At 36.3% G+C, this 57671-nt stretch carries 43 protein-coding genes and 1 other annotated feature (2 of these 44 only partly in view); of the genes, 14 read left to right on the top strand and 29 right to left on the bottom strand.

Annotated features, from left to right (window positions below):
• The 3 genes from ACIQ4I_RS13495 to ACIQ4I_RS13485 all read left to right on the top strand — a co-directional run.
• Positions 1-2870, top strand: partial view of an NPCBM/NEW2 domain-containing protein gene (locus ACIQ4I_RS13495; protein WP_403096625.1) — the 3' portion only. 163 nt of this gene lie to the left of the window's left edge; only the last 2870 of its 3033 coding nucleotides appear in the window; its start codon lies off the left edge, out of view; its stop codon occupies positions 2868-2870.
• 947 nt (positions 2871-3817) lie between these two features.
• Positions 3818-4783 (top strand): inorganic phosphate transporter, encoded by a 966-nt coding sequence (locus ACIQ4I_RS13490; protein WP_403096622.1) that lies wholly within the window; start codon positions 3818-3820, stop codon positions 4781-4783.
• A complete protein-coding gene (locus tag ACIQ4I_RS13485; RefSeq protein WP_403096619.1) occupies positions 4783-5400 on the top strand; it encodes a DUF47 domain-containing protein in 618 nt (205 codons plus the stop codon). The genes ACIQ4I_RS13490 and ACIQ4I_RS13485 overlap by 1 nt, the downstream gene beginning before the upstream one ends.
• Before the next feature lie 329 nt (positions 5401-5729).
• Here the strand turns inward: ACIQ4I_RS13485 and ACIQ4I_RS13480 are convergent, their stop codons facing one another.
• Both ACIQ4I_RS13480 and ACIQ4I_RS13475 read right to left on the bottom strand, forming a co-directional pair.
• Entirely contained in the window at positions 5730-6968 is a 1239-nt protein-coding gene (locus tag ACIQ4I_RS13480) for a glycosyltransferase family 2 protein (protein WP_403096616.1), read from the bottom strand.
• A gap of 28 nt (positions 6969-6996) precedes the next feature.
• Positions 6997-8901, bottom strand: a complete 1905-nt coding sequence (locus ACIQ4I_RS13475; RefSeq protein ID WP_403096614.1) for a DUF2334 domain-containing protein — start codon at positions 8899-8901, stop codon at positions 6997-6999.
• 868 nt (positions 8902-9769) lie between these two features.
• Here ACIQ4I_RS13475 and ACIQ4I_RS13470 point away from each other — a divergent pair.
• Genes ACIQ4I_RS13470 through ACIQ4I_RS13460 form a run of 3 tightly spaced genes read left to right on the top strand, consistent with a single transcriptional unit; the run spans position 9770 to position 11507 of the window.
• Positions 9770-10447 carry an ABC transporter permease gene (locus ACIQ4I_RS13470; RefSeq protein ID WP_403096611.1) on the top strand — a complete coding sequence of 226 codons (678 nt, stop codon included), beginning with the start codon at positions 9770-9772 and terminating at the stop codon, positions 10445-10447.
• On the top strand, positions 10447-11346 hold the full coding sequence (locus ACIQ4I_RS13465) for an ABC transporter ATP-binding protein (RefSeq protein WP_403096608.1): 900 nt from the start codon (positions 10447-10449) through the stop codon (positions 11344-11346). Before ACIQ4I_RS13470 ends, ACIQ4I_RS13465 begins: the two co-directional genes overlap by 1 nt.
• On the top strand, positions 11346-11507 hold the full coding sequence (locus tag ACIQ4I_RS13460) for a hypothetical protein (RefSeq protein WP_403096605.1): 162 nt from the start codon (positions 11346-11348) through the stop codon (positions 11505-11507). The genes ACIQ4I_RS13465 and ACIQ4I_RS13460 overlap by 1 nt, the downstream gene beginning before the upstream one ends.
• 120 nt (positions 11508-11627) lie before the next feature.
• Here the strand turns inward: ACIQ4I_RS13460 and ACIQ4I_RS13455 are convergent, their stop codons facing one another.
• The 3 genes from ACIQ4I_RS13455 to ACIQ4I_RS13445 form a co-directional block, all read right to left on the bottom strand.
• A complete protein-coding gene (locus tag ACIQ4I_RS13455; protein ID WP_403096602.1) occupies positions 11628-11996 on the bottom strand; it encodes an HsmA family protein in 369 nt (122 codons plus the stop codon).
• A gap of 361 nt (positions 11997-12357) precedes the next feature.
• Positions 12358-13194 carry an EamA family transporter gene (locus tag ACIQ4I_RS13450; RefSeq protein WP_403096599.1) on the bottom strand — a complete coding sequence of 279 codons (837 nt, stop codon included), beginning with the start codon at positions 13192-13194 and terminating at the stop codon, positions 12358-12360.
• 376 nt (positions 13195-13570) lie between these two features.
• Positions 13571-15331, bottom strand: coding sequence for a GMC family oxidoreductase (locus ACIQ4I_RS13445; RefSeq protein WP_403096597.1), 1761 nt, complete (start codon positions 15329-15331; stop codon positions 13571-13573).
• A gap of 537 nt (positions 15332-15868) precedes the next feature.
• On the opposite strand from ACIQ4I_RS13445, the gene ACIQ4I_RS13440 reads away from it, so the two are divergent.
• Both ACIQ4I_RS13440 and mutT read left to right on the top strand, forming a co-directional pair.
• Positions 15869-16201, top strand: coding sequence for a hypothetical protein (locus ACIQ4I_RS13440; protein ID WP_403096594.1), 333 nt, complete (start codon positions 15869-15871; stop codon positions 16199-16201).
• A gap of 124 nt (positions 16202-16325) precedes the next feature.
• A complete protein-coding gene (mutT, locus tag ACIQ4I_RS13435; protein ID WP_403096591.1) occupies positions 16326-16718 on the top strand; it encodes an 8-oxo-dGTP diphosphatase MutT in 393 nt (130 codons plus the stop codon).
• Between the two features lie 30 nt (positions 16719-16748).
• Here mutT and ACIQ4I_RS13430 read toward each other — a convergent pair whose 3' ends face one another.
• The 9 genes from ACIQ4I_RS13430 to ACIQ4I_RS13390 form a co-directional block, all read right to left on the bottom strand.
• Positions 16749-19901 carry a DEAD/DEAH box helicase gene (locus tag ACIQ4I_RS13430; protein WP_403096589.1) on the bottom strand — a complete coding sequence of 1051 codons (3153 nt, stop codon included), beginning with the start codon at positions 19899-19901 and terminating at the stop codon, positions 16749-16751.
• A 191-nt stretch (positions 19902-20092) separates the two neighbouring features.
• Positions 20093-20905 (bottom strand): GH25 family lysozyme, encoded by an 813-nt coding sequence (locus tag ACIQ4I_RS13425; RefSeq protein ID WP_403096587.1) that lies wholly within the window; start codon positions 20903-20905, stop codon positions 20093-20095.
• Positions 20906-21233: 328 nt separating this feature from the next.
• A complete protein-coding gene (locus tag ACIQ4I_RS13420; RefSeq protein ID WP_403096585.1) occupies positions 21234-21683 on the bottom strand; it encodes a hypothetical protein in 450 nt (149 codons plus the stop codon).
• 15 nt (positions 21684-21698) lie between these two features.
• Positions 21699-22997, bottom strand: coding sequence for a replicative DNA helicase (locus ACIQ4I_RS13415; protein WP_403096583.1), 1299 nt, complete (start codon positions 22995-22997; stop codon positions 21699-21701).
• Between the two features lies 1 nt (position 22998).
• Positions 22999-23751: a conserved phage C-terminal domain-containing protein gene (locus tag ACIQ4I_RS13410; RefSeq protein ID WP_403096580.1), complete on the bottom strand. Its 753-nt coding sequence runs from the start codon at positions 23749-23751 to the stop codon at positions 22999-23001.
• An 81-nt stretch (positions 23752-23832) separates the two neighbouring features.
• Entirely contained in the window at positions 23833-24144 is a 312-nt protein-coding gene (locus ACIQ4I_RS13405) for an ORF6N domain-containing protein (RefSeq protein ID WP_403096577.1), read from the bottom strand.
• 166 nt (positions 24145-24310) lie between these two features.
• Positions 24311-25816, bottom strand: a complete 1506-nt coding sequence (locus tag ACIQ4I_RS13400; protein WP_403096575.1) for a sodium:solute symporter family protein — start codon at positions 25814-25816, stop codon at positions 24311-24313.
• A gap of 85 nt (positions 25817-25901) precedes the next feature.
• The gene (locus ACIQ4I_RS13395) at positions 25902-26654 is read right to left on the bottom strand and encodes an SDR family NAD(P)-dependent oxidoreductase (RefSeq protein WP_403096572.1); all 753 of its coding nucleotides are present in this window, start codon (positions 26652-26654) and stop codon (positions 25902-25904) included.
• Positions 26654-28393, bottom strand: a complete 1740-nt coding sequence (locus tag ACIQ4I_RS13390; protein ID WP_403096569.1) for a methyl-accepting chemotaxis protein — start codon at positions 28391-28393, stop codon at positions 26654-26656. The genes ACIQ4I_RS13395 and ACIQ4I_RS13390 overlap by 1 nt, the downstream gene beginning before the upstream one ends.
• A 912-nt stretch (positions 28394-29305) precedes the next feature.
• Between ACIQ4I_RS13390 and ACIQ4I_RS13385 the strand changes: the two genes are divergently transcribed.
• Positions 29306-32359, top strand: coding sequence for an efflux RND transporter permease subunit (locus ACIQ4I_RS13385; RefSeq protein WP_403096566.1), 3054 nt, complete (start codon positions 29306-29308; stop codon positions 32357-32359).
• A gap of 347 nt (positions 32360-32706) precedes the next feature.
• Here ACIQ4I_RS13385 and ACIQ4I_RS13380 read toward each other — a convergent pair whose 3' ends face one another.
• From ACIQ4I_RS13380 to ACIQ4I_RS13355, 6 genes are all read right to left on the bottom strand, one after another.
• Positions 32707-34278, bottom strand: coding sequence for a SagB family peptide dehydrogenase (locus ACIQ4I_RS13380; protein WP_403096563.1), 1572 nt, complete (start codon positions 34276-34278; stop codon positions 32707-32709).
• 22 nt (positions 34279-34300) lie between these two features.
• Entirely contained in the window at positions 34301-36250 is a 1950-nt protein-coding gene (locus ACIQ4I_RS13375) for a TOMM precursor leader peptide-binding protein (RefSeq protein ID WP_403096561.1), read from the bottom strand.
• Complete coding sequence (locus tag ACIQ4I_RS13370) at positions 36247-38214, bottom strand: putative thiazole-containing bacteriocin maturation protein (protein WP_403096559.1); 1968 nt, start codon at positions 38212-38214, stop codon at positions 36247-36249. Before ACIQ4I_RS13370 ends, ACIQ4I_RS13375 begins: the two co-directional genes overlap by 4 nt.
• Positions 38215-38394: 180 nt before the next feature.
• The gene (locus tag ACIQ4I_RS13365; protein ID WP_403096818.1) at positions 38395-38667 is read right to left on the bottom strand and encodes a hypothetical protein; all 273 of its coding nucleotides are present in this window, start codon (positions 38665-38667) and stop codon (positions 38395-38397) included.
• 432 nt (positions 38668-39099) lie between these two features.
• On the bottom strand, positions 39100-39462 hold the full coding sequence (locus tag ACIQ4I_RS13360; RefSeq protein ID WP_403096556.1) for a hypothetical protein: 363 nt from the start codon (positions 39460-39462) through the stop codon (positions 39100-39102).
• Between the two features lie 157 nt (positions 39463-39619).
• The gene (locus ACIQ4I_RS13355) at positions 39620-41047 is read right to left on the bottom strand and encodes a protein adenylyltransferase SelO (protein WP_403096554.1); all 1428 of its coding nucleotides are present in this window, start codon (positions 41045-41047) and stop codon (positions 39620-39622) included.
• A gap of 327 nt (positions 41048-41374) precedes the next feature.
• Between ACIQ4I_RS13355 and ACIQ4I_RS13350 the strand changes: the two genes are divergently transcribed.
• Together ACIQ4I_RS13350 and ACIQ4I_RS13345 are read left to right on the top strand one after the other, a co-directional pair.
• A complete protein-coding gene (locus ACIQ4I_RS13350) occupies positions 41375-41821 on the top strand; it encodes a WapI family immunity protein (protein ID WP_403096551.1) in 447 nt (148 codons plus the stop codon).
• Positions 41822-41961: 140 nt separating this feature from the next.
• On the top strand, positions 41962-42117 hold the full coding sequence (locus tag ACIQ4I_RS13345; protein WP_403096549.1) for a hypothetical protein: 156 nt from the start codon (positions 41962-41964) through the stop codon (positions 42115-42117).
• A 137-nt stretch (positions 42118-42254) separates the two neighbouring features.
• On the opposite strand, the gene ACIQ4I_RS13340 is transcribed toward ACIQ4I_RS13345, so the two are convergent.
• Complete coding sequence (locus tag ACIQ4I_RS13340; protein ID WP_403096546.1) at positions 42255-42392, bottom strand: YfhE family protein; 138 nt, start codon at positions 42390-42392, stop codon at positions 42255-42257.
• 231 nt (positions 42393-42623) lie between these two features.
• On the bottom strand, positions 42624-43967 hold the full coding sequence (locus tag ACIQ4I_RS13335) for a catalase (protein ID WP_403096815.1): 1344 nt from the start codon (positions 43965-43967) through the stop codon (positions 42624-42626).
• 455 nt (positions 43968-44422) lie between these two features.
• Between ACIQ4I_RS13335 and ACIQ4I_RS13330 the strand changes: the two genes are divergently transcribed.
• On the top strand, positions 44423-44824 hold the full coding sequence (locus ACIQ4I_RS13330) for a helix-turn-helix domain-containing protein (RefSeq protein WP_403096543.1): 402 nt from the start codon (positions 44423-44425) through the stop codon (positions 44822-44824).
• 273 nt (positions 44825-45097) lie between these two features.
• Here ACIQ4I_RS13330 and ACIQ4I_RS13325 read toward each other — a convergent pair whose 3' ends face one another.
• The 3 genes from ACIQ4I_RS13325 to ACIQ4I_RS13315 form a co-directional block, all read right to left on the bottom strand.
• The gene (locus ACIQ4I_RS13325; RefSeq protein WP_403096541.1) at positions 45098-45484 is read right to left on the bottom strand and encodes a hypothetical protein; all 387 of its coding nucleotides are present in this window, start codon (positions 45482-45484) and stop codon (positions 45098-45100) included.
• A 654-nt stretch (positions 45485-46138) separates the two neighbouring features.
• On the bottom strand, positions 46139-46927 hold the full coding sequence (locus ACIQ4I_RS13320) for an enoyl-CoA hydratase (protein ID WP_403096539.1): 789 nt from the start codon (positions 46925-46927) through the stop codon (positions 46139-46141).
• On the bottom strand, positions 46924-48483 hold the full coding sequence (locus ACIQ4I_RS13315) for a class I adenylate-forming enzyme family protein (protein ID WP_403096536.1): 1560 nt from the start codon (positions 48481-48483) through the stop codon (positions 46924-46926). Before ACIQ4I_RS13315 ends, ACIQ4I_RS13320 begins: the two co-directional genes overlap by 4 nt.
• A 374-nt stretch (positions 48484-48857) precedes the next feature.
• On the opposite strand from ACIQ4I_RS13315, the gene ACIQ4I_RS13310 reads away from it, so the two are divergent.
• Positions 48858-50174: a GntP family permease gene (locus ACIQ4I_RS13310; protein WP_403096534.1), complete on the top strand. Its 1317-nt coding sequence runs from the start codon at positions 48858-48860 to the stop codon at positions 50172-50174.
• Positions 50175-50590: 416 nt separating this feature from the next.
• Here the strand turns inward: ACIQ4I_RS13310 and ACIQ4I_RS13305 are convergent, their stop codons facing one another.
• From ACIQ4I_RS13305 to ACIQ4I_RS13295, 3 genes are all read right to left on the bottom strand, one after another.
• Positions 50591-51181, bottom strand: coding sequence for a hypothetical protein (locus tag ACIQ4I_RS13305; protein WP_403096531.1), 591 nt, complete (start codon positions 51179-51181; stop codon positions 50591-50593).
• A 647-nt stretch (positions 51182-51828) separates the two neighbouring features.
• Positions 51829-53265 (bottom strand): proline--tRNA ligase, encoded by a 1437-nt coding sequence (gene proS / locus ACIQ4I_RS13300; protein WP_403096530.1) that lies wholly within the window; start codon positions 53263-53265, stop codon positions 51829-51831.
• Between the two features lie 66 nt (positions 53266-53331).
• Positions 53332-53549 (bottom strand) — a binding site (T-box leader).
• A 300-nt stretch (positions 53550-53849) separates the two neighbouring features.
• Positions 53850-55274: an anion permease gene (locus ACIQ4I_RS13295; RefSeq protein WP_403096529.1), complete on the bottom strand. Its 1425-nt coding sequence runs from the start codon at positions 55272-55274 to the stop codon at positions 53850-53852.
• Positions 55275-56263: 989 nt separating this feature from the next.
• Between ACIQ4I_RS13295 and ACIQ4I_RS13290 the strand changes: the two genes are divergently transcribed.
• Positions 56264-56803 carry an ECF transporter S component gene (locus ACIQ4I_RS13290; RefSeq protein ID WP_403096527.1) on the top strand — a complete coding sequence of 180 codons (540 nt, stop codon included), beginning with the start codon at positions 56264-56266 and terminating at the stop codon, positions 56801-56803.
• Between the two features lie 180 nt (positions 56804-56983).
• On the opposite strand, the gene ACIQ4I_RS13285 is transcribed toward ACIQ4I_RS13290, so the two are convergent.
• A protein-coding gene (locus tag ACIQ4I_RS13285) for a polysaccharide pyruvyl transferase family protein (protein ID WP_403096525.1) crosses the window boundary here: on the bottom strand, positions 56984-57671 show its 3' portion. The gene runs 683 nt beyond the window's last position; 688 of the gene's 1371 nt are visible here — the last part of the coding sequence; its start codon lies beyond the right edge, outside the window — the gene reads right to left on this strand; the stop codon is at positions 56984-56986.

Raw genomic sequence — 57671 nt, 5'->3', positions numbered from 1 at the left:
ATGAAAAAGAGATTTTAAAAGCATACGATGACGTATTTAAAATGGCGAACACGAACATTAAATCAATCACTAACAACGGTGGAAAATATGCTGATTCTACTATTGATAAAGCGATTGATGGCGACATGAATACATATTGGGAAACTGGAAAACCGAATAGTGCATCATTTACAAATGAAGTCGTGATCCAGTTCGATGAAGCGTCTACGTTAAATAGAATTGTCTACGCTGCCCGTCAATCTTCTGCGAAAGGTAAAGGTTTTGCCCAGCAGTTTAAAATTTATAGCTCCACTACAGATACAGGCAATGATTTTACACTCGTTTCATCTGGTGAATATACAGGTTCTACTGGAGATATCGTGGAAATTCAGTTCAAGCCTACAGAATTTAAACGAGTAAAATTTGTTTTCACTAAAGCAAATCAAGACTGGGCAAGTGCATCAGAGTTAGCCTTTTATAAAGAAGATACGTTAAACGATAAAATGGCGAAGTTATTTACTGACGGTACAATGAACAAAGTTTCACCTGAATTCAATAGTATCGAGCAAATTAACGCACTAGAAGCAGAAGTAAAAACTCATCCACTATATCCTACTTATAAAGAGAATATAGAGTTAGCTAAAAAAGTGATTAATGGTGAAGTCGTTACAGAAGGAAGAATAATAGTAGCCGAGCAACATGGGGATATGGTAAAGCATGCGAATGAAAAATTAAAGTTCGGCTTCGGCAACAATTTGCAACCAACTGGACTTGCTGCTCAGCCGGGCGATCAAATTATCGTTTACGTTGATGCATCGACAACTGGGCCATTACCACGCTTAGCTTTTGCACAACAAGAAGGTGCTTGGAATAGTTGGAGACAAAGTGTAAGCTTAAAAGTCGGTAAAAACGTCATCACTGTTCCTGCAATCACTAAAACTTCTTATAATAAAAAGGAAGTCACACCGGGTGGAACAATTTATATTGAAAATCCATATACAGCTGAACAGCAAGGTAAAGCACCTACATTAAGATTTGAAGGTGTTGATCGCATTCCTTTTGCAACGAAGTCTATAAATGTCGATGAGTTCAAACAATTTTTAATCGACTATAAGAAAAAAATTGATGAAGATATAGCAAAACATCCTAATGTTGAAGATCGCGAAGTGCTAGATATCGTAGAAATCGTTAGTGACCATTTATTCTGGACAGGTACTGCAACAGGTGCTTACAAAACGTATATAGAAAATGGCTACAGCCCACTACAAACAATTGAATCGTATAATCGTCTAATGGACGAATTATTTAAGTATTACGGTTTAGATGGACGAAATGAAAAAAATGACCCTAAATTAATTAGAGAAAACGTACGACTTGCACAGCCTTATGCGTATATGTATGCGGCTGGCGATCATATCGGTACACTGGATGATGTCGTATCCAATATCTTAGTTCCATTTGAAGAAAAAGGTGGCTCATGGGGCGTTATCCATGAAATCGGTCATCGCATGGATATTGGAGTACGAACTATCGGTGAAGTAACAAACAATATGCTTCCGCAGCATATGTCAGCATTTTACGGCAAAATCGATGGACGTATCCCTTATGAAGCGAACGTCTATAAAAACGTACTGAAAGAAAATTCAAAAGATTATAACAATCAAGGTTTATTTGAAAAACTAGCTGTTTATTGGCAACTTGAAATGTATAGCCCAGGATATTGGGGTAAATTAAATTCTTTATACCGCGAACGAGATGTGACACTTTCAGATGGTGATCGATCTAAACAACAATATTTAGTTGAATTCTCTTCGGAAGCACTTGGTTTAGATTTAAGTGAACATTTTGCTCGTCATGGCTTTGTCGTAACTGACGAAACAAAAGCAAAAACGAGCAAATATCCAAAACCAGATAAAAAAATATGGTATTTAAATAATAGTGCAGCAGGCTATAAAGGAAATGGTATGAAAGGTAAAGAAGTAAACGTAAAATTTGCTTCAAACCACGCTGACGAAACAAATACGCTATATTTATCGGTTGATAAAGCGGATCAAGATGATTTCTTAGGTTATGAAATTTTTAGAGATAATGAATTAATCGGCTTTACTAGTACCGGACAATTTATCGATGAAAATGTAGATACAACAAAAAATTATACGTACAAAGTCGTTGGCTATGATAAAAAATTAAATACGCTAAAACCAGTAGAAGTAAAGGCATTTACCCCTACCCTATCTGCTGAAGAGAATGTCACAGTTAAACTACATCAAGCATTTGATCCAATGGATTATGTTAAAGCGATTTCTCATAGTGGCCAAGATATAACAAAAACAGTCGTCATCAAATCGAATACGGTCGATGTAGCGAAAAAAGGAAGCTATGAAGTTGTTTATGAAATAAACGATGAAGGCATCCAAGAAACAAAAACAATGAACGTAAATGTAATAAGTGACATGCAATATATTTCTGATATGACAGCTAAATCTGCAAAAGTAGGTTGGGGCTCATTACAAAAAGATAAATCAATTGCTGGTGATACAATTACATTACTAAGACAAGGTGTTGATACAACGTATGCAAAAGGACTCGGTGCACACGCGAACTCTGAAGTAGTGTATGACATTGAAGGAAAAAGCTTTAATTTCTTTGAAAGTTATATTGGGATCGATCAAGTAGCAAAAGGAAAAGAATCTTCAGCTACATTTGAAGTATGGGTAGATGGTGAACAAAAATTTGCAAGTGATGTATTCAAGGCCCACACAGATCATGGCTATGTCAACATCCCTGTTACAGGTGCAAAAGAAGTGAAGTTAATCACAACAGATGCTAACGATAGCGGTAATTCCTCAGACCATACGATATGGGCTGATGCTAAATTTGGAAAAAACTAAAGTCTCCCTACCTTAACACTATTGGAAGACTTGACGATGGTGAAGTTAAACAGGATTTTGACCTTCTCAAAGATGAAACAGCATCTGATATCGAGGATGGCGATTTAAGTAAGCAAATCCAAGTAACAGCGAATGGCTTCAACACGAAGAAAACGGGTACTTACCAAATCGAGTAAACTATAACGGATAGTGATAAAAATGTCGTAACAGACGAACCTACTAGTCTACAGAAGATAATTAGATTATTTGTTGAGGTACTTTTGTTAAAGGGCCTTGCTTGGAAAGTTTTCCTGAAGACTTTAAATAGGCTATCCAATGTATAGATTATTCAAGGAACTAATTCTCTAATTAAATATATCAGTATTATATAATGAACCGCTTCAGCAAAAGTACTGAAGCGGTTCTCTATTAATTAGAATGATATATTGAACTAGTAGGTGATGGAATTAAAAAGTACACCAAGACTCAACTAATTTTAAGCTTGAGAATGAGCATTTTGAAGTTTCGTATTACACAAATCAGAATGGTTAAGAGTCATTTTACGAGGACATAAAATGCTAAGAGAGAGAATACAATTCAAAAAAAAGCGAATAAAGCACTAGAAGAAGCGAATAAATCTATTGAAAGAGCGAACAACTCCTTTCAAAGAGCGAATAAACTCTCAAATTCTGTGAGCGCCTGGCACCATACTCTAAAACAAACATATCCCCCCATGTCCTCTTTCAACGCCTAAAACCTACTCTATGCCATCAACTTTCCCTTTCACTTGCTTCGAATTGTTAGAAGAAACTTTAGCAAGCGTTTGTAAGATTCTTATTTATTTCAATACCATTTGATTAGTATAATGTAAATAGATAAAAAAGGAGGGAGAATTGGTGTTAACAGGAATCTATTGGTTGTTGGCTGTTGTAATTATTATTGCATTGATTTTTACGCTGACGAATGGATTGCATGATGCGAGTTCGGTTGTTGCTACGATGATTGCTTGCAAAGCTGCTAGTCCAGTTCAGGCGGTACTGATTGTTGCAATTTTTGGATCGCTAGGGGTTCTTTTTAGTGGAAATCAAGTTGCTGATACTGTGTCAGCAATCGTTAAAATCTCTCCGGGGATTCATCTTATACATATATTAATCGCATCCATTTTCGGTGCGGTAGTTTGGAATCTCATTACTTGGAAAATCGGGATTCCATCCAGTTCCACCCATGCTCTTATTGGAGGTCTTGTTGGGGCTGCGTGGATTGCAAATGGGCCTAACAGCATTTTATGGGGAGTTTCGGAGCTCTTTTCAGGTAATCACCAGTTAGTAGGGATTATGAAAGTGATCGTTTCACTGATTCTTTCCCCTGTCCTGGGCTTCGTCATTGCATTTGTGATTCAAAAAATATCTGCTCTGCTGTTAAGAAATGCTAAATTCAGCATTAATGGTACGATCAATAAGCTGCAGTGGATTGTGGCGGCTGCTCTGGCATTTAGCCACGGATCAAATGATTCTCAGAAAATAACCGGGTTGATTTCACTGGCACTTATATCTGCCGGTATCGTGAATTCACATGGTGTTCCACTTTTTATTAAATTAGCAGTAGGCTTGGTCATGTTTATCGGTACTGCTTTAGGTGGATGGAAAATCATGAAGACGATTGGAAACAAAATATATGATTTAAGACCAATTCACAGCTTGAATTCAATGCTCTCTTCAGGAACTTCAATCCTACTCGCTACTTTTACTGGCGCACCCGTTTCTACAACACATGTGGTTGTAGGTGGTATTATGGGGGTTGGTTCAGCAGACGAATATCGAATGGTAAACTGGAAAATTGGTAAAGAAATAGTTACAGCTTGGTTTATCACCATGCCATGTTCTGCCATAGCTGCTGCTATTGTCTACTTTTTAATGAATGGGAGGATTTTTTAATGAGTGATAATAATTTTTTGGATAAAATATTCCCTAAAAAGTATGATTTCTATTCCATGCTTTTGAATCAGAGCAAAACAAATTATGAAATCATTGATTCTTTGGACAATTGGATTAAGGTCAAAGGTGAATCTGATGATTTACTTAATAAGAAAAAAGAAGCTGATAACATACGGTTTCAGCTTGAACATGACCTTGTGGAAGCATTTGCAACCCCATTTGACAGACAAGATCTCTATTCCATTTCTGTTGCGATGAACAAAATTAGTGACTGCTCCATATCTATATTTAAGACCATTAAGGCTTTAAACATCGAAGCGGACTCTACAATCATAGAAATGACAAGTTTATTAAGTCAGGGCGCGTTAGAACTTAGTGACGCAATATTAATTTTGGAGAAAAAACCTGATGAATGCCAAAGCAGAATTGCAAAAATTAGAATAGCTCAACAATCGATGGAAGATATCTACATTTCAGGACTGGCAGAGCTCTTTACAAACAATGATTCTATTACCATTTTAAAATATAAAGAAGTATATGATGTTTTAAAAGAAGCAGCTATATTATTGGGTGATACGGTGGATATTTACCATAGAATCTGCGTTAGGATGATATAAGAAGGAATTTTTTTACCAAAGCAAAGAAGATGCTGTTCTGTATTTTGCAGGCAGCATCTTTTTTGAATTCTATCGGCTACGATAATGATTATTTCTCGATTCACATCTTCTATTGCCTCACAGTTTCTCTAATCCTTTTTTTCGAGGACTTAAAATGCTTAGAGGGCGAATACAATTACAAAAAGAGCGAATAAAGCACTTGAAGAAGCGAATGAATCTGTTGAAAGAGAGAATAAACCCCTTTAAAGAGCGAATAAACTCTCAAATCCCAAAGAACACATGCCCTCCCGCTGTTGTTTTGAAACAGTGTTGTGCTTTTTCTCTTATCATCATTCCTTCATATCCTCAAATCGAATAGAACGTGTATGGACTGTATGGTGCCAAGCTTTATTCTTACTTGTGAATACTCCTATTAAAGTAATCGGGAACCATGAGAATTGGAACACTGGAAAAAGTATGAGCCCCCAATAAGATTTCAAAGGTCTTTTCTCTAACAGCATGACTAAGGGGAATTGCAAAAATAAGGCGATGTTTAACGCAATCCAAGCCCAGTCGGGAACTATTTTTAAAAAGGGAAAGTGAGTATATAAAGGAGTTCCTAATTGCAAATAGGTCATGACCCACACCGCTGCAACGAACAAGAACCGAATAGGCTGGAATAAGTACAAAGCCGCATCAAATTCAGAAAAATTACGTGTTCTAACAGCATGGCTTAAAAGCGGCTTCATATATCTCATTGCGCATTCAGTATGTCCCCTAATCCAACGTACCCGCTGCCTAAATGAGCTCCTAAGTGTGATGGGCTTTTCATCATAAATAATCGCATCATTAGCCCATGTGGGATAGATTCCTTTGAGAACGCAACGCGCCGTAAATTCTACATCCTCCGTAAGTGATGTTGCATTCCACCCCATCTCCTTGAGTAAATCAGAATCGAAGCACATTCCTGTTCCAGCCAAGGTGTTCGGCATCCCCCAATTTTGCCTAGCCTGTTGCCACATCTTATTCATGAACCAATAACTAATCGCATACGAAAGTGTAACCCATGAATCATATGGGTTTTTCGTTTCTACGTAGCCTTGTATCACTCTATAACCATTTAGTAACTTGTTATTCATCTCATGTAAAAAGTTTCCGCTAACTAAATTGTCAGCATCAAATATGACAACAGCATCGAACTGTCGCTCCCTTTTCCATAGTTGATTTAGCATCCACTCAACTGCGAATCCTTTTCCCTTTTGAACATCATCAAACCTCTCCATTGCATGAACTCCATGCTCAATCGAAATCTGTGCGGTGCGGTCTGTACAGTTATCACAGATGACGAATACCTCATACAATTCTTTCGGGTAGTCCAAGTTGTTGAGGTTATCTAGGAGTGGGGCAATCACCTTCTCCTCATTATGTGCCGCAACAAGGATGGCAAATGACTTTTCTGGTGAGTGCTTCACTTCTGTATCCTCTTTCCCCTTTTTATAACCAGCTAAACTGATTATAAATTGAAAAATAGTAATGGAAAAAATAATCACTTGCAATATGTCAGCAATTATTATGAAAAATAGATGCATAAGTTCTTCCTTTCGATATTAAGGATTCTCACTTTCGAAAAGACAGAGCGATGTCTAATAATTGCCCTGTATAATCGTAGGATCCAATATCTGTTTTTCCATTGCCATCAAAGTCGGCAACAAATCCGATTCGCCCACTTCCATGAGCCCATGGACCAAAGCTATTATCTAGCGGAACAAACCGACTATTCCCCTTGTTCTCGTACACTTGCCATACACCAGTCTCCGAATTATAAACGATTAAATCGCTTTTTCCATCTCCATTCGGATCGCCTACAAGTAATTGATCTCTTGGGTTTAAGCTAATCCCTTTGATTGGTTTAGACTTCGTATATTGGCCATTCCCCTGATAATAGCGAATAGATACTTGTTGGTCTTTACTTGATACACAAAGGATGTCGTTTTGATAAGAGCTCTCAAACCGTCCTATGTATAAATTCGAATCCTTAGGAAAAGGAGACTGTACCGTACTTAAGACAAGTTTATTATTTACAAGATGAATAAGTTTAATATGCCCTTTTTGTGTGGCAATCATCCCTTTTCCTTTTTCTGATTGGATTTCCTCTAAGGATTGAAGCCCAGAAGGCAGCTTACCAAGTAATATAGGAGCTAAAAACTGACCTTCCCCTGCAAAAAAAATCCGGAGCTCTCCTGTTTTTTTGTTGTAGCTAATCAAGTCCCGCTTTCCATCACTGTTCCAATCAGAAAGGATAAGCTCTTCTTCATCTGTAAAGGTGTGCTTCAACCATACTTGAGAGGCATGCTGAGGACGATTACGGGGAAGTTTATATGATTGAGGTATCACCAGCACACGATGCTTTTCGACTACAATCACATCCGCATGCCCATGTCCGGTTACATCTCCCAATAATACTTTCTGAGGTGATGTACTGGGAGGCATCGTCACACGATGAGCCGGAGTATACGGCACAATATCATGGAGTGACATCCAGCGATAGCCCTCTTTTTCGAAACCATCCAACAGCCGATGAAGATTCGATCTTGGGCCATCATCCTTATATTTGAAAACTGGTAACCCATCCCTTATCAACTGCTTTCCATCCGCTCCCAGCTGTTCCTCCAAATAAGGGAACTCCAAAAATGGATGAAAGTATAAAGAAGCTAGACCATCGTCATTAGCCGCTTTTGCTAAGATCCGGTCCACTGATTTTTCGTCCTTAACATAACTGTAAGGTGCAGGCACATAAATAGACCCTAAACTGCTCTGACCATAAGAATTCGTAGTATCGTAAACATTTATATCCTTAAGAGAACGAAGGGAAAATAAATCAGGCTGATACAGGATACCTATGAAGGAACGGAACACCTTCTCCTGAACTCTGGTGTCATGATAATGGGGAGTTTCCCAAAACTTCGGTTGTAAGCCAACTTGATCAAACGCAGCAATACTTTTAGTAATTCGTTCAGCTGCATACGAACTTTCCTTCGTTTCAGGTGCCCCATTCACTTTAAACTCATTGCCAATTCCAGAATTCTGATTGTCATTAGGCTTGGTGGAATCTCCAAATTGATGACTGTAGCCATGCATCCCCAGGATAGCGCCCCGTTTCTCACCTTCTTGTAGTAATCTGATAAAATTACTCACAACGGTATCGGGATTAGGGTCATCTATTCCTCTTTCTCTCCATGTTCCATCCACTTCAACACTTATCCATCTTGGAATAACGGCCATATGATAAGGTATATCCTTCGTCTGAATGTATTCCATAACGGCTCTTAATTTTCCTAAACCTTCCAAACTACCATATACACCACCAGGCCCGATATCTTCTAGTCGAATCATCGCATGTCGCTTTTTTGTGTTTGGATAGATGTTCGCTCCTGTAAAAGTAATTTGGTATAGTAGCACAGAAACTGCAACAATTACGGAAGCCGCAATAATGCCTACCCATTTCCAAAACTTACTCTTCAAGCCTTATTCTCCTCCAGCTCCATATATTTCAAACATTCTTACATTAAGTACTATTCCCTCATTTGAATAAATTAATCATTCTAAAGTGCAATACTCTTAAATTCGTGAAGTGATCAAAATAAAAATACGACTTAACAAAAACTATGTGAAAATAACACATAATTTCGATTAAGTCGTATCGAAAAATACCTATTTTATTGAATCAATTTGATAAATCTATTTTCGTTTTTTAAATACGAACATTTCAACATAATAACTTTTCACTATTCAGATGTGGATGTTCCGCTACAGACGGCGCTAATCAGTGGGAGTTTTCTTCATCCCCCACTGATTATTAGTTGAGGCTCACAGGATGTGAGTCACACAGACATTGCCCACAGGACGTGGCAATGTCTGTGTTCATTAATTCTGGCTTTTAAGGGCAGTTTATCTCCCACCAAACTTCTTTGCTTTCACTGAATTTTGTGGTGAGAGTAATACTGCCCGTTAATGCGGGATTAATTACAGATTAAATGGAATCTATTAATGTCAAATTACGTTCATGCTTCATTTCTAAACGTTTATGAATATTTTTATCTAGACTAAAAAACTCCCTTACAATAGGTAGAGAAGGTATATTGGTACCTCATGTCGACAAATTGTAAAAATCTTGCTTTCAGAGCTAGAAAAGAAATTGAGTAATTATTTCTTTTTCCGAACACATTCATCTTATTTAATACCACTATAAAATTAACCGGTATTGAATTAGAAAAGTTTGTTACGTCTTTTATCATTGAGATAAGCGGAACAAGTCACCCAGTAAACATAAATAACATGAAGTTAAAAATATCTCATTACTTAATACACTTTAAGAAAGAAGGATTGAATTATGATTGCTATTGCTAAAAAAGAATTTATCGAGATGACGAAAAGTTTTAAATCATTATTTATCATTTCACTATTAGTTCTAACGTCGTATTTTATGAGTAAATTTGTTTCAAGAAACCTCGTTGGTTTCGGTGCGGATACAAATAATTATGTGTCTGCCACAAGACTTCTTATTTTAGTATTTGGATTTCTATTTGTTCTCATGCTATCCCATGATTTAATGAGTCGTGAAACATCTACGAAAACAATTCGATTTCTTATAACCAAAACTTCACGTACAAATATTATTTTAGGTAAGTTTTTAGGTGTTGCAGCTTTTTGGTTATTTTCTCTTGGAATTTCAATCACTATTGTGTCTTTTTTTGCGAAGGACTTTCTTTGGTTTACATTCTTACAGTTGTATAGCTTCCTTATTTTTGCCATTGGGCTTTGCTTATTAATTTCTACATTGGCAAAAACAACGAGTATGTCAATGCTACTTGGACTAGCAGTTAGCTTTGTAATACCTATTATTGGGATGTGGAGCATGTTCTCAGAAAAAACTTGGTTAAAACCATTTAAACTATTGCTTCCCTACCAATATCAAATAAAAGAAAATGGCCTTGTGCTTATTCCGCTGATCATGGGTCTTATTTTTGTATCCGTTAGTATATGGCATTTTAAACGAGGTGATTATTAATGAGTAACGTTTTAGTAATGACAGATATAACAAAATCATTTGGACCTATAGATGTCTTAAAAGGAGTTTCTTTCTCTATTAATAAAGGAGAAATCTTCGGCTTTCTCGGGAGAAATGGTGCCGGAAAAAGTACGTTGATTAATATTTTAACAGGAGTTATTCATCAAACAAATGGCGATTTCCGCATTCTTGGAAAACCCTTAGATAAAGTCAAACATAAAATAGGCGTTTTCCCAGATGTAGATAATTTCTATGGAGACTGGAGTGCTAATCAACATTTAAAATTCTTTGCAAAAATACAAAAAATCAAAATTCAACAAAAGGATATCGATGAAAAACTTGCATTAGTAGGACTTTTAAAGGATAAAGGAAAAAAGGTGAAAAACTTTTCGTTTGGCATGAAAAAGAAGCTTGGAGTTGCACAAGCACTAATCGCCGATCCTGAATTTATTATTTTAGATGAACCCACATCTGGGCTAGACGCTGAATCAGCAATTCATATGCGAGATCTCGTAAAAAAATTGGCAAGTCAAGGAAAGACCATCTTCATCACATCGCATAATTTAAATGAACTAGAAATGCTAAGTCATCGTATTGCAATTTTAAAAGATGGACGAATTAGTGTCATTGGAACGATGGAAGAGCTGCGTGCACAATCACAAAATAAAATTCAAGTTGAAATAACATTAAACCACCCTCTTAAAAAAGAAGACTTGGCCACAATTACATTACCTCCACATCAAATAGATAAGCAACATTTACGTATTTTCGTAAAACAACAAGAGGAAATTGGGCATTGTATTCGTCAACTCGTACTTAAAGGCTATGATATTTATAGCGTCATACAGCACGAGAAAACATTAGAAGATATATTCTTACAAAATGAGGTGGCACAGTAGTGGGAAAATATCTTATCTTAACAGTCGCAATTATATTCGGCTACTTTTACTTAGCATGGAAAATGAACGATAAGATTGGTCCCATTTTTGTTCTTTTGATTCTTTTTGCAGTTAATTACATTGCTAGTCGTGTTATAAATGCACGAAAAATAAGTATATAGCAAAGCGCTCACGAAAAACACGTGGGCGCTATTTGACGCTTACTTTTAAAATGTTACGTTCACAACAACAGTAAATGCATATAAAAGGGCAATATAAATTTATCCTTACTGTTATTAAAATTAGTTGGTCATTCCATATATCATTCCAGATATATAAGGAATTAACCAAATGAACCATACTAATATACTAAACTTATGGAATTTTCTCATCATATTTGAGTCTTTTTTTACCAATACAATAGAGGCCCAAATTGCATGAAATAACATTAATAAGATTGCTAATAAACCTGTTATGCCATGAAAACTAAATAGAGATCCTTCTGTGGCCATTTTTTCCATCATGGTAGTTCCAAGTGTATCGCATATTAAGCCTATCCAAAAAATAATCACATGCCATAACTTTAATGTTTTTTGAATTTTTTCTGCCCATACTCCTACAGAATAAAAAACTAGTGCTGCTGTAATAAATATAGTAGCAAAGATTAGCATTTCAATAATCACCCGATTCATAGCATTATTTAAATGTCTTTTTCCCTTAAAAGTAATACTTTATACTCTAAAAAAATGTATACACCTATTGCTCAGACTTATTATAAAAAAGAAATATGAACAGCAGATGAACAACAACATAGAAATTAACTTCTACATGCTGGAGTCCAGACAACAATAATCTAGTACTTTAATAATGTGAAATTTGGTATTATCTTTTTGCGGTTAATTACATTGCTAGTCGTGTCATTAATGCACGAAAAATGGAAAACTAGTTAAGACTAATATATTAAAAAAGCTACCAACTACGAATTCGCAGTTGGTAGCTAATACTATACAGCCATTCCTTTAAAAATAAGCATCAAATCTTCGTAAGCACAATCCCACCAATTGCAGTTAAAACACCGATGATTTGATAAACTTTCATTTTTTCTTTATAGAGCAAGACACTGCCAAGTACTACGACTAAACAGCTTAGGCTCACGATTGGGAATACAATACTTGCGATCCCTTTGTCTAGTGAGAAAAAGTAGCTACTATAGCCTATGACACTAAAGCATCCAATGACAGAGCCAAATTTCACTTCGGAACGAAGCCATTTTTCTCTCGTGATCAGACTTTGGATGATTAAGTATACAGCTCCACCACCGTACATACAAACTAGCGTATTGATCGAATCGATTTGTAAATGTGAAGAGGTTTTCATCAATACACCAAGAACGCCAAAGCATAGAATTGAAAGTAAAATTCTGTACATCCATGGCTTGTATTTAATTTCACCAGCGCTACCTGGTGCATATTGAATAACCGCCGCAGACCCAAGCATGACGATAATTCCAATCCACTGAATGAGTGTAATATGTTCATGGAAAATAAGTGCTGCGCTCAAAATTGGAATTACCGTATAGGTACTAATAATCGGAGATGTTAGACTCGCAGGTCCCTTTTCAAACGCCTTCGACATTTGAATATTACCATTCGCATTTAAGATACCAATCACTGCGCCAAGTACAATCGTTAATGTATTAAATGGAGCAAATCCTTTGATGACCCCATACCCAAACATTAACAAAAATGCGATCAGGTAAAAGAAAAATTGCATATGTACTTTTGACATACCCTTTCCAGATGTTGCCTTAAAAATGAGATTATTGATACCAAAACAAAACATGGTCAAAATTGCTGCTACAATCCACATAATTATCCTTCTCTCTCGTTGATACTGCTAATTTTAGTATAAAAATTGCGAATATTGAACAATTTTTTTCGATTTTCATCATATCTTGTATGAAAATGGTTAGTGACATGCGTAAAATAGAAAATCCGATTCAATTTGTTGAATCAGCTAATCTACTTTTCAGTAGAATCATTGTTAAACTTTAGCCAGTAATTTAATTATATTTTATTGCCATATTATATTTTCAACTTTAAAAACCCAGTTACTTTTACATATGGTAGAGTAACTGGGCTTACTTATTGACATGTTATCTAATCATTTTTTAACATTCTTACTAATTTATTCTTTGTAAAGACTAAAAAATGTACTTTTACAAAAGTATCTATCCTATCTTCTATTAATCTATTGATCCATTTCCCTCGAATTCGTCAAATTCTCCATCTTCTATTACAAGGGTATGAAGATTATTTTGAATAAATCTGACGCAATTTAACGCAATCATCTGTGCAGGATTTGATGGATTACCATCCGGTAATATAGGCGCTACAGAAAGGTCGGCAACTTTAAGATTTTTAGTACCATGAACATTCAGGAATCCATCAACAACTCCATTTTGAATGTCCTTTCCCATTTTACATTGACCTCCAAAATGATCGAAATTGGTGTAGGAAGCTTTCGCATATTCAGCAAGTAATTTTCTCTTTTCTTTTTCATCGGTTAAATGAAATATTTTTTCTTTAGGATATACAATCTCGTAACTTCCTTTCGGGTCTTTTTTCCGAGCTTTCATAATAATTTTGAATGTTTCAATATACTGATCCACTACATAATTTAAATCATCAAGGTTATCTAGTGGATTAAATTTAATAGATGGATATGCTTCAGGATCACTATGTGCCGCAAGGATGCTACCTCTACTTGTAGGGTTTAGGTCGATGATAGCAATACTCATGACATTCCTACATTTATTCTGATTAAATTGCCAATTATGAATGAATACATCTTGAATCGGTATAAAGTTTGGAATTGGAAATCCTATTAATTGAAGACGACGTCCAGGTCCATCATCCTTTTTAAAAGCACCTAGAACTACTGGCACAGGATCAGTAGAAAGTACTTGTAGCAGGCGATTTGTTTCTACTTTTACTCCCATACCAACATAATATTGAGTTTGGAAGTTGTGCCCAACATGTGGGCTTTCTACTAATGGTTGTATCCCAATTTCGGCTAAATCTTCAAGATTGCCGATTCCTGAGCGTTGTAGAATAACCGATGAGAAAATACCTGCTGAGATAATAACCCCTTTTCGAGAATAAGCTCGTTCTGTCACTCCGTTTTTGATATATTCAACGCCAACTGCAATCTTTTCACTATCTTTATGTTTAAAAAGAATTTTATTTACTGTTGATTTTGCGTATATAATCAACTTTCTAGTTCCAATACCGAACTCATCTGAATTGCTCTCATCTCCTTGTGTTACGACATTTTCATTTAAATATCCAGTTGCAGTCGACGATCGAATGAACTCACCATCTCCTATATCTTCCTGAGTTAATTGTGCTTTAAATGATGTAACATCTCTTATCCCATCATTATAGTCCTCTTTAATTGGAACCTTCAGAACTTTAGATGTTGCCTCAACTAAAGTCTGTATAATCCCATTGCTAGGTATGTTTTGCTGTCTAATAAATATCGGTCCATTCGTTCCTCGTTCATTTGGGCTCTGTGTTTGTCCAGTGTATGTTTCATTGAATTTAAACAAGGAGCTTATATTGTCGTATTTCCATTCATTATTACCGACAATTCTCGCCCATTCATTATATAATTCTCTGCTTCCTCGAACTGCAGCCATAAAATTATGTTGTGAGCTTCCACCTATTACTCTTCCCGCCCTTAATCTAATCTGTCGGACGATATTTTCTGCTATTTGCGATAAAACATTAAATGAAAGTTTATTATCATTTGCCCGAATTTCCGCTGTTTCAATGGAAGGACTTTCATTCTTCATGTTTGTTCCAGCTTCTAGTACAAGTAAAGAAGTTATATTGTCATCAGTTAGCTGTTTAGCAATAACTCCTCCTGTGGTTCCTGCTCCAATGACTATATAATCAAAAACATTCTTTTTTTGCTCATTATTTTCGTGTATTTTTTGTTCCATTAATCTTACTACCTACTTTCTTTTAATATTGGTTTGATCCTTATCAAAATATGTAGACAAATTCTTTTTGTATAGGTATAAGTTCTATGATTTATTAGATTATAAATTTTGATTATTGAACCCTTAAAGTGAATATTCTTTTTTGAACTATGTTAGACTTTAACGTTGATTTTTAAATATTAATTTGGGAAACCCTTGAAATTAAGCGTTCCCCTTTTTGAACACAAGCAAGATTGTATTATTACGTAAAATACACCTTTAGAAGTAAATCATAGTATGTGTCGTTTTCATTTTGCATAACTTTTAATTTTTTCCAAACAGGCTTTCTTGTCTTATAATAGTCATAGGGAATTCTTCCTCCAGTTTGGGAGTTTATATGGAGCTTACTCATTTCGACAATTTCATGTCTTAAAACCACTGGGGCTCTAGGGGTTTAATTTATGAAATTGATTCAGATAATTTAAATATATTGTTATCTATTAATGTTTGTGGGAAAACACTGATTATAATATTCAAGACAAGGGTAGGTGTGAAATAATGGATGATATAATTGGCAATTTAGTGGTTATATTTGTCATAATCGGGTTCACATATGGATTAGTTAAGCAACTTCAACATACAATAACAATCCATAAAACAGTTGGATTTAAATGTAATAGATTACTAATTGGTAATTATCTAAAAAATGCGGCACTATTCGGTTTTATCATTTCTTTTCTTTTAAATGTTTTAGTAGGCCTACAAATAATACAATCAAATAGTATTACAAGTGATACTACTGGTTTTTCATGTACTCTATTTCTTTTAGGATTTTTTATAGCTGAATTTTGGGTTATTCCTAAAAGGAAAGTTTACGAAGATTTATACTAACTTACTTATTTCTTTACAGATCAAAGTATTTAGTAAGATGTTATTTAAACAATCTTAGAATTCCTTTAATTCGAATCTTACTACTTTAAATCATTAAGTGATTACATTTAAGGAGCAATACATTATGAAAAAATCCGTACATGTCGTTGGTGCAATTATTGAAAATGAAAAAAATGAGATTTTCTGTGCTTTAAGAAGTCCTAATATGATACTTGCAAATTACTGGGAATTTCCTGGAGGTAAAATCGAAGCTGGTGAGACACCGCAGCAAGCTTTAAAACGAGAAATTCAAGAAGAATTCAGCTGTGAAATTGAAGTTGGCAAAAAAGTAGAAGATACTACATACGAATATGAAAAAGTCATAGTCCGTTTAGAAACATACATGGCCAAAATTGTACAAGGTGTTCCTTCAATTAGTGAACACGCAGATGCCAAATGGGTTATACGTCAAAGTCTTTCACAACTTGATTTTGCCCCTGCTGATTTGCCGGCTGTTGAAAAACTGGTGCAAAAATAAAAAGAACTTCAAAATTGAAGTTCTTTCTATTTATAGAATATTTTTATTTGCTTTTGGTACTAAATAAGCAGGCATTTCTTCTTCAAGTTTCCATATAATGCTCATTGGTTTACTACCTGAATGACTTACATAATTAGCAGTTCCCAGAAAGATAAATGGTGATGTATAGCCATTTTCTTTTTTAAATTCACGGACAAATAATGCTATTTGATGATTTTCTTTTTTGTGAGTAATATAGCGTCTAGCCGTATTACTTTCTTCTCCTACCCTACTTTGCGTTTGCCAGTGGAAAAGTTTTTCATTGATTGCGTAATCATCGTATAAAGTGGATGGGGAAAAGTCTTTGTCTGATTTATTTAAAGTGACAAAAAAGACATCCAGTTTTTTATCTTTAAAATATTTTACACCTTCTCGGAAAGCTGGACTTTCCGTTTCATTGTAATATCCTAAACCTGCTAATGCTTGAGCAGTATTATATTTACAATGAACACCTAAAGGGGTTTCAAAGTTTAAGTCATTTTCAATCTCCATCATTTCAATGGAACTAAACAAATAGCGAAGTATTTCAAGTATCTCTTCTTTACATTTTGGATTCGATAATATGTTACTAATTCCTTCCTCTATTGAAGGAAAGCCTTCATCCTTGGGATACTTTTTATAAAATGAATAGTAGAAAATTGCAAGCATCGTTTTTTCTTTATTATTATTTGTTTCAGGATTTTCAATGTACTTTATCAAAAAGCTTAGTAACTTCGTTGAATTGAAATGAAATAAATTAGGTAATCGTTTTGTAAATTCCTTTTCTTCAGGAAAATCAAATTCTAAAGCCTTTCCTGCTCTAACTTTCAATCTATTAAAGCTACGATCACCATTTTTACCATAAAAATCGTAAATTGAAAGATGATGATGTGTTAAAAAATTTGAAAGTGTAAGTGGAATACCCGCGTCTTCCTCAAAATACTTTATCTTCGTAATTAAATTATTAGCATTATTTTGGCTGCTTCTAACATTTCTCAAAATATAATCTTTTGCAAGTTTTTCTAATTGGACAAAGCAGCCTTTAGGCAAATGTGAAAATCCATTCTCAAGATAATATTGAACTGAGTGTTTTGTCTTCCCCATTAAAGCTCTAAATTTCTCTTCAAAATTATAATCTTTATGTGCTTGTCCTACAAAATCTAAAACAGTTAAACAATCTTTCTCATCTGCTAATCGCAAACCACGTCCAAGTTGTTGCAAAAATACCGTTAAACTTTCAGTTGGACGTAAGAATAAGATTGTATTGACTTCTGGAATATCAATTCCTTCATTATAAAGATCCACAACGAAAATGAATTTAATGTCACCGTTTAGTAAGCGTTGTTGTACTTTCCCTCGAATTTCCTTATCTACGTTACCGTATAAAGCAACTGCGGGAATTCCTACTTTACAAAAGAAATTTGCCATATATTTTGCGTGTTCAATAGAAACACAGAAACCAAGGCCTTTTACTTGTTCAATATCCGTTACATATTTATAAATACTATCTATAATCTGTCTACTTCGAAGATCGTTTGATATATAAACATTCTCCAATTCTTTTATATCATAACCTTTTCTACTCCATTTTAATTGTTCCAAATCGACTGTATCACTGACACAAAAATATTGGAATGGACATAATAACTTTTTATCAATTGCCTCCGTTAACCGCATTTCTGCAGAAATCGTATCATCAAAATAAGATAATATACTTTTGCCATCATTTCTCTCTGGTGTAGCAGTTAAACCTAACAAAATATTGGGTTCAAAGTGATTGAGTAGTGTTTGATAAGATGTTGCTGCCGCATGATGAAATTCATCTACAATGATAAAATCATAAAAGTCACTTGTTAGTTTTTCATAAAGTTTCTTACTGTTTAAACTTTGGATACTGACAAATAGATGGTCTAAAGAATCTGGTTGATGATTCCCTACTAACATTTCTCCAAAATTCGGATCTCTTAAAATGGCACGAAAGGTTTCTAAGCTTTGTTTAAGTATTTCTTCTCGGTGTGCCACAAATAATAATTTTGCTGACGGATTTTCATTTTTAAATTTTTTATAGTCAAAGGCAGAAATGACAGTCTTCCCTACACCAGTTGCAGCAACAAGTAGATTCTTATACCGACCAAATACTTCTCTTTCGACCTGCAGTTTTTCTAAAATTTCCTTTTGATAAAAATATGGCCGTATCTCAAATAAATAATAATGTGTTTTATCTTCATGTACTTTTTCTTTTGATAAGGCATGTTTTAAATGTTGTTGATCTTGGAAACTATCAGGACAATACTCTTTAAACTCGTTGTCATTCCAATAGCTTTCAAACGTTGCTTCAAATTTCTTTAGAATATCAAAAGAATCCTTCTCTGTTACTTTCACATTCCATTCCAATCCAGATGTTAAAGCAGGGTTAGACAGGTTTGAGGATCCAATATAAGCCGTACTAAAACCAGTTTCCCTCTTAAAAAGGTAAGCTTTTGCATGAAGTCTAGTCCGTTCAACATCATATGAAATCTTCACGCTTGTATTTGGCAATTTACTCAATTCTTGAATTGCTTTGTAATCAGTTGCTTCCATATAAGAGGTCGTAATAACCCTTAACTTATTATTGGGATTTGCAGTAAATGTTCTTAACTCCTCAATAATACATCTCAACCCACTCCATTTGATAAAAGAAACAAGCATATCAATTGAATTAGACGTTATGATTTCTTTCTTGAGTTCACCTAACATATTCGGTTCATAATGCGAACCAGTAAAGAGTGAACTTTGTGCTAAAGGCGTTACTGGACGAATTTCTTCTCCCTTTTTTATACTTCTCACTGAATTTATACGAGAATAGACCGAAGTTAGAACTTCTCCTTCTTCTTCAATATGTAATTGTCGAAACTCCTCTTCCTCTAATCGTTCACTTAATATTGTAATGATGTCATTACAAGTCTCAATTTGTTTGATCAAGGCATCACGATCATTTGTTTCATTGTCACGCACAAACTTTAAAGCTTTTCTAGTTATAAGGGAAATGTAGGAAGCCAGTATTTTCTGTGCTTCTTCCACATCCATTTTCTCTTTTCCCACCACAAAGGTATCTGTATCTAGCTCTAATAGTTCATCTTTTAATTTCTGATTAATAATTTCTTCGTATAGTCCTTGTTTAAGCATGACATTACTCCTTGCAGTTCTCTCTAGTTTCATTCCCTATACTTCTTATACAAAATTTTACCATATAGTAAAATAAAAAACACCAGATCATCAAGGTATGATTAAGCTATAAATTTATGGTTGAGTTTCTACTCTTGAACCAAAAAAGTAAAAAATGCCCCTCACCTAAATTGGTAAGGGGCTTTATCTACTTAGTTCAATTTAATTTTTTGACCAACATAAATTAAGTTTGGATTTTTGATTTTGTTTAGTTTCTGCAACTTTGCAATAGTGGTATTATTTTTTAATGCAATTTTGCTTAAAGTATCACCACTCTTAACAGTGTGAACATTATTAGTAGTTTTTATAGTTGATGTTTTTACTGTCTTAGCTTTCGATATTGCTACTGGTTTGCTGAATTGAGTAATTTTTTCCTCACCAGTAAACCATTTAAGTGATTTGCTACCTGTTAATCGGTTTAAGTCCACTCCAACATTAATCCCTGCAATCGTCCCTCGGTCAGTATATTGATGTAAATCACATGGAAATGCAGGTTGAATAATTGATTTACCTTCTGCAGCATACCGTGGAATCCAAACAAAGTCGGCTTTTGAATAATCCAAGTTAAATGACTCGTATAGATGATGTGCTACATAAATACCAATTTTTCCGGCTCCTAAACGACGAAGTTCAGCAATAAATGCATTGGTTCCTGCTCTCATATCACTCATAGTTTTGACTTCCACATCAGCTACAAAGAACTTCGGTTTGTGTCCGCCAGCTGTTGCACGATTATAGAAGTCTCTAGCTTCAACTTTGGCATCTTCTACTGATATGAAACGTGTAAATGCATATACGCCAAAAGGAATTTTATATTTATCACAACCATTAGCATGTGTTGCATAGACCGAATCTTTTGTTGTGGATCCGTCTTGCACTCTTAAAATTGTTAAGTCACACTCAGTCGCTAAAGCCTTGTAATCAACTTTTGGTTGCCATTTTGAGATATCTACGATTTTACCCAAATTAATTACCGCCTTTCGTTTTAGTATAACCATCACGATAATTACCAATTTCGAATAGTGCTGTTGCACTTAGTGCTGCAAATGCTCCTGCCTATATTCTAACTATCAAGTTTAAAAATAAAGAAGTTGAAGTTGAATACTGTGAAATAAGCAAAAATGAGCGCTAATACACCTATCAAAATAATTTTTAATTCTATTTCTATCGTCATTTGATCACCTCAATTTGTTTATCTATTTATTAGTTATGATATTAAATGGAATCTATTAATATTGTGCTTGAAGAGAAAATTCTGGGGGAATAAGAGACTGGCATCTGGATTCAAATATACTAACCCCCCACCTCCCCCAAATACAAAGGCACCTCAACCACCCTACCCAAAATCTCCTTAAAACTCTCCACCTTCCCCGTCCCAACATCATAAACCTCCCGATACAACCACTGCCGATGCACATTATGTATCCTCTTCGGCTTCCATTTATAAATGACTTCATGCAAATCAACAACCTGTTCAGGAGTTTCAGCAAAATAAAATGCATAGCTGTGAGGTCTATCCGAAACCTTCACCGCGTATAACAGGATTCTCTTCATGCCAAGTTCATCTCGTTCATACATTTCAAAAAATTCTTCCTTCTCCTGCTCCGTTAACTGAATCTCCATCAGCTTTTCTTTGCGATCTTCTTCTTTTATTTTCCCTCGCCCTATCACAAAGAAGATGAAATGAGCTAAAAATGATTCGTCATATTCAATGGCATCTTTTAATAACTCTTTGACAGTCACTATGCTCAACTCCACCTACTTTGCATGTTCATTATTAATATCTCGGATTTGACCTGTTGATTTGGAATAGTTTACAGGGACTGTACCAGTTGGGCCGTTGCGGTTTTTGGTGACGATTAGTTCGAGTACTTCTGAGACTTTGTTATAGTCCATGTTGCCTTCTGCTTCTAGTTTTTCGTAATAGTCTTGTCGGTATAGAAGGATGATGACGTCTGCATCTTGTTCGATATTGCCGGAGTCGCGTAGGTCGCTCATGAGTGGGCGTTTGCTGGCGCGATTTTCGACGCTGCGGTTTAGCTGGGATAGGCAGACGACTGGGCAATCGAATTCTTTTGCCATTTGTTTGAGTGCCCAGCTGATTTGGCCGATGGAAAATACTTGGTTAGTGGTAGCTTCTTCACTGGTGATAATTTGTAAGTAGTCGATGAAGATAATCGGTTTGCGCCCTTGGTTTTGATGGATGATTTTTCTTGCTTGTGCACGAATTTGATTGACGTTTATCCCCCCTCGATCGTCGATATGAATCATTGCTTTTAATAGTTTGTTTAACGTATTCAACCATTCATTCCGCTGTTTTTCTGAAAATAGATTGTAAGGGTCACGCATTTTCAATCTGCTAATTTTGCCACAGTCGGAGATCAATCGCTCGATGAGTATCTTCTTGCTCATTTCGAGTGAAAATACGATTGGTAAATAGCCTGCCCATCCTGCCTGAAGTGCAAAATAGTTCATGACATCCGTTTTCCCCATGGATGGTCTGCCTGCAATAATTGTCAGCTCACTTGGTCTGAATCCCTCAATGAGCTTTTCCAGATCCACTATGTTAGTCGGGACAACTTGTTGTGGTGGCATCGGTTTGAACGGAAGGTGTTCCAATTCAAGAAGGTCCTGTTGAATGTTTGTTTCAGTTGTGTGAAGATCTGTTTGCAAGTTGTCTAAAGCTTTTTGTACGGATTCAATGGTCCAATCGTCTGTATGTGCTTGAAACAAAATAGCGTTCTTTTTCTTTTCACGCCAAGAAGTGATGAGCATTTCACAATAGGCATCGAATTTTGGGCTACATGCAAAGTTGGACAGGCTCGCTAAGTAAGCCGCACCTCCTGAAACATTCGGGTCCAATACTTGAAGTAAAGTGATATAATCAACTGGTTTTCTGTCGCTTGCTAGGTTATACATTTCTTCAAAAATAGCAGCGTGACGATGGATTTGAAACATTTCTCTCCGAATATTGCTATCTGTAACGAGATTATTTTCCTCAAGCATAGTTCCTAAAATACTTTTTTCTAGAAGTTCAGCACTAATGTTTTTTGTCATTTTATTCTTCCCCCGCATTGAGATTGAGTTCGATTGGTTTGTAATGACTTGTCGGTTGATTCATCTGTGTTCCTTGCTCGTTGAGGTAATTTTCAAAGTTGGTTGGTCGAAATAAGGTACTTGGACGTAAATAGTATTTCATTTTCGGGTCATTTATCCATTGCTTAACTTTGTGATCAATGACTTTCCGAAAGTCAGCTAAATAATTGCCTTCGTTGATTCGTGCTTGGATGATTCTTTCATGCTGAGCTGTTACTTTGAATTTTTTTCCTGTTTTTTCATTCAAATAATGGATAACGGCAGCTGTTATCTCTTTTTTCTTCTTCTTTTCTTCTTTTAAATAAGGGGCCATCTCGATCTCTGTAAAGAGCTTCATCTGATCTGTTGACGTGGTTTCTTTTGAAATATTGGAAGAACCAATTTGAACCCCCAGGTCATGATAAAGAAGATCATAATGGATGCGATACCACTTTCGTTGGTCATACTTCGTCGAATTAAACTTCTTCGTAGAGATGATATAGTTCATTTTTTCAAGTTTAAGAAATGCCCGTTTAATCGTTGTGACCGATAAAAACGGAAATTGTTTAGCCCAGCTTTCATAGGTATGCTGATACCAAGTGTGGCCGTCGTCTTTTAGTGGTGAACCATTCAATCGATAATGCAGCTGTTGAAGTATCATGGCTTCATTAGTGCCTAACATAATTGCTAGATCTGGAATAACTAGAAGTGGTGTTTGGTCTATAATTAGTTTCATTTCGAATACCTCCAATTAAGTACACGCAGTAGCACCTGCCACTGCGAGTTAAATTAGTTGTTTTTGAGCTTGCATACATTCCTATTGCCGATTTTCTTCATAAAAGGTAAATACATTTTGCAAATAGGCATCCCATGAGCTGACATCCCTCAGGAATTTAGCTAATAAAAACGCCCCCTCCTCTGTCCATAAATAGAGAATGCATGCGTGCTTGGAATCCCCCAGCTCTTGTTTCACTTTGACAAGTTCATCCCCTGTCACTACAAAAAAATGCTTTCCTTCTATAAATTTGTTGCGCCTACGATCAAATCCCCTGATCAAACTTCTAGGCCCTACGCCCAGTCTTTCTGCTAAGTTCTTTGTTGTTAAAACAGCTAAATCTTTAAATATCATGTTATCTCCTCCTCATCTCTTAAATAGACAGATGTTTTGAAAAGAGGACAGGTTTGATGAAATTTTTTGTACAAAAAAAACACTCGATTTTGTTTTCGAGTGTTTTTGGTCTATTAACTAGTACGATTCTTCATTTATTTTTCTCGTTCTTTTACAATTCATCTATCTAGCTTGCAGTTGTTTTCAAATTTTCTATTTCTGCTTTACTTCCTACTTCATCTAATGATTTATCTTTCTCGATTTTATGCATGTCGAGAACGTGTTGTGAAGGAGGGATGATGAGACTTACAACAACGATTGTAATTCCAGAAATAACAACTCCTGAGAAACCAGGTATTAGCCACAGCTCACTTAACAATCCGATAAAGCCATCCGATTCAATTTTCGGTCCAGGAACATGCGTAAGAGATGTAACAATATAATAGACAAGTCCTACAGAGATACTAGCCCAAACAGCTGGTGTACTTACTCTTTTCCAGAATGGACCTAGGACAATTGGCCAGAATATCGTCACAAATATAATATCCCATGCTAGATAGGCTAAATCGATTACTTTTTGTGCACTGACAGCCAATATGAAACCTAATACAGCACTCACTAGAATCATTATTCTAGAGAATAATAATAACTTTTTTGGATCCGGATTCTTATTTATAAAATCGAGATAAACATTTTTCGTCATTATCCCTGATGTAGCAACGTAACAAGCGGCAACTGTTGACATCCCCATGGCTGCCATCGCTGTTAAGAAAATCGCTGATAACAATGGAGGGAAATAACCTTGTGCAAATGCTAACATCAGTGTTTCAGGATTAGAACTATTTGGGTAAATCGTTTTAAAAGCTTCTCCTAACATACCCGGCATCCAACTGATCGCTATAATGACGATACCTGCAATAATCATACTCTTTTGTGCTACACGCGGACTTTTTGCAGCAGCAACCCTTTGTCCTAAATCCACAGCTGGAATATCACCAAGCGCTAAAACTAAATAGAGTGTCCAAAATTCTACTCCACCCTTATTAAATAATTCACTTATATTCCACCATTCAGGGTTAAAAGTAATGTCAGGATAATAGAACATGATAAATATAGTGATGCCTAGAATCCCAGCGATCGCAAGTGTACCTTGAACCACTTCAGTATATGCAACAGCCCATAATCCACCTATAACGGAATATAACGCTGTTAAAGATACAAACAATATAGCAGCTGGTAAAAAATCGATTTGTAGAAGGGTTTGGATAATATATGTTCCCCCAACAGTTAGTGCACCAGCATTGAAAACGCCAAATGCGATTGCCATCACAATTCCTGTATACGCACCTAATTTTTTACTACCATATCGTAAGCCATAGTAATCTGCTAATGTCCAACCTCTTAATCTTCTAAGAGGTTTAGTCCATATTAAAGCACCTAAAATCATACATGTACCTAGACCACCCATTGTAGCAGATCCCTCAAATCCGCCACTTGTATAGCCTGAACCAACTGCGGCAAAGAAGAATGGAGCCGCTAATAATGCGGCAATCAAACTTCCCGTTACAACAGACAATGGCATACTCCAGCCAGCCACTATTAAGTCCTCAGCTGTCTTGACACGTTGATACCCCTTGAAACCAATATAATATATAAAAATCAAATACAAACTAAAAACGACTATATTCAACAATTCGATTACTCCCTAACTAAACATTATCCATTCATGCATTGAAACTCCGACTGCACCTACAAACCAATTAACCTTAACATCGACATTATCCATTCATAACTCCGCCACCATTAGCACCCAAAATTTGTCCTGTATAAAAATCAGCATTTTCTGATGCTAAAAACAAGACACTTTTGGCGATTTCTTCTGGTTGGGCTAATCTTTTTAATGGGTATTTTGCTGACTCTTCCTCGATGTAATTGTCACCGAAGGCTAACAAAATATCCGTATGTGTTCCACCTGGTGCTACAGCATTAACATTAATATGCGGTGCCAACTCTCTAGCCAATGATTTAGTAAAAGCATTAATACCACCTTTTGCAGCTGAATAATGCGCATATTCTTCACAACCTAAGCTCCCTAAGTCAGAAGAAATGTTAACGATTTTACCTTTATTTCTCTTCTTCATTCTTTTTGCTGCTTCTCGGCAATTATAAAAGCTTCCATAGAGATGAACCTTTATCATTTTGTCCCATTGTTCATCAGTCATTTCTGTTATGGGCGCATTTTGCGCAATTCCCGCATTGTTAACAAGGATATCAATCTCACCTAGCTGACGGTCCATGTACTGAAACAATTCAGTAACTTGTTGTGAATTTGATACATCCGCGTTGAATTTTAACGCTTTTACACCATATTCCTCCGCTTGTATACGAACAGTCTCTGCAACTTGATCGTCTCCTACATAATTGATCAATACATTGGCGCCTTCTTCAGCAAATGCTAATGCGATTGCTTTACCTATCCCCATACTTGAACCTGTTATAAGTACATTTTTTCCTGCAAGTTTTAAGTCCATTATTTTCCATCCTCTAATTCAAATTTCGTAATAAGTTCTTGCAATTCCTCTGCTGTATGACCTAAAGCAGCAGAAGCATCCTTTACTTCCTGCATCGCTACTAATTGCTCTTCAGTTGAATTTGAAACACTCAGTGAAAATTCTGCAGATTTTTGTGACGTCATTTTCATATTATTAAGCGATGCTGCAACTTCTTCAGATGCCGCAGATATTTGTTGTGAAGCAGCTGAGATTTCTTGAATTTGTTCTGCTACATCTTCCGTAGAATTCAATATGTCTTTGAAAATAGAACCTGCTTGCGTTGTATAATCTATTCCGACTTTTACATTTTCTTTTCCTTTTTCCATGACAATTATGGATGCATCTGATTCTGATTGAATCTCATTAATAATCTTGTATATTTCTGAAGCAAAATGAGAAGATTGTTCGGCTAATTTCTTAACCTCACCTGCTACTACAGCAAATCCTTTACCATGCTCACCAGCCCTTGCTGCTTCAATGGCTGCGTTGAGAGCTAATAGATTGGTTTGCTCTGCTATATCGGTGATAAAGTTCACAATTCCACTAATTTTACTTGAGTTATCATTTAGACCACGAATCGTAACATCCATCTGACTAACAGATTCTCTGATTAAATTCATTTGATCAATTATTTGCTGAATCACTTCATTACCTTGTTTCGCGGCATTTGTAGTAAGCTGAGATGATTCTGAAGCGGTATATGCTGACTCGGCAATTTTTTGTATACTTTCTGCTGATTCTCCCATTGCAAGTGCTGTTTCTTCAGTCATTACCAATGAAGTTTCAGCATTTTGGGCGATAAGTTCCATTTCTTTAGAAACTTGAGAAGCATTACTGTACGTTTCATTTGCATTCGCAGTCAGTTGGCTGGCTGATGAAGCCACGTTGTTTGATGTGTTTTTAATATTCGATATGATATGTTGTAAATTTGAAACCATTGTTTTAATGGATTGGGAAAGCTTTCCTACCTCATCATTTGAAGTCTTAAGCTCTACATCTTTTAAATCACCACTTGCCACTTGATTTGCAACGACTACTGCATTATTGAGTGGTTTGAGTAGACGAGTGATTGTGACATATAGGATGCCTAGTAAAATCAATAGACCTAAAACTGCCGTAATTATTTGTTTTGTAATACTTTTAGTAATAATCGTATTAATATAATCAGCTGAATAATCTATCCCTAATACTGCTACTGTCTTTCCACTTTCGTCTTTTAATGGCGCAAAAACAGTTCTCCATGAACCGTATGGATCCTTGAATATATTTGTTACTTCAGGTCGATCATTCTCTATAGCAAGTTTTGCAGCTTTTACATGAGCTGGGGCAAGATCAGTAAATATTTCCCCTGCATTATAAACATCATTTAAATTTTTTGTGTAACCAAGAGTGGTAACCCCATCCGGTTCCATTTTCCATATGTAACTCCAATACATAATTCCTTGTTTTTCTTTTATGTTGTCTAATTTGCTTTGCAAGTCCAGAAATTTCGGATCATTCTCTCCATTTACTGTTAGTAATTCCGATATCTCTTTCGGGCTTAGATTCATAGATGTCAATAAGCCGACACTTTTTAATTCTTGTTTAAGGTTCTTTTCCATTTGGCTTTGTAATTGCGTAATACTTTGAGTTGTAATTACTGCGAAAAGTGCAATTACAATAATTGATACTGTTAATAACAACTTATACTTTAATGAAAGCTTTTTAAAAAAACGCATAGTGACCCCTTACATCTCCTTCTACTTTTTTCTTGTTAGAGTAATATTGAATCAGTACATCTTGAATAACAAGCAAGTTTTTATTACAAATAACAACTTTAGACCCATTATTTTATAAATATCAATATTACAATAAGCCTACATATTATCCTCAAGAAATATAACATAGATTCTAATATATGGCAATAATACGTGTAGTTATATTCATCCATCTTTAATCAATTTCACCCTAAAAACCCATAAATTCATACATTATTTTCGCAAATAATTACATATAAAAAAATAATAGATTATGTCTTTTGTATCAATTTCAATAGAACATCCCATAAACACTATTGTTTTTAGTGGATATGTCTTTTGCTAAAATCCTAGACCCACAACTTATATGATTATTAATTTATACATTTCATTTCCTTCTCCTCAAATCAGTACGGTTCTAAAATGTAAAATTTATTGACTTTTTCCTTATTTTATTTCAAAGTATTGTAATATTTCACAATTAAAGTGGAACAAATACCTAATTTCCGTTAGAATTAAACTGAATATAAAGGCAAAGAAAGGTACTTTATCCATTAAACCCATTTTTTTACACAAATAATCCACTCAACAACGTTTTAGTTGAGGGCGCCATTATACTTAGATATTTTTTGGGTAGGGTCTTTCGATGTTTTCTTATATTCATTTCTTTCCCTAGAGCATCTAAGTCTCAGGTCTTAGAAAAAATAAGTACCAGGGCTGATTTGGGTTATTTTCATATTTATTACAATAAAAGGGAATGAAAATCAAAAGAAAGGGGAAAATGGTTGTATGGATATCACTAAAATTTTTATTTTCTAAAAAGTGTGATATTTCACTATGTATTCTACGTATATTTTATTTCGTGTTTAATTTGTTTTTAGGAGGAGATTTACTTTGTCGATTATTACCAAATGGGCTTTTGGTAACAAGCCCGCAGTCGCTTTTTTGACCGTTCTCATATTAATCATTGGTGTTGTTAGCTATTATAGACTGCCTATGGAGTTTTTACCCTCTGCGGATAATCCGCAAGTTACCATTATTTCGATGGGCCAAGGAACGGACTCCAAAACAATGGAATCTGAAGTCACTGATCCCATTGAGCAGGCCGTTAAAGGGTTAAAAGGAAAAAAATCCGTCTATTCAACGACTGGAGATGGATTTTCAAAAATAGATCTGAATTTCGAATCAGGCTATGATATGAAACAGGCTAAACAAGATGTAACAGAGGCAATTAGTAGAGTCACTTTACCTACCAATATCTCAAAGCCGATCATTTCACAGCTGAATACCTCTATGATTCCAATTGTCAACATTGCCGTTACCTTTAAAGATGGGTTGACGGATAAAAACAAGGAATTTGCACGTGAAGAGCTTCAATCTCGTTATCAAGAAATCAAAGGGGTTTCAAGTGTAGATGTTTACGGGATTACTGATTCTATCGTTTCAGTTCATTTAGATGATAAAAAATTGGCTAAAAACCAAGTCTCACTTCAATCAGTTATGGGTATTCTTCAGGGTCAAAACACCGCTGTAGCTGTTGGTGAAAAAAATATTGATGGCAAAACAAGTAATATCAAAGTCATCGGTGATGTCACAAGCATAAAAAAATTGCAAGATTTAACTGTAGCACCTGGCGTTAAACTTAGCGATATCGCAACAATTAAAGAAACAACGGATGCTAATTTCATCAGCCGTTTTAATGGAAAAGACAGTTTAAACATTAGTATCACTAAAGACAGTCAATCGAATGCGGTAGCGATTAGTAAAGAAGTTGAAAAAGTAACAAAAGAAATCAATAAAGAATATGATCAGCAGGACTCTGTCATTTATGTTTCTTCAGCTGATATGGTACAAAACTCTGTTCATACAATGATTAAAGAAGTGCTTATCGGGGCTTTGTTTGCTACGATTGTCATTATGCTCTTCTTACGTAATATCCGAACTACTATGATCACAATTGTATCGATTCCTTTATCACTTTGTTTCACCCTATTCCTATTATCAAGGTCTGGTGTAACATTGAATATTCTAACTCTCGGCGGTGTTGCTGTTGCCGTTGGACGTCTAGTGGATGATAGTATTGTCGTCATTGAAAATATTTTCCGTAAAATGCAAACAGAGAAATTCTCTGTCAGTATGGTAATTGATGCAACGAAGCAAGTAGGCGTTGCAATTACTGCTTCTACCTTAACAACTGTGGCTGTATTCCTACCTATGAGTCTGTTAAGTGGAAGCCTACAAGAATTCCTTTTGCCATTTGCGTTAACAGTTACCTATTCCTTACTTGCTTCATTGCTCGTTGCATTAACTGTAGTACCGTTAATGAGTGCTGGGCTATTAAAAAATACGAAGCTTCCGGAACATAAACCAGCTGTTCGTTTCCCTAAAATCGTGAATTGGTCCTTAAACCATAAATGGATTATCTTCTCGATTTCCGTGTTCTGTTTTATCGGATCCATCGGCGCTTACTTTATGATCCCAAAAGGTGCAGTTGATAACTCTTCAGCAGATTTTGTTACGGCAACGCTCACTTACCCGACTGATACACCTTTTGAAAAAGTAAAGGAAAATTCATTTGAACTTGAATCATCTATTCAAAAAATGGATAACGTCAAACAAGTATTTACACAGGTAGGCTCTTCTGCTGAAAATGCACAATACGGCGTAGTCGGCTCTTCAACAGAAGCATCCTATAGTATTCTATTGGACGATAAAAAGGACACAGATCAGGTAGTTAAAGCGTTAGAAAAGGAAAAAGGTCAATATCCAGATGCCACTTTAGAAGTTGCTGCATCCTCCTTTATGTCTGGCGGCGCGAGCACAAATATTACCATTGATGTAGTTGGTGATAATGTAGGTGAACTCGAAAGTGTAGCAACCAATATTAAAGATAAAGTACAAAATGTCAAAGGTGTCGAGAAAGTAACAACCAATCAGGAAGAAAAGAAAACTGTGTATTCCTTTAAGGTTAATCCATCAAAAGGAAACACGGAACAAATTGCACAGCAGTTAGGTGTCATGTTAAATAAAACACCAATTGGCACAATTGATTTAAAAGATACACAAAAAACAGTATTCCTAGAACCACTCATAGACACAAAAACACCTAAAGATTTAAAAAATATAAAAGTACAAACCAATTCTGGCCCTGTACCAGTATCATCCATTGCATCTTTACAAAGTGAAGAACGATCAACTAACCAATTCCATAAAGACGGGAAAACATACCTTCGAGTTACAGCAACTGTTGATCCTGCAAAACTATCTGAAATCTCACAAGATGTTAATACAGCGATTTACGGTGATAAAAAAGATAAAAAAGGAATTGATGTACCAGATAATATCAAGGTACTAGTCGGTGGAGCAAGTAGCGATCAAGCGAGTGATTTTGCCGATTTATTCCTTATCATGCTTGTATCAATCGGCATTGTCTTCTTGATTATGGTTATTACATTCAAGTCGATTAAAACACCAATTGCTATTTTGTGCTCTCTTCCACTTGCTGCTATTGGGGCTATTTTAGGCATCCTCATCAGTCGCATTTCAGTGGACATTACTGCACTTTTAGGTGCATTAATGCTAATCGGTATAGTTGTTACCAATGCCATTGTACTATTAGACCGCGTCAAGCAAAACGAACGCACGATGATTATTCGCGACGCACTCATCGAAGCAACAGCTACAAGAATGCGACCTATCTTCATGACCGCAGTAGCAACAATCTGTGCTATGCTTCCACTATTATTGAAAAAATCTGAGGCAGGAAGTTTAGTCTCACAAAGTCTTGCAGTTGTGGTGATCGGTGGATTAGCTATGGCTACCCTACTTACGCTGATCGTGATTCCGTGTGTATATGAATTGCTATACTTTAGAAAATCGAAAAAACAACGCATGAAAAAAGTAACTATAGAAGAAAGCTCAAACGATTCAGAATCAACGATTGCTTAATCACGTTGATATGAAGACGAGAAAAACCAGACTTTAGCTTGAGGGCTAGGTCTGGTTTTTATTTTATCCTTTTGCAATCTTTTTGCCTATAAGAGGATAGTATCTGAGGTTCTAAAATCGGTATAAAATCGCACATACTGGAAGAAAAGCGGAAGATGCAATCCAACCTGTTGGACCATGATAGAATACACATGAAATGCATTACCTAAGTTTCTTCTAAAGAAGAAGTTAATTGGTAATGCATTTTTTCAATGTGTTGGTAAGCTTAGTACGTGAGCTAAACTGTCCTATGAACATTTTTATCAGAAGTATTTTCTTTAGAGGTATTACTCCACATTACCACTTACTTAACTATGCAGACTTCCACTTAACCAAGGACGGTGTCTATACTGACCTACCGGGATTTGGATAAGGTTGGTTTTTTCTTGTGTACTCATCTTGTAAATCTCATCACATATGTTCGCATCAAACCCGAGGAGTGGGTGCCCTCCGAATCCAAGGGCTGACGCTACTAGCAGAAGTCTTTGCACCAGCATACCCGCTTCCATTTGTTGGATGCGATATCCCCTGTATCCCATTTCCGTTTTGAAATGATTTTTGTCCCCTGCCACATGCAGACAAAGCGGTACTTGGAACATATTTACATTACCTCCGGACATTCCGTGCTGTAACCGTAAACGCTGATCTCCGAGTTGTACTTGACGTAACGCATGGGTAGAGCTGTCATAGTGATATGCACCATTCGGAATGCCCTCGACATTATACAAACATCCGAAAAGAGAGACACGGGGCTTCTGTTTCTTTTGTACTCCATCCAAATCATTTTGATAGGAGAATGAATCCATCGCTCCCTTAAACAGTGTGGCAAGCTGCAGTTGACTTACCTTTTCCAAAACGAAATCTATGTCCGGTGAAAATCGCTTTCGACAGGCCGACGCCAAATCATACGATAATTGCTTCACATAAGGCAGAGTCACCGTTTGACCCTCACAATTTATTTGCTCCTCCTTGATCTGTCGAAACGATCTCGTTGATTCCAACAAAGACGCTTCATTCATCTTGGTTAACATCGGAAACTCTGTAACCCTTCGTGATTGGACGTAATGAGTAGACTGAATTGCTGTCAACTCTTGGCATAATTCAGTGGCAGAGTCATCCCCATCTATGTTACTTCTGTTGAAACAGCTTGTTGATTCCTCCGATAGAGGAATCAACGCATACACACTCTCCTCTTGTTCGGAAAGCCCAAGTAGGTGGTTGATGGCTCGATCAAGGAATTGGAAGTATACCCCAGTTTCGAAGCCAAAAGATTTTGCTACTTCCAATAATTGTCCAATCAGTACACCAGCATCCAACCCTTGTAGACGGTAGGCAAAGTTATTGTATTTAAAAAAATTTTTCCAAAACATTGTCGATACAAAAGCAGTACCAAAACAATCGGATATGTTACAGCGATTACCAAGTGCCCGGGATATATATGAATCGAAATTTCCTTCTCGCAGCAGCACTAAGCGATGATGTGCTACATCATAATGGTAAACACCGGCAGGCAAATTCTCTATCTTCAAATAAACGTACAATTCGTTTGGATACAGCGCCCCACCGGAAGGAACAAACCGCCGTTTCGACTGCATTAGGTCTATGGCTTGATCGCTGAAATCCAAGTTCATCACAGACTCGCTAAATTGAGTTAGACCATATACATACCAGAGAAAATGACCGATTCTGCTTAAGTCAGGCTTTACAGTTGCTTCCGGCCTTTTAAGCGTCAACGGTACTTCTAAAGGAAGCGGAATCACAGGTAAGCCACGATAGAGCTTATACGTAAGCGGTGCATCATCCCAATCCACTTCCCTGTTTGGCTCGCTTGCTTTTTCAATATCAAAATGGAGATTGTGCAGAAATGCATCAAGATTCATCCTCCTACCTCCTAACCACTGGTTATGGGAACGGATGCGGATATGGATTTAACTGTCCAAGTGTTAGCGGTTGTTCCTTATATCCGAGTTCCATTGGCACCCGGAGCACCCTCTCAAGCCCTGTTATTCGGGTAAGATGTTGACCGAATGTCATTGGCAGCATCCCCGGAATTAGTACTTTAACGCAAAACAATCCGTTTTTTTTGAGTTCCGGTGTCGTTTGGTCAACCACGATTACATCGAGGTTCAATCCCCTAAACACCTGGAGAATATCCCGCAGATCATCCGTAAGATCTGCATGTACTGCCTCCCATTTAAATTCCTCGTCAAACGTTCGCAATGGCCGACTATCATCCAACAAAAACTGTAGGCGTTCTTGCGCTTCCGGCAACCCATACAACATCCCATGATCATCCATCTTCTGTACCAAGGAAGAGTCTTTCAACATTCGCACATACTCCTCCCGGTTTGTTTCTAAATTCTCATCAAGTATTAGCATCATGCCAGCCAACTCATGAATCGCACTTTTCGCCGCTCGTAATGGATCCAGATGAGCACCGGCCGCACTGATGATATTCAACCCCATTTTTTTCCTGTTTTTCGCCAGCACCAAAACACTTGGAATTCCGTTCTCCATCGTCGAGTTATAAAAATGGAGATCATATCCACCAACCGCCCGCACACGGTCAATCATCAACTTTAATTCTTGATCATTAGTAGAATAAGGGTCAAGACGTGGGAGTGCCAGCTCTGCGTACCAAGTCATCAGGAACGAATCACGCTCTACAACTTCCATAATACCGTAGAAAATTGCCTCCTCTATACTACCGCCTACCGCACATCCATTGGAAGTTTCATAGACAAATCCCTCATCGTAGCCCAAGCTGTAATAAGCAAGTAACTCTGGAATCAGAATAGGACACTCTTGCAAAAACGAATAACCCCAAACCCAATCGATGGATCGATCAGGATTAAACGGTTTGAACGGAAAATTAGGCAGCGCATACTGTTCCTTTGAATGCACACCTACCTTGAGAGGATTAAGCGCTCGGTCTTCCAGATTGCGGAAGCTGTCATGAACCACTGTTTGTTTTCCACTTGGAAAAAGACCACAATACCGCTCTAACCCCTCCAAAATAGCCGTGGCCTCACTAACCTTGTATGAATGAGTTCGGCCTGCCACACCCTCGTCTCCCGTAAACAACGGCAAATTAACACTTACATCGGCAAATGGCAGCATGAGGTTATACATTTTACCATTTAATAAACCAGTCCGCTCATTCAGATAATCATTGCTTAGAATATTTTTCAGGTCATCCATGGAACGACATCGGAAGCTGTCAGTACTGATCTTCAGACTAGATTGCAATGTAATTCGGGCCGCGGCTGGTGAATCATTGGGTAATCGACTACAGACCGGACATAACGGGTGAGGAAGAAACGGATGCCATGAACTCTTTAGCGATTTTAGATTGATTAAACATAAACGACCTTCCGAATAAGCCTGATCTCCATCTAATATGCTCTGTACCTCTGCCTCGAGAAGGTGCGCCATTTGCAATAGTCCCGTACGCGATGCCCAAGCATCACACGAAATTCCACCGTGAACCTTAGCCTTAAGTCTCTGTTCCATCTCCCACATCTCTTTACGGTTTCGTCCTGCCATGATACGTCGCTTATCTGCACACCGGGAGCAGCCTGGTATTTCCGGACGTACTAGTGGCCCAATCACTCCTTCTCCATATGAAACAAATCCTCGCAGCCAAGGTATACCGGTTGGCCTCAATACCTCTTCCGACTTTTTATGAATGGAAGGATTCAAGGTATCGTGTAATACCAGAACCAGATTAATCGTTTCTGGTACTCCCGCCTCGAAATCGTAGCGGCGTATTACTTCGTATTGAGTGGATAGATCCTCCCAAACACGGTCAGCCAATAATCCTTCTCCAACAACCATCACGACCGCACTCACCGGAATCCTCCCTCATCTCGTAATAACACGCCAAATAGCCCTGCGAGTCCCTCTTTCAAAAATGGTTCAAATGCTAGATCAAACACTAAAAGCCGTTTGTGATTCCGTTCTAGGATTTGTATAGCGGACTGTAAAATCTCGGACTGTTTCTTCTCATCATAAACAGAGATAACAAGGCTTAGTGGCACCTTTTCTTCCAGTATAACGGATGAAACTTCCTGCGCTTGCACCAGGTGGGAAGCCGTAGGGCATTGTACCTTCATAAGCGCCTGTTGTAACGCTTTTCGCAACGCCAATGTAATATTCAAATCTACACTACCATACCAGCCGTCATTCGTTCCTACCCAAATGACAGGAAAACCGTTCACTTCCTCTCCTATTCCGATCGTCGGTGAGCCCTGCATTGTGGCCAATGCCTCCAAATAAAACCGGCAGTGTTCATCTTCTACTGTTTCCAAGTGCAACTGAGCAACATGATTTTTTTTATTTATCAGCTGCTTGCTTAGCTCTTTATCCAAACACCTTTGCAATCCCCGGCAAATACCTTCCGTAACTGTTTCCCCCGCTCCAACTCCGATGAATTCCTTTATTTCTACCCCATTCTCCTCTTTTTCCTTATATGATGGTAGGGTAGCAGCGAGTAGTTTGACCGCTTGTGACACATACGATTCTATCCCAGAAAGTCCCGCTTTCCTCCGTGCTTCCTCATGCGTCAGACCTGTACAAACAATGTCTGGTAAAAGCTCAGCGGGTCCCTCAGGTAACATATCAACCGCCTGAACGCGGCACTGAGCTAAAGGCAGCTGCTTTAGATCTCCTTCCTCCCAAATATGAAAAATTCCTGATACTTCCGATGTCAACTGGCTGAAGTAAAGTAATAATCCATTCGTTTCATCTTTGCTTAAGCTTCGTTCAAGACGCACATCTAAATCTGTTATCCATTCGCTAGACACGTGTCCATCCTCCAACGGATGAGGCAAAAACGAATGCCAGTTTCCTTCCAATGTGTCTAGATCAAGCAGATAGAATAGGTTCCTCTGTTCAGATTCGGTCACTCCTGTAATCTCTTTAAACAATTCAAATGTGATTACATTGGCTAACATTGCCCCTGCTGTTGCAGAGAAAGCGGTGTACTGTTGCTCTTTGGAAAGTACATCTCGGTGTATACGCCTCCACGCAGATTCCCAACACCCCTTAGAGTCTGGATGCACTAGCGGACCCGCAAGGCCCACCCCCTGTTGGCTTATAGCAGGGAGAAACACCTTCTTTTCTTCCCTACAAACCTTATGAAGAACTTGGAGTTTCTCAATATCGCCCTCCTGTGACACATACAATATCGAATCATATGGCTGAACAATATCCCGCCAAAATCGTTCCCCTTCCTTCTGCGGACTAACCTCCTCTACCTCTACCTCGATGTCTGTTTTACGGGCATGTGCCACGAGTTCCATCAACCGCCGTCTATTGGTCGACACCGAGTCCGTGATTAGAATATGGAACTTGGGCAATCCGGATTCAAGTAATGAAGAAACCAACGAAACAAAAAAAGGGCCCGCGCCAACTGCCAACACTTTTGCCTGGCGATAGGTTTGAAATCGGTACGCACTCGAATCACCGAAACTGTCCAAAAACTCAATTTGAGAGGCATACTTACTAAGAACCTGATCCGCCAATTGATGAGGAAGATCTTGGCTCACATCCCGAACATACTCATTTTGGTACAGTGCTTCCGCAATCTCATAGACACGATCCCGATATGGACCAGGCAACCCATCTGTCAAATACCCTAACGTGTACTTCCCGTTGAACATCGGTATCAGTTTTTCAATCCACTGAACGATCTCCTGACCTTCCACACGAAAAGAACTTTTATTATTTCGAAAATACACACCACTATTTGAATCGGGGAGAAAAAATGTGTCCCTTTTTACTTTCAGACGCATCATAGGGGTCAAATTTGGCAATACACTCCTCCTTAACCATAGTTATTCCTAAGCGTATATGACTAACATTACATCCTATGCAGCGTAACTTGTTTCATATGTTTAACCCTATTGAGAAAAGTCCCTGCAACAACTGCAGGGACCTTGGCAATCACGGTTTTTGTTAGAAATCTAGAAATATCAAGTGTGGACACGGCTACCTTAGCGACCACCGCAACGGAAACAATTAGAGCAACTAGAACATCTAAAACAATTAGAACAATTAAAACAGGTAAAGAAGCAACTAGAGCATCTAAAACAATTAAAACAGGTAAAGAAGCAACTAGAGCATCTAAAACAATTAGAACAATTAGAACAATTAGAACAATTAGAACAATTAGAACAATTAGAACAACGGCCAAAGCCTCCCATAGGACTGAGCTGCGCAACTGGACCTGAGGATCCATTTGGGTCCAAAGCAACTGCCTCACTCATATGGAAATCACCAACATTCAACATCTGGAGTTCGTTATGGAAATCATTCATTCTTGCCACCTCCTGAAATTAAATTAACAAGATTTGCTAAGATCATAAAAATGGAAACAAATAAAAATGAACTAAATCAGCTGTATAATAGGTGAATCCACTAGTTCAAATACCTCCTAAACAATTTATGAACAATGGGTGGATAATGCTACTGATTTCAATGCCTATTTATATCGCCCAGGCATAGAACATTTCAAATGTATTCTTATAAAGTGAAATAGAAGAAAGCTCAAACGATTCAGAATCAACGATTGCTTAATCACGTTGATATGAAGACGAGAAAAACCAGACTTTAGCTTGAGGGCTAGGTCTGGTTTTTATTTTATAGAAAGATGGTTTATTTTGAGTTGTTCATTATTTGATTTCAATAATTTTTTATGCTCATTCCTCAAAATCAATATTATCAACATCAAAATTTTTCAAATCCACACCTAAATCTTTCAATTGATTTATTATTATGTCTTCTTTCAACTTCCCATTCTCTTGAAATTCTTCAGGAAATTTATCTGGCTTAAAAATTTCCATCCCATTTTCAACCCATTTTTTTCGATATAATTGAAAAACAGCTTCATATAAATGAACAGGTGTAACATAAAACCCTAAATTCACTTCATTATCTTCACTATATCCATATTCAAATCCGCAACACTCACAAATTTCATAAGATCCTCCCCATGTTTCATTATAGGGAGGCTCCTCTAATCCTTTATAACCACAAATTGGGCATGTATATTTATTCTCCATCAAAATACCACTCACTTTTCAATCTTATTGATTATTAAAATAGGCTTTATCCGCTTTTTTATTGGGATTTTTAGGTTTAATTTTGATTAAGCAGTATTACCGTTTCCTATTTTATTGGAATGAGTTTCTTATAGGAAAAAATGGCGTCTCGCTTTTACTACGTTCCACAATAAGTAATAAAAGGACCGTCTTCTTTTGGCGGTGTTTGTAAATACTTATGTTCTTTTTTTACTGTAAATGGTGAACGTAGCGCATCGACTAATTTTTCAACATAGGTTAAATCACCTTGATTAGCAAAATTGAGTGCTTCTTCTACATAATAATTTCGTGAAATAATCGCTGGGTTTATCTTTTGCATAGAGGTCTTTGCAGCTTCTAATGATGTATTTTCTTTCTGTAGTCGTCTATGCCAATTCTGTTGCCACGCTTTAAAATCCTCTGATTCAAAAATTTCTAGCTGTTGGTCAGTACTTAGCCCTCGGAATGTGTTCGTATAATCTGCCTGTTGCTGATGCATCATCGTTAATAGTTGGTCTATTAATGATGCATCTTCTTCCATTGCTACCTGTAGCCCTAACTTTTTACGCATGCCTTCTAACCAATATTGCTGAAATGCTTTTGGATATTCATCAAGCTTATCCTGCATTATTTCTAAAGCTTGCTCCTCATCCTCATGCACAAGTGGTAATAAAGTTTCGGCTAGTCGCGCTAAATTCCAGCCCCCGATTTTCGGCTGGTTTTCATAAGCATAGCGTCCCACTCTATCTATAGAGCTAAAAACTGTCGACGGGTCAAATGTATCCATGAAAGCACACGGTCCAAAATCAATGGCTTCGCCACTAATTGTCATATTATCGGTATTCATCACACCATGAATAAAGCCAATTTGCTGCCAGCTTGCAATCAACTTCGCTTGACGATGAACCACATGACTGAAAAACTCAGCATAACGATTGTCCTGAGTTGCAAGTGAAGGATAGTGACGTTGAATTACATAATCCGCAAGTGCCTTTAAATCTTCATGATCACAAAAATGCCGTGCAAACTGGAATGTACCCACTCGTAAATGGCTTGAAGCGACTCTTGTTAAAATCGCACCATCTAATACACACTCGCGGTAAACATGCTCTCCCGTTTTAACAACAGCTAAGCTTCTCGTCGTCGGAATGTGGAGTGCATGTAAAGCCTCACTAATAATGTACTCTCTTAACATTGGACCGACTGCAGCACGCCCATCTCCCCCACGTGAATAAGGTGTTCTTCCAGATCCCTTTAATTGAAAATCTTTTAGTCCCTGCTTCGTTTCTTGCTCACCAATTAAAAGTGCACGTCCATCTCCAAGCATTGTAAAATGCCCAAACTGATGCCCTGCATAGCTTTGCGCAATTTGAGCCGCTGATTCAGGCATCTCATTACCTGCTAATATTTGCAGTGCTCGTTCACTCTTTAATTTGCTAGCATCAATCCCAAGCTCATCAGCTAATTGTTCATTGATAACTAAAAACGAAGGATTACTCACTGGATTTAATGGTGCAACTTTATAAAAGGAAGCAGGTAGTGACAAATAGCTTTGATTTTCTTGCATATTTTTTCCTCGCTTTTTTATATTCTTATTTACAGTATAAAGGAAATTCATGAGAACAAGTGATACAGACATCTTCCATCTCGAACATAAGATTTATCTATAGAGTATTTGTATTTATCTACATACATATCCATATCAATTTCACACCCGACAACAGCTAAAAAGTTCAAAATGTCTTTATTTAAATAAAAACCAGGTACATTTAAGTAGGTAAATCATTTACACTATAAACGATACAAACTTCAAGATTTCATAAAATATTGGTAGTATAACAAAACTATCGGTATAGTGATAGTCTATAATGAAAGGAAAAGATAGGTGTTGTAATTGAATAATTTTATAATTGATGGTAAACAAGGATTCATTCAAATAGAGTTCAATGAAGTATTCGGTTTTCCAGATGAAACTAGTTTTGACGGTGGATATGATGTTCAAGGAAAATTATCACTTAAAAGCGAAAATTATTATGTAAAAGATGCCGAAGTATGGTTTACTACAGGTCAGATTTATACGTTGTTCAAACAATTGCAAAAGGCCTATAAGCTGTTAAAAGGCGCTATCACTTTTTCAAATAGAGATGAAACCTTTAAATTTGAAATGAAATTTAATCCCTCAGGTCAAATTGAAATAGAAGGATTTTTTCAAGAGTTTTTAGATAAAGAAAATATATTACAATTTGAATTTTTGAGCGACCAGAGCTATTTAATGACAACTCTAGAAGAGTTAAAAAATATCGTTGAGAATTATGGTGATTTAAAAGGGATAAAAAAATGAATTAGGAGAAATATTTTTGAAACTGTCTACCTAATGGGGTGCATCCAAAAGAGTGTGAGTAAGTAAGAATACATAGCAAAAAAGCCCGTACATCAATAATGATGCTTATGTTAAGGAAAAAATATTCTAAGGGGGTTTTTATGAGAAAGACAAGTAAGTTTTTAATTATATTAGGCACTGCGCTTTTAATCGGCATCGTTGCATTTTCATTCTATCAAAAAGAAAAAGCAAATACTGAAACAGATAAATATGTTCCCAAAAGTCATAGCGATACCATTTTCTTTCTATTACCCTAAAAATCGATCAGGAAAACTCTCAATAAACTTATCAATTTTAATTACGAGAATACATACAAGAATAAGAACAACTTCTCTCATCATAATTAATAAATGAACCTTGAATAAACTAATTCAAGGTCCATTTTATTTTTATTTTACTTTTTATTTTTTTCGTTTTGTTCAGTTGCATTTACAGCTCGTTTGAAATCTTTTCGATAAATTACTTCTTGCATCGATGATAGTCCATTATCTTTTGTCGTCAACTGTTGATGTGGTAACTTATGATCTTTCAACGAAAACACTCCTTTCTTTATTACTCTTCCACAGTTTTTCCTATGTAACGATGGATATACCTGAGTTTTTTACGACAAATTAAAAAAATTAAAGAACCACAGTTTCCATTACTGTGGTTCTTTTTATGCTTAATTAAATCCATAAAGGACAGCGACAAATACAAGAAAATATGACCAGTAAAAACGAATTCAGGACAATTAAGACCATTCACATTTGGTCAAAATAATCAATCATTTCTTTTCCAGCTTCTCAATTTGCTGCTCAACACGCTCCCCTAGTTCTGAAGATGCCTTATACAAATAATTTAAGACAATCTTTTGCGTTTTAGATGATATACCGGAAAGATCAATAGCTAGGTTATTGACTAAATTTCCTTGCTGGTCTGGCGGTAAAGATTCGTAATACTCACCAGCTTGTGTAAAGTCATCCTGCTTTGGAATATCAGATCGCACCAGCTCTCCTTCCACATACCTACCACTACCGCTTGTTACGAGTGAAGAAGGTGACCAATCTTTTTGGTGATTAACAGGTATGTCACGGAAATTTGGACCTATGCGACGACGCTGTGAGTCCGAGTAAATATTGGCACGACCTTGCAATATTTTATCATCTGATAATTCAGTACCTTCTAAAAGGTTTGAAGGTGAATAGGCCAATTTTTCTACCTGCTCCATATAGTTATGTGGATTTCTATTCAATACGAGTCGGCCAACTTCTCGCATTGGATATTGTCGTTCATCCCAAAGCTTTGTAGGATCTAACGGATCATAAGGAAGCTTTGCCACATCATTTGGATCCATAAGCTGCACATAAAGTTGATATTCAACAGTCTTTCCGGAGGCAATGGTATCATATAAATCTTGACCTGCTATATCAGGATTTTCTCCTGACAATTTTGCAGCTTCTTGACTGTTTAAATACTCCACACCTGCAAGTGGAAGCCAATGGTATTTGATAAAATAGCGAACACCTTGTGCATTTCTCCAAACATAGGTATTCACACTGTGCCCTGGAATATGACGAAAATTTTTCATTGTACCAGCGTCCGAGAAAAGGCGAACAACAAGATGTGTAGATTCCGGCGCGCTAGCTACAAACGCCCAAAATCTTTCTGGAACAATTAGATTGTTTACTGGTGATGGAGAATTGGCTTTGATAAATTCTGGAAATCGCATGGCATCTCGAATAGGAAATACGGGGATATGGTTGCAAAGCAAGTCAAAAACACCTTCATCTGTGTAAAACTTGGTGGAGAGTCCAACTATATTACGGGAAGTATCTGGAGTACCTTTCGTACTAACAGCAAACGAAAACCTCACAGTAACGGGAACCTGATGTCCTGGATTTTGTAAAAAGCTAAGCTTCGTATAGTCTTTCATAGAGTGCTCAGTCTGAAAGTATCCGAAAGCACCATAACCCTTTACATGTACTGGCCTTTCGATAATTTTGGTATGCACAAAATCCTCCAATGTTTCATGCAAAATTGAATCTTGATGAAGTACAGGCCCTCTATCTCCTACAGTTTGTGAATGAGTTATAACTTTTTTCCAATGTGGTTGAACTTGTTTACTCATTAAATCTGTTTGAGTTTGAGACATTGTGTTTTGGTTCTGAGATTTATTAGAATTTGAATCGTTTTGTACTTTTAACCTATCCAGCGGACCTTTATTGTTTTCTTCCATCATTTACCTCCTGTGTTCAAAGGTCTAATCATTCAGTATTATTTACGTAAACACACACGCAATTATTACTTTTGCTTTTTCTCAAACACTTGTTCAAGAATAATAAAGTTGTTTAAAAATTATAAAGTCTTTTATAAAATAAAATTGATGTTAAAAAATGGTATGGAATTGGTGTGGAATTGGTGTGGATTTATAGTTTGATAATTGGAATAAAGTTTAAATCAAAGATTTTTTCATTTACTTTTTAGTTGCAACGTAGCGTTGCGGCCTTGCTACTATTGGTTTCGTTTGCAACCGAAATAAAATTGGTATGGTGATGATATCAAATGTAAAAAGGAGTGATAAAAATGAAAATCAGCAAATCGATTTTAGATTATCGTAAAAATAATGATTTAAGCCAAGAACAATTAGCAAATAAAATTGGTGTTACTAGACAGGCAATTTCAAAATGGGAACAAGAGAAGGGTGCTCCGGATATTGAAAATTTAATTTTATTAAGCGATGAAATGAATATTAGCTTAGATAATTTGATTAAAGGTGACAGTAATATAAAAAAGCAAATCGTGAATAATGAAAAAACAGTAAAGTTCCATTTCTTAGTCATTTTATTTTTAGTTGCTATTGTAATTTATATAGCGTATTTTGCACTTGTACATGAAATTTTTATGATTGGATTCTTAATTGCAACGCTCTTTATGCTAGGTATTGAACTTTATGCGTACATGAAAAATTTTCGAATTAAAAAATAATTATGTTATTTATCTTTCCTCTTCAAATGAGTACAGCAAATCATTTTAGGACAAAGACTGTAACAAATAAAATTTAATTTTAAATACTAAAAACCACCTACTTGATTAACTTGTAGGTGGTTACTGCATTTCTGGAGTTAGAATTAAACAACTTTATTATCTCTGCACAACACTTACATACTAGAGCTCAAAATTAAATTTATGATGAAGAAAACATTAATACTGGATAATTGCATACAGTTAAACGACGAGTTTATGAAATTTCATAACATCTTAATAGATGGTATTCCAGAACCTATCACTCTTCATATCCTCAACTACTTTTTCAAACGTTTCTAAAATCTCATTAACATTTATATCATAAAATACAATAATTTGAACTGGGGAGATATCTGTAGTGCCTCCATTTTTTGAACAAGGGAAAATCCTTATTTGAGAAATATTATCATGTTTCCAAGCAATCGCCTCAATCAGCCAGTGTGTAGCATAAGGATAATCATAAGTTAATTCATCATTATTCAAATTATACTTATCTCTTTTTCCGATTGGTAAGAACTCATATCTTATAAACTTATTGCCTTTTCGTTTATGACTTTGACGTATTGCATTATTTAATGCATTATATCTATTTTCTATTTTTTTCTTAATTCGCTTTCTCATTTTTCACCTCATATTGATTATTCATTTACCTATTATATTGCTTTTCTTCTTCAAACCTATCATTTTTATTAACAAAATGATTCGCAAAAATATCCATGCTTCATTTTATCAATTGTTAATGTGTCGGGTTTTTACAAGTAATAACGAGCTAAGAAATCGTCGCTTCTTTCTTATGAAGATTTTTAACCACCTATAAGAAACAGTGCCATACAAGTAGTTATCCAAATACTTTGCGGCAACTATGCATTCGTTAATTCAATAGAAATTTAGTTAACCTCAATCTATTATATTAATATATCATTCCTTATTCAACTTTCCTGCCAATTACTTGAATAAGAAAATCAACCAGCCTTATTTGTTAGCAAACTTTCCTAATAATATGGAACGGGTAGATATTATTGCCCTAAATGATAGGTTACTTGAAAGTGAATATTAATAAAGAAAAAAGATAGCAGGAATACTCAATCCTTACTATCTTTACTTCAAATTATTTATATATCTTTAACTATAAGGTTGCTTGTCTTACCAAGAGTGTAAAATTATAGTTTAACTACACTGTGGTCATGAAGCCAAGTTAAACCATTTTACTGTACTGTGTGTCATTATGATAATACCTTCATTATTTAATATGTTCTTTCCTTTTCTCCTACCCCATCAATCCAAAAACCGCGGTTTTCTTTTTTCAATAAATGCTGCAACGCCTTCTTTAATGTCTTCTGTTTGGAACACATGGCCAAAATAGTCAGCTTCGGTAATAAGAGCATCTGATAGGTTTTGTTCATATCCTTCATCGATTGCTTGCTTAACATAGGTTAATGCTTGGCGTGAATGAGTGGCTATTTTTTTTGCCAGTTGGATACCAGTCGTTAAGCCATACCATTTCGGTACAACGGTATTCACTAATCCTATTGCTAGAGCCTGATCTGCTGATAGGGGTTCGCCTGTGAAAATGATTTCTTTGGCTTTCGCCTTTCCTACTAATCTGGCAAGTCTTTGAGTGCCACCAGCACCAGGAAAAAGTCCAAGTTTTATTTCTGGTAATCCTATGGTAGCATGCTTTTCTGCGATACGAATATCACAAGCTAACGCCAATTCACACCCTCCACCAAGCGCAACACCATTTAAAATACAGATGGTTGGGTAAGGCAATGCTTCGATTCGATTGAGTGGGTGTTGTAGCCATTGTGATTTCTCCTTAGCAACATCTACCCCTTTTCCCATCCATTCAGGAAACGACTTTATGTCTCCTCCTGCCATAAACGCCTTTCCCCCATCTCCCGTTATCAGCACAACTTTGATAGTTGATGTTTGTTCTATTATATCTATTTTATGATGTAATTCCTCGACTACATCGGCATCAAGTATATTCACGGGTGGATTTTGGATCATAAGAATGGCTATTTGATTTTCAATTGTTAAACTTACCTTTTCTTTACTATTCATAAAACCCCTCCTTCGATACCATATATATCGCGTAACTCAAACTTCTTTACCTTCCCTGAAGGTGTACGGGGAATGTCGTCTACAAAAACTACTCTTTTAGGCGTTTTATAACTTGCTAAAAACTGCTTACTATATTGGATTAACTCTTTTTCAGATATCTTGGCATCATCTTTCAACACAATCACTGCACATACAGATTCAATATACTTTTTGTCGGGTATCCCAATCACAGAGACGGCTTTTACCGCTTCATGTCGATAAAGCACATCTTCAATTTCAGCTGCATAAATATTTTCTCCACCACTTCGAATCATATCTTTTTTACGGCCCGCTATTGATAAAAAACCATCTTTATCAAACTTACCTAGATCCCCTGTTTTACACCAACCATTACAAAATGTATCTGCTGTTGCTTCAGGCTTTTCCCAGTATCCTTCAGAAACACCTGGACTTTTAATCCAAATTTCTCCAACCTCACCCGGTAATGCCTCACTTCCATCGTCCTTCATCACTCGCATTTCGGTTAATGGAAGTGGTTTTCCAACCGTTTCACTTTTCGTTATGGAGTACTTTGGATCTAAACAAGCAGCAATTGGTTGTCCTTCCGTTAAACCATACACTTGTACAATCCCTACTTGTGGATATAGACGATATATTTCTTCTATAGCCCAAGGCATCAATGGGTCTCCACCAGTAAAGATTGTTTTTAAATGTGCTAACTGATAATCCGACAGATTCGGTATATTTAACATCTCGTAAATCATAAATGGGAATAAGAAACAATCCGTTACCTGTTCTTTTTCAATTACCTTTAGCACACGTTCTATTTCGAATCCTTTACTTTTGGTAATGATGACCGTTCCGCCCATTAATAGAACGGGTAATGCCACATCTTCCATTGCGCCAACATGATACAATGGCCCCGTTGTCATGGCAATTTCATTTCCTGTAAAACCCCATTGCATAATTTGGATTGTTGAAAACCAAAAGGTTGTATTATGTGTCCAAAGTGCTCCTTTTGGTCTGCCGGTTGTCCCAGATGTATACATGAGCATAACCGGGTCATTTAAAGAGATATCGATATTCTCCACTTCCTCGGTCGATCCATTAGAAAGTACATTCCAGTCATCCGCCCAAGATGGTATTTCACCTTTTTTTGAAAGGCAAATAAACTGTTCGGTACAGATTTTTTCATAAATTGGTGTAATTTTTTCGCCAAACTCTTCGTGAAAACAAAGAATTTTAGTTTTAGAATCGTTGAGAATATATTCAAGTTCGCTTGCTGTAAGTCTGAAATTAATGCGAACAGCAATCGCACCAACTTTACCAATGGCAAAATATATCGCAAAATACTCCAAACAATTGTAAAGAAGAATCCCTACACGATCCCCTTTTTTTACACCCATTTTCAAAAGCTGATTGGCATAAGCATTGGATTTTTCGTGTAGTTCTGCAAAACTCCATGAACGGCCTGATTCTTCTTGCACTGCCGTTTTTTGCTTCAATTGTTCATCTGGTGCTCTATAAAGTCTCCTTGTGAAATGACCGATATCCATCTTCAATCTCCTCGTTTCTTATCAATATCTGATGAGAATCTATCTATATCCGCTTTCTAATCATTTATATTAATTTGTAGTCAAAAATATTAATGTTTCATTCTATTTTGTGGTAACTATCAATAGAGAGATGAATTTTTTGGATAATAGTCCATTTCTAGCATTTACTTAGATACCGCTCCAGATGGCGCTTTCCGCTTGATATATGGAATAAAACAACGGACTATTTAATGTTCGTGATTTTTATCAAATCTTTGAATTATGAAATTAATTTACTCAAGTTAACATTTAAACTCTTTTTACTAACTTTAACGTTCTTTCAATACTATTAGATTGAAATGTGGCATATGTATGTCAAAAGGGGGTCGATAGAAATGTTAGGATTTATCGGTGTATTTGGTAGTTTGGCATTATTAATTTATTTAACTGTTAGAGGCGTTAATGTACTTATTGCAGCTCCTTTTGCCGCATTAATTGCTGCAGTTTTCAGTGGAATTACGCTGTTCCCTCAATTAGCAGCAGAAGGAAGTCCCAATCTTCTTACGAGTTATATGAATGGATTTACCGGATTTATCGGATCATGGTGGTTGATGTTTTTAGCAGGTGCTATTTTCGGAAAAGTCATGGAAGATAGCGGTGCTGCGGATAGTGTTTCCAAATGGATTGTTGAAAAAATAGGGGTGAAATATGCTGCGTTATCCGTCGTTATTGCTTGTGCTGTTTTAACCTATGGCGGTGTTAGTTTATTTATCGTTGCTTTCTCTGTGTTCCCAATGGCATTGAGCCTATTCAAACAAGCGGACATCCCTAGACGATTTATACCTGCTACATTAGCTCTTGGCTCTGTTACATTTACAATGACTTCGGCAGGATCTCCTGAAATACAAAACTGGATTCCTATTACTTTTCTTAAAACGACACCGTATGCTGGGTGGGAAGTTAGTTTAGTTGTTTCTATCTTCATGGCTACGTTTGGTTTTTGGTGGTTGAAACGTATGATGTCAAAAGCAATGGAAAAAGGCGAAAGATTTGTAGCAAAAGAGTTTGATAAAATCGGTGAAAATAGCAATCGTCCACTTCCTAATCCTTTGCTAAGTATGACTCCATTACTTGTAGTGCTTGGTTTCTCATTTATTTTCCATGAACGGTTAGGTACATCTGCACTTATTATTGCTTTAATTGGCGGAATATTAACAACGTATTTAGTAAGCTACAAATATATGAAAAATCGTAATAAAGCGATTGCAGATGGAGGACTTGGAGCCGTTATTGCTATAGCTAATACAGCTGCTATCGTTGGATTTGGTGGTGTTGTGAAAGAAACACCTGCATTTTTAGCAGCAGTAGATTTTATGACCCATATCCCTGGTAGTCCATTAGTTGGTGGCGCATTAGCTGTTGCCGTTTTAGCAGGTTTAACTGGTTCCTCTTCTGGTGGCCAAGCTATCGCATTACCATTAATCGCACCGCATTATTTGGATGCAGGTGTTGATCCAGAGGCTTTACACCGTGTAGTAGCTATATCTTCCGGTTCTCTTGATACACTACCTCATAGTGGCTATGTTGTCACAACCATTCATTCGATTGCACAAGAATCATATAAAGGAGCATATCCTGCTTTTGGAGCTTTAACAGTCATTATTCCTCTATTAGGTTCTATACTGGCAATCATATTATTTTCAATCTTTTAATTTTTAGGTTGTGGATGTTGCGCTACAGACGGCGCTTTCCACGGGCTTGGCTTCAATCTCCTCGGGCCAACAGGATGTTGGTCACGAAGCCGTTGCCACAGGACGTGGCGTTCTTAGGCTTTGTTCCTTAAAACCGTTCCTGCGGGGCTTTCAGCTCAAGCTTTTCCCGTAGGACTCGCCGTCTTTCGCTTCACAATGTACAAAATTGGATATCTTTAAATATTCGTATATTTCATATAAATTTTACATTATGAAATTTATTCACAAGGATATATTAAAATAGATATCAAAATCCGAATATAAATAAAGCTATTTAATTTTGTGCCTAGAATTTCAAAAACCTTCTATCAAATTGAATGATAGAAGGTTTTTAAAGATAACTAGCTCCCAATGCTCCTTCAAAAACTCTAACTTCTCTAATAAGGGCTTTTTTCTTTGTTACTGAGGTTTTGGAGCAAGCATCCTCTATAGTAGTGAAGTAATTGAAATCCTATATATTCATCTTTCATAGGAAATTCCTCTCTATAGTAACAATTCCAATAACTTATTATTCTTTGTTCAGTAAGGTGATAAATTCTTTTATTCTCTACCAAATAAGTCCTTATAAAAGTATCATTTAATTGAGGTATGCATTCTTTTAATACGTTTAATATCTCAATTACATACTCTCCGGATAATTTAATAAGATATGGAGTAACCCAGTAATGACAATGGCCACGTTGTAGGAGTTTATATAAATATTTTTCGCGAATAAAACCATTCTTATGCCTTGTATAAATACAATCAACAATCGTTTTTTGTATGGGGGTAAACTCATCATACAGTTCCTTGGAAATTTCTTTAAAATAAATTCTTTCAGGAATATATATTTCTTCCTGATTTAAATTAACTTGAAAAGTATTTGATATTTGAGTCCTACATACTTTTAATGGCAATTTATTTAAAATGACTTTGATTTCCTCAGAATACTTCTTTGGAAACGCATTTTTTAATTTTGAATTAAACATTGAATTACAATCTCCTATAACTTATATATATGAATCAATTTCATAATTCAAAGATTTGATAATAAACACGAACATTAAATAGACCATTGCTATATGCCATATTTATTAGAACTTTGTCCAATAAGCGGAAGATGGCGACTCCTGCGGGAAAGCGAGACAGGTGAGACCCCGCAGGTAGCGAAGCGAACGAGGAGGCTCACCGCTCGCCCGCGGAAAGCGCCATCTGGAGCGGCATACTTAGCGAATACTGGAAATTAAATATTATCCGAATTTTTGAATCGTTTATTTAGAAAATATTCGTATTCTTTAACTAAAAAGCACTTATGAAATTGACTCATATAATAATCATTAATTGTTTTTGTGCGTGTATTTGTTTGTATTATGTATATAATGCACTTTATCTCTTTTACTGTAAGATAACTTCAAGATTGCAGTTTTGAAATATATCAAGACCTAATTCATAAAAAATCATATAAAATAGAGGTTGATACATATTATACAGACTAATATGTATCAACCTCTCACTTCTTTTTCAATAATCGCGCCCTTAAATGAAATACCTAAAATATGATCTTAGCTAAAAATCGATTAATTATTCTCTCACGAAAGCCCCTGATAGTTTAAGTATAATATCTGACAAAAGCAGATTAGTAAGCACGAGCAAACCAAACCGTATGTTTTGCTTCTTTACCACAATGAAGACATGTATGCTTTGTTGTCGGTGGGTTAAATGGAATGTTACGTGTTGTGAATTTTGTTTTTTCTTTTATATTTTCTTCACAAGCATCCTCTCCGCACCAACCAGCTAATATCCAACCAGGAATTGTTCCATTTTGTTCGGATTCTGCTAGATGTTGTTCTAACTGTTCGATTGTATCGATATGTGTGTGTGAATTCTCCGCACGGAAAGCTTTTGCTTTTTCAAATAGACGAGTTTGCATTGTTTCAAGTTCTTTTGTAATGCTTTCAACAATTGATTCTAAAGGTACGGAAACTTTTCCCTCTACATCACGTGCTTTCATTAAACCTTGATTATTTTCTAAATCACGTGGACCCAGTTCAATACGTACAGGTACCCCTTTTAACTCCCATTCATTAAATTTATAGCCTGGTGATTGATCAGAATCATCAAGACGAACACGAATTCCTTGCGCTTTTAAAGCTGCAAAGATTTCATCTAATTTCTCGATAATTGCAGGGTTCTTTTTCCATGGTCCAACTGGAATCAAAACAACTTGAGTCGGTGCGATTTTTGGTGGTAAAACAAGACCTTGTTCATCGCCATGAACCATTATGACTGAACCAATTAAACGTGTGGACGTACCCCAAGATGTTGTATGAACATATGCGTGTTTATTTTCTTTATTTAAATATTTTATATCAAATGCTTCCGCAAATTTTGTACCTAAGTAGTGTGAGGTACCTGCTTGTACGGCTTTTCCATCTTTCATCATTGCTTCTATGGAGAATGTATCAACCGCACCAGCAAAGCGTTCTAATGGTGTCTTTTGCCCATCATAAACCGGAATCGCAAGTAATCCTTCTACGACTTCTTTATAAATAGTTAGCATTTGCATTGTTTCCTTACGTGCATCTACTTCATCCACATGAGCAGTATGACCTTCTTGCCATAAAAATTCAGAGGTACGGATGAATGGTAGAGTTTTCTTCTCCCAACGGAATACATTTGCCCATTGATTAATTAAAACTGGAAGATCTCGATAACTTTTAATCCAATTTGAATACAAATGTCCAATCATTGTTTCTGAAGTTGGACGCAGTGCTAAACGTTCATCTAATTTTTCTCCTGCAGCTTCTGTTACCCAAGGAAGCTCTGGTGAAAATCCTTCAATATGATCCTTTTCCTTTTGGAAGAAGGATTCTGGAATTAACATTGGGAAGTATGCATTTCGATGACCGGTTTCTTTAAACCGTTTATCCATCTCTTCTTGAATATGTTCCCATAATTCATAACCATCTGGCTTAAATGCAATACAACCACGAACTGGAGTGTAATCCATTAAATCCGCTTTTTGAATCGTATCAATATACCATTTTGAAAAATCGTTTGTTTTTTGTGACATCGTCTTTTCCTCCTGAGAAAATGAAATAATAATTTTTAAAAATAAAAAAAGCATAAAGAGTCCTTAGAAAAGGACGTCTTTATGCTAATAGACGTGGTACCACCTTAGTTCGACATTAATAATTAATATTAAGTCCTTTAAACGTTTGTAACGAAACGACTCGGTTAGTCATTATCTAACATCTCCGTGGTAGGGTTCAATAAGGAGGGGTGATATAGCTTTCAGCCAAGGCTATATTTTCTGTTTCACAATCCTTATTTACTTGATCACATCATTGATTACATATTTATAAATTAATATATCAATTTGCTACAAGTAATTCAATTATTTCTTTAACACAAACAAAAGCTACTAAAAAATAACTAAGCAGATAACAATGATAGAAGCATTTTAATAGTTACTCCTTCTAAAACTAAAAAGGAAATATTTTAATTTTTGCTTAATGAATTTACCTGCATTGTATTTACTCGTTCCAACCTACCAAAGATTTGACGAAGCAGGAAGAGACTCTAAAAGAGGAAAAGAATTTAATAAAGCACGGCTTAAAGACTGGTTGTCCTTGTGTAGCCGTGCTCAATCCTATCTTACCAATAGCCAAGTAGCTTCCACCATAAGCCACCGATTACAACAAAAATGAGAATCGTAACGACAGAGACCATAAAGCCTACCGTCCACCATTTATTCTGTTCAATATAACCTGCGCCAAAGAATACAGGAGCAGGACCAGAACCGTAATGAGTTGTGGAACCAAATAAATTACTGAATGCTGCTAATAGGATCGCCGCAAGCATGGCTGGTGCTCCCGCTTGAAGCATAACAGATAGAAACGCGGCATACATGGCACTAATATGCGCTGTAGAACTTGCAAAGAAATAGTGTGAATAGAAATAGACAAGTGCTAATATCAACACCGCTAACATCCAGTTATATCCAGACACTACCGAACTGACCTCTTTACTAAACCACGGAATCAGTCCAAGCGTGTTCATGAAAGAGGCCATCATAAATAGCGTCGCAAACCAAACAAGCGTATCCCAAGCTCCTTGTTCATTTTTAATATCTGACCATGTTAGCACTTCTAATAATAAAAGTAAGGAAAGCCCTATTAAAGCAGCTGTTGTGGCACCAATGCCTAAAGAATCCCCACCAATCCAAAGTCCTAAAATAACGATAAACACTGCAATCATGCGTTTCTCAGAGCTTTTTAATGGACCAAACTCATCTAATTTCTCTTTTGCAATTCGACTTGCTTCTGGAGTTTCTTTAATCTCTGGAGGAAAAATCTTATAGATAATAAATGGAACAACAATCAATGCTACTAATCCTGGAACAATCATAGCAGTTGCCCATCCAAACCACGTTAATGTTACTCCAGCGGTATCACTCGCTAGCTTAACAATTAAAGGATTGGCTGCCATTGCTGTCATAAACATAGCAGATGTAATCAAGTTCCCTTGAAATCCTACCGTCAAAAGAAAGGCTCCCATTTTACGTTCTGTACCATCTTCTGGTTTAGAACCAAATGTACGTGATAAGGATTGGATAATAGGAAAAATCACACCTCCTGCACGTGCCGTATTACTCGGAATTGCAGGCGCCAAAATTAAATCACTTAACAATAAAGAATACGACAAGCTTAACGTTTTCTTTCCAAATAGCCGAACAAATAAATAAGCTATACGCTCACCTAACCCCGTCTTAATAAATCCACGCGAAATAAAGAACGCAATAACAATAAGCCAAATCGTCGAATTACCAAACCCACTTAGCGTTTCTTCAATTGTTAGCGTATTAGTAACCGCGATTACTGCCATAGCAATAATTGAAATAGCTCCCATAGGTAATGGTTTTGAAATAAAACCGACAATTGTTGCAACAAACACAGCAAACAAATGCCAAGCACTTTCTTTTACTCCAGCAGGTGTCGGTATAAACCAAATAATCAAACCAATTGCAATGGTAATGAAAAAAGGAATCCATTTTATATTACTTCCTGATGTTTCTTTCATGCCAACAAACTCCTTTCATGTCTACCTTCTATAACAAGAACGTCCTCCGTCTAAAATTTCCCCATGATTGGTTACTCAAATTGAGTTTAACCAATTTAAATTATTAACTATACACCCATTTCTTTGAAAACTATAATATTATAACTAGCTCATGACCTAATTAAAAGTATTTTTTCGACATTTTATGTATTTTTTTTAGATTTCACCAAAATTCGAAGGTAGAAAGTAATTAAATCAATTTCATATGCTTTTCTGGTTAAAAAATCCGAATATTTTCTAAATAAACAACTCAATAATTCGAATAATTTTCATTCCTAGTATTTACTTAGTATCCGCTTCAGATGGCGCTTTCCGCGGGCGAACTGACGAGCCTCCTCGCTGCGCTCCGGGGTCTCGTCTAGCTCGTTTTCCCGCAGGAGTCGCCATCTTCCGCTTGATAGACAATGTTCTAATAGATATGGCATATAACAATGGCACATTTAATGTTCGTGTTTTTTTCAAATCTTTGAATTATGAAATTGGTTCATTATGTAAATTAGAAAAAAGCCATCGTTTTGATCAATCTTAAAAAAAAGGGTGGCTTTTTATATGCAGTAAAATCAAGGATATAGAATGATTTTTATTCAAACTTCTTTCTAAAGTTGCAAAGTTTCCTAAATCTGATGTATAACAACTTTTTCATTTTTTGCATTCAAACACTTCCCTCTTAGCTAGAATGGATACTACAGAGTTTCCATGAAATGATCCATACGATGCTCCACATAAAAATGATCTTATTTTTAGGGCATACTAATCCTTAATCACCATAAGTTTTATCTGACTTTTCTAAAACTGACACCTTCATTTTTTCTAAAATTGATACTTTTAAAAAGACCAATCCTTTGCTAATGTTATTTGTAATTAAGAAAACTGATTAAACAAGTAGGACTTCAGAGGGCTTGCGATTTGTGCACTATTCCTTGATGTCCATAAAAAAGGAAGGTTTTATTATGCAAAAAACGGTAAGTTATTCTACTAACAAAACACGTACTTTTGATTTAATTTTAAAATCAATGTGTATTGCACTTGTATTCGTTGCAACACTCTTGTTAAATATCAAACTTCCGATTACAGCAAATGGCGGTTTGGTTCACCTTGGTACAGCAATGCTCTTTATCGTATCAATTCTATTTGGTCCTAAAACAGGTGCAATTGCTGGTGCCTTTGGGATGGGGTTATTCGACTTAGTATCTGGTTGGACATTGTGGGCACCCATCTCCTTTGTTTCTCGGGGCTTGCAAGGGTACATAGTGGGGAAAATTGCCTGGTCGAATGGACATAATGGGAACAGTATTGCTTTCAATCTACTAGCTACTATCGTTTCTATGCCCCCTATGATCGCTGTTTATTATATTGGCGAAGGAATTCTATATGGTAATTGGATTGCACCAGCTGCTTCTATTCCTGGAGATCTTGTTCAAAATATTTTGGGGCTTATCATATGCATTCCGGTTTGTGCTTTCTTGAAAAAAATTCCGGCTTTTAAATAAGAATAAAAAAGAAAGTGCCAAAGAATTTGTTCTTTGGCACTTTTTCCTTTTACAATCCTAAGCTACAAGTTGATCCGGGGTATTGTTCTGCTTTCATCCAACATTTTCATTAATTAGTGTAATAGTTCAAACACAATGATTAATCTATGTATGAAAAGGTGTGACTCATTGTTAATTACTTTAATTTTTTGCAAAGATATTTGCTGTCTTTAACGCTAGCTTAACGGATTTACGATTTAATGTCCGTTCCTGATGCTTAATTTTTTTATTAAGATTTGCAATTTTAGTGTGTAATTCCTCTTGAGTTGCTTTTGATTTAACCTTCTCTTCTTCTACAATTTGATGCCATCTATCGATCATTTCTTCCTGTGTACAGTTGATGTATGATTTAACCGATGGCAGAAAATCAATACTTTGAATTTTCTGATCGAATGAAGTGCCTGTAGGATTCGGATTTTCTTTGTAAATGTGATCCAATCCGTTCTGCTCAAGAAATTGAATATAGCGGGCAAAATTGGCCGGTGCGGCTTTTGCGACTTTTTGGAAATCACTTTGTTCTACTATATCTAAGATTTGCGTCTGATCATTTATTTGTTGTGGCCATACACAATTTAAGTTGTGATATTCTGCTAGCTCACGCATTCTACCATCTTTTGGAATAATTATACTTGGTGTCCCCGCAAGAATTGCAGCAATATTTCCATGTAAACGAGCACCAAAACTTAGATCAGCCTTCCCAATAAAATCAAGCCAAGTAGGTACGTTTGTAAAATAGCGTACACGATCTTCTTGATAGAATGAGTGTTCTATATTTGCGGGATAATTACGCTTTTTGGATAAGTTTGGTCCTCCAAGATATATCATACGT

The sequence above is a fragment of the Rummeliibacillus sp. NPDC094406 genome (genome assembly GCF_044763875.1).
Classification (GTDB): Bacteria; Bacillota; Bacilli; order Bacillales_A; family Planococcaceae; genus Rummeliibacillus.
The sequence above is the reverse complement of the archived record's forward strand: the minus strand, read 5'-3'. Positions and strand labels throughout refer to the sequence as shown.

What these genes read in the sequence shown, in the direction of transcription:
- ACIQ4I_RS13430 (WP_403096589.1), bottom strand. Translation starts at nt 19,901, where the DNA reads ATGCTTAAACAAGGACTATACGAAGAAATTATTAATCAGAAATTAAAA.
- ACIQ4I_RS13295 (WP_403096529.1), bottom strand. Translation starts at nt 55,274, where the DNA reads ATGAAAGAAACATCAGGAAGTAATATAAAATGGATTCCTTTTTTCATT.
- ACIQ4I_RS13325 (WP_403096541.1), bottom strand. Translation starts at nt 45,484, where the DNA reads ATGAGAAAGCGAATTAAGAAAAAAATAGAAAATAGATATAATGCATTA.
- ACIQ4I_RS13455 (WP_403096602.1), bottom strand. Translation starts at nt 11,996, where the DNA reads ATGCTAATCTTTGCTACTATATTTATTACAGCAGCACTAGTTTTTTAT.
- ACIQ4I_RS13405 (WP_403096577.1), bottom strand. Translation starts at nt 24,144, where the DNA reads ATGATATTTAAAGATTTAGCTGTTTTAACAACAAAGAACTTAGCAGAA.
- ACIQ4I_RS13390 (WP_403096569.1), bottom strand. Translation starts at nt 28,393, where the DNA reads ATGCGTTTTTTTAAAAAGCTTTCATTAAAGTATAAGTTGTTATTAACA.
- ACIQ4I_RS13445 (WP_403096597.1), bottom strand. Translation starts at nt 15,331, where the DNA reads ATGGAACAAAAAATACACGAAAATAATGAGCAAAAAAAGAATGTTTTT.
- ACIQ4I_RS13310 (WP_403096534.1), top strand. Translation starts at nt 48,858, where the DNA reads ATGTTAGGATTTATCGGTGTATTTGGTAGTTTGGCATTATTAATTTAT.
- ACIQ4I_RS13485 (WP_403096619.1), top strand. Translation starts at nt 4,783, where the DNA reads ATGAGTGATAATAATTTTTTGGATAAAATATTCCCTAAAAAGTATGAT.
- ACIQ4I_RS13335 (WP_403096815.1), bottom strand. Translation starts at nt 43,967, where the DNA reads ATGAGTAAACAAGTTCAACCACATTGGAAAAAAGTTATAACTCATTCA.
- proS (WP_403096530.1), bottom strand. Translation starts at nt 53,265, where the DNA reads ATGTCACAAAAAACAAACGATTTTTCAAAATGGTATATTGATACGATT.
- mutT (WP_403096591.1), top strand. Translation starts at nt 16,326, where the DNA reads ATGAAAAAATCCGTACATGTCGTTGGTGCAATTATTGAAAATGAAAAA.
- ACIQ4I_RS13365 (WP_403096818.1), bottom strand. Translation starts at nt 38,667, where the DNA reads ATGAGTGAGGCAGTTGCTTTGGACCCAAATGGATCCTCAGGTCCAGTT.
- ACIQ4I_RS13450 (WP_403096599.1), bottom strand. Translation starts at nt 13,194, where the DNA reads ATGTGGATTGTAGCAGCAATTTTGACCATGTTTTGTTTTGGTATCAAT.
- ACIQ4I_RS13320 (WP_403096539.1), bottom strand. Translation starts at nt 46,927, where the DNA reads ATGAATAGTAAAGAAAAGGTAAGTTTAACAATTGAAAATCAAATAGCC.
- ACIQ4I_RS13360 (WP_403096556.1), bottom strand. Translation starts at nt 39,462, where the DNA reads ATGGAGAATAAATATACATGCCCAATTTGTGGTTATAAAGGATTAGAG.
- ACIQ4I_RS13305 (WP_403096531.1), bottom strand. Translation starts at nt 51,181, where the DNA reads ATGTTTAATTCAAAATTAAAAAATGCGTTTCCAAAGAAGTATTCTGAG.
- ACIQ4I_RS13395 (WP_403096572.1), bottom strand. Translation starts at nt 26,654, where the DNA reads ATGGACTTAAAACTTGCAGGAAAAAATGTACTTATAACAGGTTCAAGT.
- ACIQ4I_RS13380 (WP_403096563.1), bottom strand. Translation starts at nt 34,278, where the DNA reads ATGAATCTTGATGCATTTCTGCACAATCTCCATTTTGATATTGAAAAA.
- ACIQ4I_RS13470 (WP_403096611.1), top strand. Translation starts at nt 9,770, where the DNA reads ATGATTGCTATTGCTAAAAAAGAATTTATCGAGATGACGAAAAGTTTT.
- ACIQ4I_RS13355 (WP_403096554.1), bottom strand. Translation starts at nt 41,047, where the DNA reads ATGCAAGAAAATCAAAGCTATTTGTCACTACCTGCTTCCTTTTATAAA.
- ACIQ4I_RS13480 (WP_403096616.1), bottom strand. Translation starts at nt 6,968, where the DNA reads ATGCATCTATTTTTCATAATAATTGCTGACATATTGCAAGTGATTATT.
- ACIQ4I_RS13415 (WP_403096583.1), bottom strand. Translation starts at nt 22,997, where the DNA reads ATGACAAAAAACATTAGTGCTGAACTTCTAGAAAAAAGTATTTTAGGA.
- ACIQ4I_RS13315 (WP_403096536.1), bottom strand. Translation starts at nt 48,483, where the DNA reads ATGGATATCGGTCATTTCACAAGGAGACTTTATAGAGCACCAGATGAA.
- ACIQ4I_RS13330 (WP_403096543.1), top strand. Translation starts at nt 44,423, where the DNA reads ATGAAAATCAGCAAATCGATTTTAGATTATCGTAAAAATAATGATTTA.
- ACIQ4I_RS13440 (WP_403096594.1), top strand. Translation starts at nt 15,869, where the DNA reads ATGGATGATATAATTGGCAATTTAGTGGTTATATTTGTCATAATCGGG.
- ACIQ4I_RS13345 (WP_403096549.1), top strand. Translation starts at nt 41,962, where the DNA reads ATGAGAAAGACAAGTAAGTTTTTAATTATATTAGGCACTGCGCTTTTA.
- ACIQ4I_RS13465 (WP_403096608.1), top strand. Translation starts at nt 10,447, where the DNA reads ATGAGTAACGTTTTAGTAATGACAGATATAACAAAATCATTTGGACCT.
- ACIQ4I_RS13410 (WP_403096580.1), bottom strand. Translation starts at nt 23,751, where the DNA reads ATGAAACTAATTATAGACCAAACACCACTTCTAGTTATTCCAGATCTA.
- ACIQ4I_RS13290 (WP_403096527.1), top strand. Translation starts at nt 56,264, where the DNA reads ATGCAAAAAACGGTAAGTTATTCTACTAACAAAACACGTACTTTTGAT.